The sequence below is a fragment of the Pseudomonas sp. Q2-TVG4-2 genome, from assembly GCF_013620795.1.
Classification (GTDB): Bacteria; Pseudomonadota; Gammaproteobacteria; order Pseudomonadales; family Pseudomonadaceae; genus Stutzerimonas.
In genome coordinates, this window is record NZ_LGLW01000005.1 from 401,630 (window position 1) to 458,206 (window position 56,577).

At 60.5% G+C, this 56,577-nt stretch carries 54 protein-coding genes and 3 pseudogenes (2 of these 57 only partly in view); 27 read left to right on the plus strand and 30 right to left on the minus strand.

The window, feature by feature from the left end; genetic code table 11:
- From fliD to moaA, 7 genes are all read right to left on the minus strand, one after another.
- A protein-coding gene (gene fliD / locus H3028_RS13000) for a flagellar filament capping protein FliD (protein ID WP_181297409.1) crosses the window boundary here: on the minus strand, positions 1–101 show its start. 1,333 nt of this gene lie to the left of the window's left edge; only the first 101 of its 1,434 coding nucleotides appear in the window; the start codon lies at positions 99–101; its stop codon lies beyond the left edge, outside the window.
- A gap of 57 nt (positions 102–158) precedes the next feature.
- On the minus strand, positions 159–524 hold the full coding sequence (locus H3028_RS13005; RefSeq protein ID WP_181297410.1) for a flagellar protein FlaG: 366 nt from the start codon (positions 522–524) through the stop codon (positions 159–161).
- A gap of 77 nt (positions 525–601) precedes the next feature.
- Positions 602–1,780 (minus strand): flagellin, encoded by a 1,179-nt coding sequence (locus H3028_RS13010; RefSeq protein ID WP_042924536.1) that lies wholly within the window; start codon positions 1,778–1,780, stop codon positions 602–604.
- 507 nt (positions 1,781–2,287) lie between these two features.
- Entirely contained in the window at positions 2,288–4,654 is a 2,367-nt protein-coding gene (gene ligA, locus H3028_RS13015) for an NAD-dependent DNA ligase LigA (RefSeq protein ID WP_181297411.1), read from the minus strand.
- Between the two features lie 460 nt (positions 4,655–5,114).
- On the minus strand, positions 5,115–5,936 hold the full coding sequence (gene zipA, locus H3028_RS13020) for a cell division protein ZipA (protein WP_181297412.1): 822 nt from the start codon (positions 5,934–5,936) through the stop codon (positions 5,115–5,117).
- A 180-nt stretch (positions 5,937–6,116) separates the two neighbouring features.
- Complete coding sequence (gene smc, locus H3028_RS13025; RefSeq protein WP_181297413.1) at positions 6,117–9,605, minus strand: chromosome segregation protein SMC; 3,489 nt, start codon at positions 9,603–9,605, stop codon at positions 6,117–6,119.
- Between the two features lie 374 nt (positions 9,606–9,979).
- Positions 9,980–10,975 (minus strand): GTP 3',8-cyclase MoaA, encoded by a 996-nt coding sequence (moaA, locus tag H3028_RS13030; RefSeq protein ID WP_181297414.1) that lies wholly within the window; start codon positions 10,973–10,975, stop codon positions 9,980–9,982.
- Positions 10,976–11,216: 241 nt separating this feature from the next.
- Between moaA and H3028_RS13035 the strand changes: the two genes are divergently transcribed.
- Positions 11,217–12,068, plus strand: coding sequence for an ion transporter (locus tag H3028_RS13035; protein ID WP_181297415.1), 852 nt, complete (start codon positions 11,217–11,219; stop codon positions 12,066–12,068).
- 153 nt (positions 12,069–12,221) lie between these two features.
- Positions 12,222–12,635, plus strand: a complete 414-nt coding sequence (locus tag H3028_RS13040; RefSeq protein WP_181297416.1) for a CopD family protein — start codon at positions 12,222–12,224, stop codon at positions 12,633–12,635.
- Positions 12,636–12,700: 65 nt separating this feature from the next.
- On the opposite strand, the gene H3028_RS13045 is transcribed toward H3028_RS13040, so the two are convergent.
- Positions 12,701–13,165: a DUF2231 domain-containing protein gene (locus H3028_RS13045; protein WP_181297417.1), complete on the minus strand. Its 465-nt coding sequence runs from the start codon at positions 13,163–13,165 to the stop codon at positions 12,701–12,703.
- Between the two features lie 147 nt (positions 13,166–13,312).
- Here H3028_RS13045 and coxB point away from each other — a divergent pair, with 147 nt between their 5' ends.
- From coxB to H3028_RS13060, 3 genes are read left to right on the plus strand one after another with little or no spacing between them, the layout of a single operon-like run.
- Positions 13,313–14,206, plus strand: a complete 894-nt coding sequence (coxB, locus tag H3028_RS13050; RefSeq protein ID WP_181297498.1) for a cytochrome c oxidase subunit II — start codon at positions 13,313–13,315, stop codon at positions 14,204–14,206.
- Positions 14,203–16,734 (plus strand): cytochrome c oxidase subunit I, encoded by a 2,532-nt coding sequence (gene ctaD, locus H3028_RS13055; protein ID WP_181297418.1) that lies wholly within the window; start codon positions 14,203–14,205, stop codon positions 16,732–16,734. Before coxB ends, ctaD begins: the two co-directional genes overlap by 4 nt.
- Positions 16,734–17,093, plus strand: coding sequence for a hypothetical protein (locus tag H3028_RS13060; protein ID WP_181297419.1), 360 nt, complete (start codon positions 16,734–16,736; stop codon positions 17,091–17,093). Before ctaD ends, H3028_RS13060 begins: the two co-directional genes overlap by 1 nt.
- A 121-nt stretch (positions 17,094–17,214) precedes the next feature.
- Here the strand turns inward: H3028_RS13060 and tusA are convergent, their stop codons facing one another.
- Positions 17,215–17,466: a sulfurtransferase TusA gene (gene tusA, locus H3028_RS13065; protein ID WP_181297420.1), complete on the minus strand. Its 252-nt coding sequence runs from the start codon at positions 17,464–17,466 to the stop codon at positions 17,215–17,217.
- 64 nt (positions 17,467–17,530) lie between these two features.
- Positions 17,531–18,580, minus strand: coding sequence for a 23S rRNA (cytidine(2498)-2'-O)-methyltransferase RlmM (gene rlmM, locus H3028_RS13070; protein WP_181297421.1), 1,050 nt, complete (start codon positions 18,578–18,580; stop codon positions 17,531–17,533).
- A gap of 299 nt (positions 18,581–18,879) precedes the next feature.
- On the opposite strand from rlmM, the gene acnA reads away from it, so the two are divergent.
- The 3 genes and pseudogenes from acnA (at position 18,880) to H3028_RS13080 (ending at position 23,316) form a co-directional block, all read left to right on the plus strand.
- Complete coding sequence (acnA, locus tag H3028_RS13075) at positions 18,880–21,555, plus strand: aconitate hydratase AcnA (protein ID WP_181297422.1); 2,676 nt, start codon at positions 18,880–18,882, stop codon at positions 21,553–21,555.
- Between the two features lie 192 nt (positions 21,556–21,747).
- Positions 21,748–22,080: pseudogene (locus tag H3028_RS21615) on the plus strand (PAS domain-containing protein); the annotation flags it as partial.
- Between the two features lie 162 nt (positions 22,081–22,242).
- A complete protein-coding gene (locus H3028_RS13080; RefSeq protein ID WP_375154414.1) occupies positions 22,243–23,316 on the plus strand; it encodes a methyl-accepting chemotaxis protein in 1,074 nt (357 codons plus the stop codon).
- Between the two features lie 74 nt (positions 23,317–23,390).
- Here H3028_RS13080 and H3028_RS13085 read toward each other — a convergent pair whose 3' ends face one another.
- Positions 23,391–24,074: an alpha/beta family hydrolase gene (locus H3028_RS13085; RefSeq protein ID WP_181297499.1), complete on the minus strand. Its 684-nt coding sequence runs from the start codon at positions 24,072–24,074 to the stop codon at positions 23,391–23,393.
- A 118-nt stretch (positions 24,075–24,192) separates the two neighbouring features.
- Here H3028_RS13085 and H3028_RS21290 point away from each other — a divergent pair.
- The 10 genes and pseudogenes from H3028_RS21290 to H3028_RS13135 form a co-directional block, all read left to right on the plus strand.
- Positions 24,193–24,473, plus strand: a pseudogene (locus H3028_RS21290) (cbb3-type cytochrome c oxidase subunit I); the annotation flags it as partial.
- A 305-nt stretch (positions 24,474–24,778) separates the two neighbouring features.
- Positions 24,779–26,206 (plus strand): cytochrome-c oxidase, cbb3-type subunit I, encoded by a 1,428-nt coding sequence (ccoN, locus tag H3028_RS13095; protein WP_168423941.1) that lies wholly within the window; start codon positions 24,779–24,781, stop codon positions 26,204–26,206.
- An 11-nt stretch (positions 26,207–26,217) separates the two neighbouring features.
- A complete protein-coding gene (ccoO, locus tag H3028_RS13100; protein WP_168423942.1) occupies positions 26,218–26,829 on the plus strand; it encodes a cytochrome-c oxidase, cbb3-type subunit II in 612 nt (203 codons plus the stop codon).
- A 6-nt stretch (positions 26,830–26,835) separates the two neighbouring features.
- Entirely contained in the window at positions 26,836–27,018 is a 183-nt protein-coding gene (locus H3028_RS13105; RefSeq protein ID WP_019339290.1) for a CcoQ/FixQ family Cbb3-type cytochrome c oxidase assembly chaperone, read from the plus strand.
- Positions 27,019–27,936, plus strand: a complete 918-nt coding sequence (gene ccoP, locus H3028_RS13110) for a cytochrome-c oxidase, cbb3-type subunit III (protein ID WP_181297424.1) — start codon at positions 27,019–27,021, stop codon at positions 27,934–27,936. It abuts the gene before it with no gap.
- 134 nt (positions 27,937–28,070) lie between these two features.
- Positions 28,071–29,483, plus strand: coding sequence for a cytochrome c oxidase accessory protein CcoG (gene ccoG / locus H3028_RS13115; RefSeq protein WP_181297425.1), 1,413 nt, complete (start codon positions 28,071–28,073; stop codon positions 29,481–29,483).
- A gap of 10 nt (positions 29,484–29,493) precedes the next feature.
- Positions 29,494–29,997 (plus strand): FixH family protein, encoded by a 504-nt coding sequence (locus H3028_RS13120; RefSeq protein WP_168423946.1) that lies wholly within the window; start codon positions 29,494–29,496, stop codon positions 29,995–29,997.
- Positions 29,998–30,004: 7 nt separating this feature from the next.
- Positions 30,005–32,449, plus strand: a complete 2,445-nt coding sequence (locus H3028_RS13125; RefSeq protein WP_181297426.1) for a heavy metal translocating P-type ATPase — start codon at positions 30,005–30,007, stop codon at positions 32,447–32,449.
- 48 nt (positions 32,450–32,497) lie between these two features.
- Positions 32,498–32,707 carry a cbb3-type cytochrome oxidase assembly protein CcoS gene (gene ccoS, locus H3028_RS13130; RefSeq protein ID WP_181297427.1) on the plus strand — a complete coding sequence of 70 codons (210 nt, stop codon included), beginning with the start codon at positions 32,498–32,500 and terminating at the stop codon, positions 32,705–32,707.
- Positions 32,700–33,425 (plus strand): sulfite exporter TauE/SafE family protein, encoded by a 726-nt coding sequence (locus H3028_RS13135; protein ID WP_181297428.1) that lies wholly within the window; start codon positions 32,700–32,702, stop codon positions 33,423–33,425. The genes ccoS and H3028_RS13135 overlap by 8 nt, the downstream gene beginning before the upstream one ends.
- A gap of 56 nt (positions 33,426–33,481) precedes the next feature.
- Here H3028_RS13135 and nadE read toward each other — a convergent pair whose 3' ends face one another.
- Positions 33,482–34,309, minus strand: a complete 828-nt coding sequence (nadE, locus tag H3028_RS13140; protein ID WP_181297429.1) for an ammonia-dependent NAD(+) synthetase — start codon at positions 34,307–34,309, stop codon at positions 33,482–33,484.
- Positions 34,310–34,506: 197 nt separating this feature from the next.
- On the opposite strand from nadE, the pseudogene H3028_RS21295 reads away from it, so the two are divergent.
- The 4 genes and pseudogenes from H3028_RS21295 to H3028_RS13155 form a co-directional block, all read left to right on the plus strand.
- A pseudogene (locus H3028_RS21295) lies at positions 34,507–34,736 on the plus strand (coproporphyrinogen III oxidase); the annotation flags it as partial.
- A gap of 79 nt (positions 34,737–34,815) precedes the next feature.
- Positions 34,816–35,253, plus strand: a complete 438-nt coding sequence (locus H3028_RS13145) for a cyclic nucleotide-binding domain-containing protein (protein WP_181297430.1) — start codon at positions 34,816–34,818, stop codon at positions 35,251–35,253.
- Positions 35,254–35,270: 17 nt separating this feature from the next.
- A complete protein-coding gene (locus H3028_RS13150; protein ID WP_181297431.1) occupies positions 35,271–35,819 on the plus strand; it encodes an adenine phosphoribosyltransferase in 549 nt (182 codons plus the stop codon).
- A 20-nt stretch (positions 35,820–35,839) separates the two neighbouring features.
- Positions 35,840–36,439 (plus strand): SCO family protein, encoded by a 600-nt coding sequence (locus H3028_RS13155; RefSeq protein ID WP_181297500.1) that lies wholly within the window; start codon positions 35,840–35,842, stop codon positions 36,437–36,439.
- A 19-nt stretch (positions 36,440–36,458) separates the two neighbouring features.
- Here the strand turns inward: H3028_RS13155 and H3028_RS13160 are convergent, their stop codons facing one another.
- The 8 genes from H3028_RS13160 to pdxB all read right to left on the minus strand — a co-directional run bounded on the left by H3028_RS13160 (position 36,459) and on the right by pdxB (position 44,320).
- Positions 36,459–37,163 (minus strand): transporter substrate-binding domain-containing protein, encoded by a 705-nt coding sequence (locus tag H3028_RS13160; protein ID WP_181297432.1) that lies wholly within the window; start codon positions 37,161–37,163, stop codon positions 36,459–36,461.
- A gap of 13 nt (positions 37,164–37,176) precedes the next feature.
- Entirely contained in the window at positions 37,177–37,950 is a 774-nt protein-coding gene (locus H3028_RS13165) for an ABC transporter permease (RefSeq protein ID WP_181297433.1), read from the minus strand.
- Positions 37,950–38,693, minus strand: coding sequence for an ABC transporter ATP-binding protein (locus H3028_RS13170; protein WP_181297434.1), 744 nt, complete (start codon positions 38,691–38,693; stop codon positions 37,950–37,952). The genes H3028_RS13165 and H3028_RS13170 overlap by 1 nt, the downstream gene beginning before the upstream one ends.
- A gap of 96 nt (positions 38,694–38,789) precedes the next feature.
- Positions 38,790–39,779 (minus strand): ABC transporter substrate-binding protein, encoded by a 990-nt coding sequence (locus H3028_RS13175; protein ID WP_181297435.1) that lies wholly within the window; start codon positions 39,777–39,779, stop codon positions 38,790–38,792.
- Positions 39,780–39,987: 208 nt separating this feature from the next.
- Positions 39,988–40,587 carry a recombination mediator RecR gene (gene recR, locus H3028_RS13180; RefSeq protein WP_181297436.1) on the minus strand — a complete coding sequence of 200 codons (600 nt, stop codon included), beginning with the start codon at positions 40,585–40,587 and terminating at the stop codon, positions 39,988–39,990.
- Between the two features lie 97 nt (positions 40,588–40,684).
- On the minus strand, positions 40,685–41,011 hold the full coding sequence (locus H3028_RS13185; protein ID WP_019339308.1) for a YbaB/EbfC family nucleoid-associated protein: 327 nt from the start codon (positions 41,009–41,011) through the stop codon (positions 40,685–40,687).
- Positions 41,012–41,025: 14 nt separating this feature from the next.
- The gene (gene dnaX / locus H3028_RS13190; protein ID WP_181297437.1) at positions 41,026–43,059 is read right to left on the minus strand and encodes a DNA polymerase III subunit gamma/tau; all 2,034 of its coding nucleotides are present in this window, start codon (positions 43,057–43,059) and stop codon (positions 41,026–41,028) included.
- A gap of 115 nt (positions 43,060–43,174) precedes the next feature.
- Complete coding sequence (gene pdxB, locus H3028_RS13195) at positions 43,175–44,320, minus strand: 4-phosphoerythronate dehydrogenase PdxB (RefSeq protein ID WP_181297438.1); 1,146 nt, start codon at positions 44,318–44,320, stop codon at positions 43,175–43,177.
- A 121-nt stretch (positions 44,321–44,441) separates the two neighbouring features.
- Here pdxB and H3028_RS13200 point away from each other — a divergent pair, with 121 nt between their 5' ends.
- Entirely contained in the window at positions 44,442–45,830 is a 1,389-nt protein-coding gene (locus H3028_RS13200) for an MATE family efflux transporter (RefSeq protein WP_181297439.1), read from the plus strand.
- Between the two features lie 20 nt (positions 45,831–45,850).
- On the opposite strand, the gene H3028_RS13205 is transcribed toward H3028_RS13200, so the two are convergent.
- Entirely contained in the window at positions 45,851–46,606 is a 756-nt protein-coding gene (locus H3028_RS13205; RefSeq protein WP_181297440.1) for a sulfite exporter TauE/SafE family protein, read from the minus strand.
- Positions 46,607–46,712: 106 nt separating this feature from the next.
- Here H3028_RS13205 and H3028_RS13210 point away from each other — a divergent pair, with 106 nt between their 5' ends.
- A complete protein-coding gene (locus H3028_RS13210; RefSeq protein ID WP_181297441.1) occupies positions 46,713–47,669 on the plus strand; it encodes a LysR family transcriptional regulator in 957 nt (318 codons plus the stop codon).
- A gap of 11 nt (positions 47,670–47,680) precedes the next feature.
- Here the strand turns inward: H3028_RS13210 and H3028_RS13215 are convergent, their stop codons facing one another.
- Positions 47,681–48,022, minus strand: a complete 342-nt coding sequence (locus H3028_RS13215) for a ribonuclease E inhibitor RraB (RefSeq protein ID WP_168423964.1) — start codon at positions 48,020–48,022, stop codon at positions 47,681–47,683.
- 433 nt (positions 48,023–48,455) lie between these two features.
- The gene (speE, locus tag H3028_RS13220) at positions 48,456–49,316 is read right to left on the minus strand and encodes a polyamine aminopropyltransferase (protein WP_181297442.1); all 861 of its coding nucleotides are present in this window, start codon (positions 49,314–49,316) and stop codon (positions 48,456–48,458) included.
- A 133-nt stretch (positions 49,317–49,449) separates the two neighbouring features.
- On the opposite strand from speE, the gene H3028_RS13225 reads away from it, so the two are divergent.
- Positions 49,450–50,445: a DNA-3-methyladenine glycosylase family protein gene (locus H3028_RS13225; RefSeq protein WP_375154410.1), complete on the plus strand. Its 996-nt coding sequence runs from the start codon at positions 49,450–49,452 to the stop codon at positions 50,443–50,445.
- 13 nt (positions 50,446–50,458) lie between these two features.
- Here the strand turns inward: H3028_RS13225 and H3028_RS13230 are convergent, their stop codons facing one another.
- The 7 genes from H3028_RS13230 to aroC all read right to left on the minus strand — a co-directional run bounded on the left by H3028_RS13230 (position 50,459) and on the right by aroC (position 55,185).
- Complete coding sequence (locus tag H3028_RS13230) at positions 50,459–50,650, minus strand: PLDc N-terminal domain-containing protein (RefSeq protein WP_181297443.1); 192 nt, start codon at positions 50,648–50,650, stop codon at positions 50,459–50,461.
- A gap of 3 nt (positions 50,651–50,653) precedes the next feature.
- Entirely contained in the window at positions 50,654–50,863 is a 210-nt protein-coding gene (locus H3028_RS13235; RefSeq protein ID WP_168423967.1) for a PLD nuclease N-terminal domain-containing protein, read from the minus strand.
- A 73-nt stretch (positions 50,864–50,936) separates the two neighbouring features.
- Complete coding sequence (mtnC, locus tag H3028_RS13240; RefSeq protein ID WP_181297444.1) at positions 50,937–51,620, minus strand: acireductone synthase; 684 nt, start codon at positions 51,618–51,620, stop codon at positions 50,937–50,939.
- A 2-nt stretch (positions 51,621–51,622) separates the two neighbouring features.
- Positions 51,623–52,168 carry an acireductone dioxygenase gene (locus tag H3028_RS13245; RefSeq protein WP_181297445.1) on the minus strand — a complete coding sequence of 182 codons (546 nt, stop codon included), beginning with the start codon at positions 52,166–52,168 and terminating at the stop codon, positions 51,623–51,625.
- 81 nt (positions 52,169–52,249) lie between these two features.
- The gene (locus H3028_RS13250) at positions 52,250–52,870 is read right to left on the minus strand and encodes a methylthioribulose 1-phosphate dehydratase (protein ID WP_181297446.1); all 621 of its coding nucleotides are present in this window, start codon (positions 52,868–52,870) and stop codon (positions 52,250–52,252) included.
- Positions 52,867–54,018, minus strand: a complete 1,152-nt coding sequence (locus tag H3028_RS13255) for an MFS transporter (protein WP_181297447.1) — start codon at positions 54,016–54,018, stop codon at positions 52,867–52,869. Before H3028_RS13255 ends, H3028_RS13250 begins: the two co-directional genes overlap by 4 nt.
- A gap of 75 nt (positions 54,019–54,093) precedes the next feature.
- Positions 54,094–55,185 carry a chorismate synthase gene (gene aroC / locus H3028_RS13260; protein WP_168423972.1) on the minus strand — a complete coding sequence of 364 codons (1,092 nt, stop codon included), beginning with the start codon at positions 55,183–55,185 and terminating at the stop codon, positions 54,094–54,096.
- 151 nt (positions 55,186–55,336) lie between these two features.
- Here aroC and H3028_RS13265 point away from each other — a divergent pair, with 151 nt between their 5' ends.
- The gene (locus H3028_RS13265; RefSeq protein WP_181297448.1) at positions 55,337–56,302 is read left to right on the plus strand and encodes a S9 family peptidase; all 966 of its coding nucleotides are present in this window, start codon (positions 55,337–55,339) and stop codon (positions 56,300–56,302) included.
- A gap of 67 nt (positions 56,303–56,369) precedes the next feature.
- A protein-coding gene (locus tag H3028_RS13270) for a hypothetical protein (protein WP_181297449.1) crosses the window boundary here: on the plus strand, positions 56,370–56,577 show its 5' end (the start). Its footprint extends 578 nt past the window's final position; only the first 208 of its 786 coding nucleotides appear in the window; it begins with the start codon at positions 56,370–56,372; the stop codon falls past the right edge of the window.

The following is a 56,577-nucleotide window of genomic DNA, read 5'->3' on the forward strand; positions in this document are numbered from 1 at the left end:
TTGGTTAGCTGGGTCAGCTTCGGTGTCTTTTCCGCCGCAACCATGCTGGCAACAATGCTGTCGATATTGATTCCGGAACCAATTCCAGTTACCCCAACCATAAACCCACCCTGTCAAGAAACGCGCTATTTAGCGAAAGTCATCAAGAATCATGCCCGTTACGCTGTGGTATCGAACAGCAAGCTGCGAATGTCATCCAGCCGCTCAGACAGACGAAGAATCTCCTCGGACGGAATCTGCCGCACAACTTTGCCCGACTCACCATCAATGACCTTAACCACCACATCGCCAGTTGAATCATCCACGCTGAAGCTAAGGTCTCTCTGGGCATATTGCATGCGCGTGTGAAGATCGGCAATTACATCGTTCAGCTTACTGCGATTAGTCGCCTCACCAGCCAATATAGGCGCCGCCGCCGGATGTTCTTCGTCGAACGACGAAAGCCCAGGCTCCGAAGGAAGACCGGGCGTCGATCCTGCTTGTGCCGGAACGAGTAAGGCGTTAGGTACTTTACCGACGTCCATGATTCACCTCAAAAATGAATCGATGGGGAAGCGGCAAATACCGCCTCCCCATCCTGCGCCTGTTGCTACCCAGGTGGTTACTGCAGGAGGCTCAGAACCGCCTGCGGCAACTGCTTGGCCTGCGCCAGGATCGCGGTGCCGGCCTGCTGCAGAATCTGGTTCTTGCTCAGATTCGCGGTTTCGGCAGCGAAGTCGGTATCTTCGATGCGACCGCGTGCAGCGGATACGTTCTCAGAGATGCTCTGCAGGTTGGCGATAGTGTTATCGAAGCGGTTCTGTACAGCACCGAGGTCGGCACGCTGCGCATCGATGGACTGGATAGCCTCGTCGATGATCAGCACAGCCTTCTGCGCGCCTTCTGCAGTGTTGATGTTGATATCGCTCACGCTGTCTTCGGTGAACGCGGTATCAGCCGCGGCAGTAACAGTACCTGCGGTTACGCCGGTAGGATCAGCTGCGTTGTCGGTAATCACAATGCTAGCCAAGTTGTTCTTGTCATCGCCTGTTTGGGTCGAAACAATGTTGATGCTGTTATCGGCCTTTATAAACGCACCGACACCGACGTTGGAGTCATTGATCGCCGCAGCAATTTTCGAGTTTATTGCTTCGGCATCATCATCTTCTTTCAAATCGGCTTGAACAGTGTACGACTTCCCATCTGCCAGTGTGATCGCGATATCGACCTTGCCGGTAGTTGGAGTGAGGCCAGGAGCGGTCGCACTCAGCGTCTGCTCGTAATACTTACCATCCAGCGAGGTAGAGCTCATTTCCTCGATACCAACGCTGATGATTTCGTTAGCAGCGGAGCCAACCTGGAAGCTGGCAATACCAAAGTCGCCATCCAGCAGTTTTCTGCCACCGAAAGTCGTGGTGTTGCTGATACGGTCCAGCTCCTTCTTCAACTGACCAACTTCCGAGTCCAGAGCGGTCCGCTCAGAATCGCTGTTGGAGCCGTTGGCGGACTGAAGGGAAAGGTCACGCATACGCTGCAGGATGTTGGTGGACTGTTGCAGAGCGCCTTCAGCTGTCTGAGCCAGCGAAATACCGTCGTTTGCGTTGCGCACAGCGACGCCCAGGCCGTTGATCTGGCTGGTCAGGCGGTTAGCGATCTGCAGGCCAGCTGCGTCGTCTTTGGCACTATTGATACGGCTACCGGTGGATAGGCGCTGCATGGAAGTGGCCAGCGCATTGGAAGAACTATTCAGGTTGCGCTGCGTGTTCAGCGACGGGATGTTGGTATTGACTGTAAGAGCCATGATGTGCCTCCAAGGGCGCTAGTTACTTTGGTTGCCTGAGCTTGCGACTCCGGGCCGGCTTTTGCCCAGGCACCCATTGAGTTCGCATTCGATTAGCTTATCGGCGTCGTTTCGGTGAGCTTTAGGAGGCAGTTGAAAAAAACTCTGCAAGCCCCGAGAACAACCTGTACGACACCGGCGAATCCGCAAACACGCGAGCCCGCCTGCGAAGGTTTTCGGACGTTGGGTGGAAATCTTTAGGCAGGCCCGTGCGGGAGTGTTTGTTTTAGGAGTGGCCTGGAAGCCCTTTTCGCCGCGAGGGCGCGCCTCCCACAGGACTGGAGTCAAGCCGCTGCTGTTGTACGAGGGCTGCCCTTTGCGGGAAGCTTTGCTTTGCTTTGCTTTGCGCTGGCAGGAAAGTCCATCTCGCCGCGGGGGCACGCCTCCCACGAAAAGCGGGCCGTAGCCGCCTGTGATCTGGAGTGGGTGAATCACTTTCGGTGCGAAGCCGACTAGCTGATGTTTGATTTAATGTTCAAGTTCAGCGAGCCGCTCCAGGAAGGCATCCTCGTCATTGACCGCCAAGCCCAGCTCATTAGCCTTCGTCAGCTTCGACCCAGCTCCTGGTCCAGCTACCACTACGCTGGTCTTGGCTGAAACGGAACCCGAAACCTTGGCCCCCAACGCCTCCAGCCTTGCCTTGGCCTCGTCGCGGCTCATGTTTTCCAGCGTGCCGGTGAGCACCCATGTCTGGCCCGCCAAGGGCAGTCCTTGCGCCGCCTTTCGCTCGCTTTGCCAATGCATGCCGAACTCGCGCAGCTGGGCTTCGATCGCGCGGGCGCGTTCAGCATTGGCCGGCTCGTTGAAGTAGTCGCGTAACGCACGAGCCGCCTTTTCGTTGAGACGCTCGACCTGCCGCAAATCCAGCCAGTCGGCCTCAATGATGGCGTCAAGGGTGCCAAAGCGATCGGCGAGGCGCTGGGCGCCCGTGGTGGCGATAAAGGGTATGTTCAGTTTGTCGAGCAGACCGGCCAGCGTTGCGCAGGCAGCAAATTCGGGATGCACCTCCTCCTCTTCTTGCAGCTGCACGCCTCGCTCGCGAAGCTGTTTGATAACGAGCCGGTTATGCTCGTCCTCGAAGAAGCTGTGAATTTCATGGGCCACTTCCAGCCCGATATCCGGCAGGTAGACCAATACATCCGGCAGCGCGCGACTGATGCGGTCGAGCGAGCCCAAGGCACGCGCCAGCAACTTGGCAGTGCCCTCCCCGACATCGGGAATCCCCAGGGCGTAGATGAAGCGCGCCAGGGACGGCGTGCGGCTGGCATCAATGGATTTGAGCAGGTTGCGGCTGGATACCTCGGCGAAGCCTTCCAGAGCCAACACCTGCTCGAACGTCAGGCTATAGAGATCGGCCGGTGAATTGACCAATCCGGTATCGACCAATTGCTCGACGATTTTGTCGCCCAACCCGTCGATGTCCATGGCCCGTCGAGAGACGAAATGGATGATCGCCTGCTTGAGCTGCGCCTGGCAGGCCAGGCGGCCCACACAGCGGTAGATCGAGCCTTCGCTGATCGACTCCCTGCCCTTGCTGCGTTTGATCAGTTGGGTGCGCTCAACGGCGGAGCCGCACACCGGGCATTGCTCCGGTACATGAACCTCACGCGCGTTCTCAGGACGGCGCTCCGGGATCACACCGAGAATCTGAGGAATGACATCACCCGCGCGGCGAACGATAACCGTGTCGCCGATCATCACACCCAGCCGCGCGACCTCATCCATGTTATGCAGCGTGGCATTCGAGACCGTCACGCCAGCGACCTGTACCGGTTTCAGCCGCGCGACCGGGGTAATGGCACCGGTGCGGCCAACCTGGAACTCCACATCGAGCAGTTCGGTGACTTCCTCTCGGGCGGGAAACTTGTGTGCGATGGCCCAGCGCGGCTCACGGGCGCGGAAACCCAGTTCGCGCTGCTGGGCGGTCGAGTTGACTTTGAACACCACGCCGTCAATTTCATAGGGCAACGCATCGCGCTTTTCACCGATAGCGTGAAAATAATCGCGGCATTCTTGTACGCCCTTGGCCAGTTTGAGTTCGCGACTGATCGGTAGACCCCAGCCTTTCAGCGCTTCGAGGATGCCGATGTGAGTGCCCGGAAGAACGCCATCGCTGCGGCCGACGCCATAGGCACAGAGCTCCAGCGGACGGCTGGCGGTTATCTTCGAATCCAGCTGGCGCAGGCTGCCAGCGGCGGCATTACGCGGGTTGGCGAAGGGCTTGCCGCCCGCCTCCAACTGACGCGCATTGAGCGCCTCGAAGCCCGCCTTGGGCATGTAGATTTCACCGCGCACTTCCAGTACCGCTGGCCAGCCCGTGCCGTGCAGCTTCAGTGGAATATTGCGAATGGTGCGCACGTTGGTGCTGATGTCTTCGCCGGTGCTGCCGTCCCCGCGTGTGGCGCCGCGTACCAGCTTGCCGTTTTCATAAAGCAAGCTCACGGCCAGGCCGTCGAGCTTCGGCTCGCAGCTGTACTCGAGTTCGACGCCATCGCCAAAAAGATCGCCTGCTGGCAAATCCAGCCCCTCGCGGGCGCGCCGGTCGAAGTCGATCAGGTCCTGTTCTTCAAAGGCGTTGCCCAGGCTCAGCATTGGTACTTCATGGCGGACCTGACCGAAGGCCGCCAAAGCCGCGCCACCGACGCGCTGCGTGGGCGAGTCAGGGGTGACCAGCTCGGGATGCTCGGTCTCGAGCGCCTTGAGCTCGTTATATAGACGGTCGTATTCCGCGTCAGGGATGCTGGGCTCGTCGAGAACATAGTAGCGATAGTTGTGGGCGTCGATTTCGCTGCGCAGGTCGGCGATGCGCTCTGCGGCGGTTTGGGCGGACGTCATGGTATGCGAGGCCATATCAGCAGGCTGGACCGAACGTGAGTGTCAGCGCGTCGGACCGCCTTAGTTGATGTTCTGGCCAGGATTTTAGCCTGTTTGCAAGGCCGCATGGGCATCGGCGCCAGAGGGATGGCGGAGCCTCGTGATGGTGTACCAATCACTAGGCTATGGGGACGGACACTCATCCCATCAAAACCATGCGATGAGAGATTTCCATAGAAGGCCCGCTCTGGGGACAAGGCTCCGTTCCACGCGGAGCGCGGAAGCGATCAGTTCCGGCAGTTACCGGCAGGTTTGCGTTTGCTTCAGGCAACCTAGATGGGATCGGACATCCTGATAAGGTGGGTCAGGCAGCGTTCCGCTTCAGCCCATCACATAAGGCGCTCGACAAAGCCCAGTGGGCTGAAGCCCACCCTACGGAACTATAGCCGAAAAAAACCGCTCCTGAGAGCGGTTCTGGTGATCAGCGTCTGGTGGTCATCTGCCGACGTTCGTAATCGACGATGCGCTGGCGGTAGTGCTCGATGGTTTGTGCAGTCAACACGCTGCGTTGATCATCCTTGAGCTCCCCATTCAGCTCTTGAGACAGCTTGCGGGCAGCGGCTACCATCACGTCGAAGGCCTGCTTCGGATGGCGCGGGCCAGGCAGGCCGAGGAAGAAACTCACGGCCGGGGTGGTGAAGTGGTCAATGTCGTCCAGATCGAACGTCCCGGGCTTGACCGCATTGGCCATGGAGAACAGCACTTCGCCGTTACCCGCCATGCTCTCGTGACGATGGAAGATGTCCATCTCGCCGAACCGCAGGCCGCTTTCCAGGATGTTCTGCAGCAGCGCTGGCCCGCGGAAGCCATGCGGATCACGGGAGATCACGTTGATGACCAGCACTTCCTCGACCGGTGGCAGGTCCTGATCGGATTCGCTCGTTTTGCCATCATCGTCACTGGCTACCGGATCCAGCAGGGTCGGGACCGGCGCATCATCATTGGAGAAGCGCAGGTCGCCCTGCCGGGGTTCACTGGTACGACGCCTACTCGGCTCGCGCGCGCTCATCGATGGAAGATCCGCTTCGTCCACAGATGGCTCGGTACCGCGGTTCACAACTCGCGGAGGGCCTAGCAGCTCGTTGGGTTCGTCTTCGTCTGGAATATTGCTCACGATATTGCGGTCCAGCTTGAACTTCAACTTGCCCTTGCTGCCTCGCATCCGCCGCCAGCCGTCGAAAAGAATGCCGGCTATAACAATGATGCCGATGACGATCAGCCACTCGCGCAGACCGATATCCATTAATGCTTAAACCCCTGAAATCGATGATAAAGACGCAGATTCACGGCCGCTGAACAGGCTCATCTGCGCATCGTAAAAATTGCGCTCTAAACTAGCACGACGAACGGTAGATGTGCACCGCCCGACGCGGCTCTTTTATGGGTCTCCGTTTATGCCAGCGCTGCCAGCAACACGCGCAGCTCAAGCCTCCGCGAGCGCAACAGCCTGTTCCACGTCGACCGCTACCAGTCTTGAGCAACCCGGCTCGTGCATGGTCACGCCCATTAGCTGGTCGGCCATTTCCATCGCGATCTTGTTGTGGGTGATGTAGATGAATTGCACCTTTTCCGACATTTCCTTGACCAGACGCGCATAGCGGCCAACGTTGGCGTCATCCAGTGGCGCATCCACCTCATCGAGCATGCAGAACGGCGCCGGGTTGAGCTGGAAGATCGCAAATACCAACGCCAGGGCGGTCAGTGCCTTCTCCCCACCCGACAGCAAGTGGATGGTGCTGTTCTTCTTGCCCGGCGGACGCGCCATTATCGCCACCCCGGTATCGAGTAAATCTTCACCGGTAAGTTCCAGATAAGCGTTGCCGCCACCGAAAACCTTCGGGAAAAGCGCCTGCAGACCGCCATTGATCTGGTCAAACGTCTCTTTGAAGCGATTGCGGGTCTCCTTGTCGATCTTGCGGATGACGTTTTCCAGCGTGTCCAGCGCCTCGGTGAGATCATCATTCTGAGCGTCGAGGTAGCGCTTGCGCTCCGACTGCTGCTGATACTCATCGATCGCCGCCAGGTTGATCGGGCCAAGGCGCTGAACGCGCGCAGCCAGGCGCTCAAGTTCGGCTTCCCATTCAGATTCGCTGGCCCCGGCAGGCAGCATCGCGAGCACGCCGTGCAGATCGAAACCCTCTTCGTGCAGCTGATCCTGCAATGCCTTTCGGCGCACGCTGAGCGCTTGCCACTCCATGCGCTGTTGTTCGAGCTGGCCGCGCAACAGTTGCGCCTGCTGCTCGGCCTGGGTACGACGTTTCTCGGCATCGCGCAGTTCGCGATCGGCGTCTTCGAGCGCCAGACGCGCCAGTTTGAGCTCGTCTTCGACGCCCATGCGCCGCTCCAGCAACTCTTCGAGCTTCATGCGCAACTCTTCGAGTGGCGCCTCGCCCTCCTCCAGATTCAGATTGAGCTGCTCGCGCCGCTCCACCGCTCGCTCGAACTGCTGCTGCAGACGTTCAAGCGCCTGGCGAGTGGAATCATGCTGTGCTTTCAGCGACCCGATTCGCACGGCCAACTGATGCGCATGGTCTTTTTGCTGCCGGGCCTCCTGACGGACGCGATCCAGCTGTTCGCGAATGCCATCACGACTCGCCAGCAGAGCTTCGCGCTGTTCGGTATCCAGCGCCATAGCATCGAGCGCATCCTGCAAATGCAGCCGCGCCTCGCCCAGCTGTTCGGTTTCCAACGCGCGCTGTTCGGATAGTTCGACCAGCTCTTCGTCCAGGCGGCGACGGCGTAGGCTCAGCTGCTCCAGCTTGGCCTGGCTGGCAGAGAGTCGAGCATTCAATTCGCCTTGCTGGCGGGACAGATCCTGATGATGACGACGTTGCTGTTCGCGGCGCCCTTCCTGTTCGCGCTGAGCCCCGCGGAGCTGGGCGAGCTGCTCCCCCAGCGAACCAAGGCTCGCTTCACGCTCATCACGTTCGCCTTGCAGCCGCTCCAGTTCCTGACCGCGCGCCAGCAATCCCGACTCGGCCTCCCCGGCTCGCCGGACCCGAAGAAAATGTCGGCTCACCCAGTAACCGTCACGACTGATCAGGCTTTCGCCATCGCGCAGCGAATCACGCCCCGCCAACGCTAGATTGAGATCATCCACCGGTCGCACCCGGCCCAACCAGGGCGAAAGGTCTGCGGCCGACTCCACCTTGTCCAGCAGGCTGCCGTTAATGGCCGTAGCCGCCTGCGCCGTGCTGACGAGACGCAAATCTCCCTGCTCGAAGCCGCTCATGTCGAGGCCGTCGAAGTTGTCCAACAGCACCGCCTGCAAGTCCGCGCCCAGTACGGTTTCGACCGCCAGTTCCCAGCCTGGCTCAACGCGAAGCCCGTCAGTTAGACGCGGCCGCTGATCAAGGCCTCGCTCATGCAGCCATTCCGAGACGCCTTTGCCCGGGTCCATCGCAGCCTGTTGCAGCGCTTCCAGCGACACGATACGGCCGTTCAGCCGCTGCAGATCACCCTGCGCCTCCTGCTCGGCGCGGCTAGCCTGTTGGAGTTGTTCACGTAGCTGTTCTAGCTGCTGATCGGTCTGTTCCTGGGCTGCGACCAGTTCTTCCAGGTTCAGGTCGCCGGCCGCGAGCTGTTCGCTCATCTCGGCGACTGCGGCATCTTCCGGATCACCGGCGAGCGAGGCGCGTTCCTCTTCCAGGCGGCGCTGACGCTCGACAAGCCGCTCGAGGCTCTGCTCCAGTTGCTGAATACGCGACTGCTGCACCTCGGATACGCGACGTGGCTCGGCGCTCTGCTGATTGAAGCGCTCCCACTGTTCCTGCCAGCCCTGCATGGCAGATTCGGCTTCTTCGAGTTGCGCACCCGTCTTCTCGGCCGCCGCGCCCGCGATGTCCTCCTCCGGCTCGAGCATCGCCAGCTCCTCACCTAGGGTAGCGAGCAAGGTGCGGTCATGGCCCAGGTGGGATTCAGTTTCGAGTCGCGCCTGTTCGGCCTCGCGCAGATCGTCCTGCAGCTGGCGCAAGCGTTGCTGGCCGTGCTGAATGCTTTGCTCCACCCGCGCGATATCGCCGCCGACCGAGTAGAAGCGTCCCTGGACCAAATTGAAGCGCTCGGACAACTCGTGATGACCGTCGCGCAGTCGCTCGATACTGGCGTCCGCGTTGCGTTGTTCAGCGACCAGCGCCTCGAAGCCGACCTCTTGATCGCCGATTACCTGCTCGCGCTGTCCGACCTGCTCATTCAGCGCCTGCCAGCGCAGCGCCGACAGTTGCGCCTTCAACTGGCGCTCCTCGGCCTTGTATTCCTGATACTTTTCCGCCGATTGGGCTTGGCGGTGCAAACGCTCGAGCTGGCGCTCGAGCTCCTCACGCAAGTCCGTCAGGCGCGCCAGGTTCTCGTGGGTTCGGCGAATGCGACTTTCGGTTTCGCGACGACGCTCCTTGTACTTGGAGATGCCCGCCGCCTCTTCGATGAAGTTGCGCAGGTCTTCCGGCTTGGCTTCGATCAGCTTGGAGATCATTCCCTGCTCGATGATCGAGTAACTGCGAGGGCCAAGACCGGTGCCAAGGAAGATGTCGGTGATATCGCGGCGGCGACACTTTACGCCGTTGAGGAAATAGGTGTTCTGTGCATCGCGAGTGACCCGACGGCGGATGGATACCTCGGCGAAGGCCGCGTACTCGCCGGTCAGGGTGCCGTCCGAGTTATCGAAGATCAGTTCGATGCTGGCCTGGGTCACCGGTTTACGGGTGTTGGAGCCGTTGAAGATGACGTCGGTCATCGATTCGCCACGCAGGTTCTTCGCCGAACTCTCACCCATGACCCAACGCACGGCATCGATGATATTGGATTTGCCGCAGCCATTCGGCCCGACGACAGCGGCCATGTTGCTTGGGAAGCTGACCGTGGTCGGATCGACGAAAGATTTGAAGCCGGCAAGCTTGATGCTTTTCAGTCGCATGGAGGCCTATCCGTGGCGGTCGGCGTGAGGATGTACAAGCAGGTCGCCGGGGACATCGAGATTCCTGGCATCAAATGGTTGCTGCGCGAAAACGGCGGAGTTTATCACGCCGCCTCGCAGCCATCTTGGGGATGGGTGCGCAGTATTCCGAAGCAGTCGTCGAGTCGATTCGGATGGAGGATGAGCCAATGCGGTGCCGGTGTAGGGTGGGCTTCAGCTCACCAACGGAGCCAAGACGTTCAGGCGGCAACAAGCGACATGAATCATAGCGTGGTGAAGCCCGTCAGGCAGTCAGATGCCGACTCTGTTTGGTGTGGCTTGGAATGGAGTCTGGTCGGCTGAAGCGGAGCGCCGCCCGGCCACACTACAACGTATCAACCCCCCGTCATGCTCATGAAGCGCACCACCTGAACCTGCTCGTCGGTACGAAACTCATGCTTCTCCGGCTTGAGCTGCAGCGCATCGACCAACGCCTGACGCAGACGCTCGCTGTCGCCCGGATAGCGACGCATCAGCGTCTTGAGATCCAGCGCACCTTCATGTCCGAGGCAGAGCACCAGCTTGCCTTCGGCGGTGATGCGCACGCGGTTGCAGCTTCCACAGAAGTTATTGCTGTGCGGCGAGATGAAGCCGACCTGGGTTTCGCTGCCGGCAACCTGCCAATAGCGCGAGGGGCCGCCCGTGGTGTGGCTGCTGCGTATCAGCTGATGGCCCACCTCGATACGCTCACGCACTTCCTCGCTGGAGCAAAAGGTGATTTCGCGTTCATGGCTGGAGATATTGCCTAGCGGCATTTCCTCGATGAAGCTGACGTCCAGGCCACGCTCCACGGCGAAGTTCACCAGATCGAGCACTTCGTCGTCATTGCGGCCTTTCTGGATCACGCTATTGAGCTTGATCCGACGGAAGCCGGCGTTGCGCGCGGCGTCGATGCCTTCGATAACCTGATCGAGCTTGTCACGGCGGGTAAGTTCGGCGAAACGTTCACGCTTAAGCGAATCGAGACTGATGTTCAGGCGCTTGACACCCGCGTCGCGCAGCACCGGTGCGAGAGTTGGCAGTTGCGAGCCGTTGGTGGTGATGGCCAGATCCTCCAATTCCTCCCGTGCCCCCAGGCGACTCAGCAAGCTCGGCAGCCCCTTGCGCACCAGCGGTTCGCCACCCGTCACTCGGATGCGCTTGACGCCCAGACTGATGAACGCGTCAGCCACGGCGTAGAGCTCTTCCAACGTGAGGATCTGTGCACGCGGTGCGAAGACCATGTCTTCACTCATGCAATAGGTGCAGCGAAAATCGCAGCGGTCGGTGACCGACAGTCTGAGGTAGGTGATGCGTCGGCCGAATGGATCGACCAACTGAGAATCTGGCATGTCGCTCTCCAAGGCTTGATGCGCATGCCTAAGACTATGTCGGAACGTGGCGCGAGGCAAAGGTGCGGAGCCGAATGGTCTCTACCGGAGCGACGCCAAATGAGCGGTTGTAACCCTCGCGCCTGGTCCAAGGCAGGACGATAACCGTCCGGTTTTCTGAACCCCGGCCGCAACGATGTTTTGCGACTACGGTTCGAACACTGGGATAATTTCGCTTTTACCGACACCGGAGCTTACGCAGATGGACAACGACGCCCTCCGATCGATGGGCTGGCGCGAGCGCCTGTACGTGATCATCTTCTTTACCAATACGCCGGCCGGAAAGCGTTTCGACACCTGGCTGCTGGTCGTCATCTTTGCCAGCCTCGTCGTGGTGATGTTCGACAGCGTGGCGATTTACAGCGAGCGACATGGCGTTTTGCTGGATGGGCTCGAATGGTTATTTACAGCCATTTTCCTGATCGAATACCTGGTGCGCATCTATTGCCACCCTGAGCCCCGTAAATACGTCTTCAGTTTCTACGGCGCAATCGATCTGCTCTCGGTGGTTCCGGCGTTCATCGCACTGCTGCTACCCGACGCCGAATACTTGCTGGTGGTGCGCGCCATTCGCATGTTGCGTGTGTTCCGTGTGTTAAAGCTGACGCAGTATCTGAGCCAGGCGAACTTCCTGCTGGTCGCACTGCGAGGCAGCAAGCAGAAAATCATCGTATTCCTGCTCAGCGTGACCACCATGGTGCTGATCTACGGCACGCTCATGTACGTCATCGAAGGGCCGGAGAACGGCTTCACCAGCATCCCGATGAGCATCTACTGGGCCGTGGTGACCATTACCACCGTCGGCTTCGGCGATATCGTCCCGCATACGCCGCTGGGCAAGGCTGTGGCCACGTTGGTAATGATCACCGGCTATTCAATCATTGCCGTACCTACCGGTATCTTTACTGCAGAGCTGGCTAGCGCCATGCGTGCCGACAGCCTGCAACACCGCTGCCCGACGTGCGAGAAGCTCAGCCACGAGCCCAACGCAGCGTTCTGCAGCCGCTGCGGGAGTCAGCTCTTTGAGCAGGCGCAATCCAGGGCCGACAGTTGAGCCCGATCATTCCTGCTCACCACTACGGCGCAGCGGGCATTGCATTCGCCCCGCCGATGCTTTCGTAACCATCGCCAGCGCCGCACCATCCGAACCGCCTCGGCCGAGGGTTGTCACAACCTCTGACTTGCCGCGGGCCGGATGGAGACGCGAATGCCCTTGCTCAAACTACTGCACTTCGCGGGCCTGCTGTGCTGGTGCGGCACTCTTTTGTATCTGCCAGCGCTGATCGCTGCGGGCACTCGACGTACAGATCCGCTTTTTTACCGGGACCATGCACACCTTACGCGCATGGTGTTCAACCTTGTCGGCACGCCAGCTGCGCTGATCGCGATCGGCTCCGGCACCGCTCTGTTTCTACGCGACGGCATCATGGCCGGGTGGCTGATTGTCAAGCTCAGCACCGTCGCCGGCATGGTGTTGTGTCACGCCCTCTGTGGCGTGCTGGTCCTGCACATCGAGCGCTCGCCTGAGCAGAGCGTGAGCATTCGCTGCCGCTTTCTCGGCGTAACTATCGCGACATTGATTACGGCGACGCTCTGGCTGGTACTGGCCAAGCCGTTCTAACAACCGCTCGATCAAACCGAATGGCGCACATGACCGAACGACTCATACCTCATCCGCAGCCCACATCAGATCTTGTCCAGATCGACCCCAACGGCATGCTCGTAGACCAGTCGCCCACCGAGATAGGCGGCCAGGGAGATCAGGGCGGCCGTGATCGCAGACAGGTACAAGGCCCAGAGGTGCATGTTGTCCCCCTCGTTCTGGAAGCGCAGCAACCAGTTGAGCGAAGCCAGCGAGAGCATCATCACAGCCAGTATCGCGTGGCACCAGGCGGTTATCTTCTGGCGAATTTCGCGCACGCTGAGCAGATCGATCAGGCCGAAAATACTCGCCACCCAGCCGCCCAATGCTCCCACGCCGGCCAGCCAGAGCCCGGCACGCCACCAGAAATCATCCAGCGTCCAAATATGGGCGAGATCAACAGGCAGCAAGCCGATCAGTGCCGCAACCGGGAAATGGATCAGCATCGGGTGCAGGGGATGTCCGGCGATCGCGGCGCGGCTGTGAATCGAATCGTGGGAATTGGCCATCCGGTACTCCAGCGACAGAAAAGGGAAAGGGCCACGCGATCGGCCGAACGAGCCGGTAGCCTCTTGAAATGGACCACGCTGGCGCTGTCAGTTCCTTTACTGGCCGCCTGTGGCGGGCCGCTATCCACGCTCGACCCGGCCAGCCCCATGGCGCGCCAGGTGGCTAATGTCTGGTGGGGCATGTTCGCCTTCGCCACCCTGGTGCTGGTGGCGGTCAGCGTGCTCTGGGTCTACGCCCTGGCCCGTAAGCCGCGCCAAACCAGCGAGGAGCAAGCGATACGGCTGAATCGCCGCTGGGTCATCGGTGGCGGCATCGTGCTGCCCAGCCTGAGCATTATCGTGCTGCTGATATTCGGCATTCCAACCGGCCGCAGCATGATGCCGCTACCGGTGGAAGGTGAGCAGCCGTTGAAGGTCGAAGTCACCGGACATCAATGGTGGTGGGAGGTGCACTACCCCGACAGCGGCGTCACTACCGCCAACCAGCTGATTATTCCGGCCGGCCGCCTGGTGGATGTACATGTCACCAGCGCCGACGTCATCCACTCGTTCTGGATTCCACGGCTCGGTGGAAAGATGGACATGCTGCCGGGACGAACCAATGTCATTCGCATCGAAGCCGGACATACTGGAATCTTTCACGGTCAATGCTCGGAGTTCTGCGGCCTTCAACACGCACACATGAAACTCCATGTCGAAGCGCTCGATGAAGGCGGATTCGACGAATGGGTCGCCGCGCGGGATAACCTCAGCATCAAGCAGCGCGCCCCCGGTGAGGCCGGCCAGGTCTTCAATGACCGCTGCGGTCAATGTCATCGTGTCGCAGGAGTCAGTAATGGCAATCGCGCGCCGGACCTGACCGACCTCGCGAGTCGCCCCAGTCTGGGCGCCGGCGTGATAGAGAACGATAGCGAGGGGCTGCGACGCTGGCTGCGTGAGCACAAGACGCTCAAGTTCGGCAATGGCATGCCGGCGCATGATGACGTACCGCCTGAAACCCTCGACCAGATTGCTGCTTGGCTGGAGACGCTCGCGCCATGAATGCTTCGTTCAGGGGCAGCGCCCCGTCTACCGATCCGGATCAGCTTCACGACCAGTTCAACGATGTCTGGGGGAACCCGCGTGGTTGGCGCGCACTGACCATCGTCAACCACACCAGCATTGGCCTGCGCTTCCTCATCACCGGCGGTGTGTTCTTCCTGATCGGCGGGCTGATGGCGATGCTGATCCGCACCCAGCTAGCACTGCCCGGTTACGTACTGATGGAGCCCGAGGTCTACAACCAGGTCTTCACCATGCATGGCTCGGTGATGATGTTCCTGTTCGCCGTGCCGATGATGGAAGGCCTGGCGGTCTACCTCATCCCGAAGATGATCGGCGCCCGAGACCTGATCTTCCCTCGCCTCTCCTCGCTGGGGTATTTCTGCTACCTGTTCGGCGGCATCATCCTGCTATCCAGCGTGTTTCTTGGCGTTGCGCCAAAAGCCGGTTGGTTCATGTACACGCCATTGTCCAGCTCATCGCACATGCCCGGAGTGAATTCGGATTTCTGGCTGCTGGGCATCACCTTCGTTGAGATTTCCGCCGTGAGCGCCGGGGTAGAGCTGGTAGTGTCGATCTTGCGCACCCGCACCAATGGCATGGCGCTGCATCAGATGCCGCTTTACGCCTGGTACATTCTGGTGATGGCGCTGATGATCGTGTTCGGTTTCCCGCCGCTGATCCTCGGCAGCATTTTGCTTGAACTGGAGCGCTCCGCCGGCCTGCCCTTTTTCGACACCGCCAAGGGCGGCGATCCGGTGCTCTGGCAGCATCTGTTCTGGCTGTTTGGTCACCCCGAGGTGTACATCATCTTCCTGCCCGGCGCAGGCATTGTCTCGACGCTGCTGCCAGTGTTCTGCCAGCGACCGCTGGTGGGCTATCGCTGGGTAGTGCTCGGCGTGCTGACCACCGGCTTCCTGAGTTTCGGCCTCTGGGTCCATCACATGTTCACGGTGGGCATTCCGGCGTTGGCACTGGGCTTCTTCTCGGCAGCGAGCATGCTGGTGGCGATCCCCACCGGGGTGCAGATCTTCGCCTGGATCGCGACCTTGTGGCTGGGCAAGCCGGTGTATCACGTGCCGATGCTTTGGTTGGTCGGGTTCCTGATCGTCTTTGTCTGCGGCGGATTGACCGGCGTGATGGTCGCCCTGGTGCCCTTCGACTGGCAGGTACACGACACCCACTTCGTCGTCGCGCACATGCATTACGTGCTGGTCGGCGGGATGTTCTTTCCGTTGATGGCTGGGCTGTATTACTGGCTACCGCATTTCTCGGGTCGCATGCCCTCGGTGCGCCTGGGTCGCTGGGGGTTCTGGCTGGTATTCATCGGTTTCAATACCACCTTCCTGATCATGCACTGGACCGGCCTGCTGGGGATGCCGCGTCGGGTCTACACCTACGACACGGGTCTGGGCTGGGACATACCCAACCTGATCTCGTCCATCGGCAGTTTCATCATGGCCATCGGCATCGGCACCATCTTGCTGGATATCGTGCTGCACTTTCGCTTCGGTCAGCCAGCCAAGACCAACCCGTGGAACGCCGATACGCTGGAATGGGCTACGAGCTTGCCGCCAAGCCCGTACAACTTCGTCAGCCTGCCGGACGTCACGGACCGCCATCCTCTCTGGAAGGACCCGGATCTGCCACACAGCATTGCCCGAGGCGAGCATGCACTGACGACGATTGACCATGGGCGCCGCGAAACCTGGGGCTCCGACCCCTTGACGGGAAAAGTACGGGAGGTAATCCACCTACCCGGCAACAGCTGGTGGCCGTTCGTGGCCTCAGTATTTCTCGCGGTGCTCTGCCTGAGCCTGTTGAGCAAGGCGTACTGGCTGGCCCTCGCCGCCACCGTGGCGACGCTGATCGTTCTGTTCCGCTGGTCTTGGGAGAATGGCGCGCATCCCGTCGCCGCGCCGGATGCGCGCACCCAACCGGGTGAACCGCCGCTGCATTCACGGACCTTCGACGGCCCCGGCTTGTGGGGCATGGGCGTCACTCTGCTGGCCAACGGTACTCTGTATCTGTCGCTGCTGTTCGGCTGGTTCTATCTATGGACCGTTTCGCCGGAATGGCAAGTACCGGAACAGTCCGACCTCAATGGCTGGCTGATGCTGGCCAGCGCCATCCTGCTGACGATCGGCACGCTGTGGATGCGAGTGATTCCGGCGAGGCTTCGCCGTGGCAACTGCAGCGGGCTGCTCGGCAACATGAGTGTGGTTTCAGCCATCGGCATGGTGCAATTCGGCACGTTGTTGTGGGTGCTGCTTGGCGCCGATCTGCAGATCACCGAAACCGCCCACGACGCGGTGATTTTCGTGATTCTGGCCTACAGCCTGATTCACTGCGGCCTGGCGACGATTTGCACCCTGCTGCAGGTGCTACGGGTGCATTACGGCTATGTGGGGGAAAAGGCGCCCTACGAGCCGGTGGTGGTCGAGCAGCTCTGGTATTACAACCTGGGCGTGGTCTGGAGTGCCTACGCGGCGATCATTTTGTTCCCGTCGGCATGGGGAGGTGCCTGATGAAGTACCGCCGCACGTCAGTCTTTCATCCGATGCAGATCCCGTTCGGGTTGACCATCTGGAGCCTCTGGTTCGCCACGATGTACGGCTCGCACGCCGTGGTCTGCTCGATCGCGCCGCCCGATCCCAATCAGGGAATCTTCAATTGGCTGAACGCGAGTTTCGGCGTGGTCACCCTGATGGTGGTCGCCCTGCTTCTATGGCTGGGCCATCGCTCGTGGAAATTGTCACGGCCACCGCATGACCTGAATGAGCGTCAGGTGTTCGTCACCAAAGTCGCTTCAGGAATTCATTTCATCGCCGCGCTGGCGACGGTGTTCGTCGGGCTGCAGCTGGCGTTTCTGCCGCCCTGCGTTTGAGCGATGGCTCGGTCAGGTTCTGAGCAGGCAGCGCGTTGCGGCAGCATCGCTGAATGCGACCTATCAGCCTGGTTCGAGGGGCTGCACCTATCCAGCAGGTGTCCGAACTCGAGCGGCGCTATCAGTCGGTTTTCTTGCGAATCCAGTAGAGGTAGGCCCCCTCTTCGGTCTGCTGCTCCACCAGTTCGTGGCCGAGGAATACGCAGAATTTGGGAATATCGCGCTGGGTAGATGGATCGGTTGCGATCACCTTGAGCAATTCGCCGCCGCCGAGTCCACGAACCTTGTTGTGCAGCATCATCACCGGCTCGGGGCAATTCAGACCGCTGGCATCGAGCACCGCGTCGGCGGATAGTTCAGCAGATTGAGACATAACAGGCTCCTAAAACAGGACGGCATTGTCGCCCAGACAGATCGCGCGGTCACCCGCTTGCGCATCACAGCCGACGCAGATGGCAGGTCACTTCCTCACGATCATGGTAAAGCTGCTTGCAGCCGATACTCGCCTTCACCCCTCGTTCGGCAAGCCCATCGGCGATGCGTTCCAGCAGACGCTTCACCTCGGCGTAGCGCTGTTTCATGGGCAGTTTGAGGTTGACCACCGCCTCGCGACACAGGCCCTCACCGATCCACGTCTCCAGCAAGGCGGCGTTTTTCGCCGGCTTCTCAACGATATCGCAAACCATCCAATCCACCGCCCGCTTCGGGCGGAAGGCAAAACCGTCGGCACGGTAATGACCAACCAGGCCGGATTCGAGCAGTTCCTCGTTCATCGGGCCGTTATCCACCGCCATCACTTCTATATCTCGATTGACAAGCTGCCAGGTCCAGCCGCCCGGCGAAGCACCCAGATCCACCGCGGTCATACCGGCCGCCAGGCGTTGATCCCATTGTTCACGAGGAATGAAGTGATGCCAGGCCTCTTCCAGCTTCAGCGTCGAGCGGCTCGGCGCCTGCCGGGGGAACTTGAGCCGAGGAATGCCCATCGGCCACATCGCGCTGTTATCGGCTTCGGCAATGCCGAGGAAGACCTCACGGCCGCTCTTGAAGGTAAGTAGCAAGCGAGGACCATCGGCCCCTTCCTTGAGCCGCCCGGCCTGCGTCAATGCCTTGCGCAGCGGCGCCTCGAATTTGCGGCAGAAGGTCGACAGCTCCTTACCATCATTGGTGTCCAGCACTTCCAGCCAGAGGCTGCTGCAGACCGGATAGGCACTGAGTTGTTCGAGCAACACGCCGATGCGATAGGTTTCCGGCAGGGCCAGGTACTCGCCTCTCGCCCATTGCCGCGCAAAGATCAGCCGGGAGAAACGCAAGTTGCGCATCATTCGCTCGGCTCCACCCTCGTCACTGCAGATGAACTCGGCGCATGCGCTGTTCGGTTTCGCTTTGGCGTAACCGACCACGTCCAGGCGGGCGGCCTGATCGCTGATCTCGGCACAGACTTCGTTCTCGAAGCCCGGTCGGCAGTGCAGCAGCAATGTTTTCATGTACGAACCTTATCGTCGGCGCGAAGGCGCATGGCGCCGAAGCGCCCTGCGACCAAAGCCGGACATGATAGCCGAGTGGGGAACCCCGGGCTCCGTGCTCCGGTCCAGTGAACAGTCAACTCGGAAATCAATCGGCCCGATATAGCCCCATCAGACGCCTGCAAGATACCGGGTACGGTTCCATAGCCGCTGGCAACGACCGCGGCGTGTTTCGTGGCGAAACACGCCGCCAGGGGCTAGTTTCAACATAACGCTCCCCATCCCAATCAGCCCGACCGTGCGGGCACAAGGAGAGACGAATGCCATCCCTGGACAGCCTGAATTGCCGTCGAAGCCTAGACGTAAACGGCAAGACCTATCACTACTACAGCCTGCCCGAAGCAGCCAAGCAACTGGGCGACATTACTCGCTTGCCGACCTCGCTCAAGGTGCTGCTGGAGAATCTGCTGCGCTGGGAGGATGACGTCACGGTGCGAGCCGATGATTTCAACTCGCTGGCGGTATGGCTGAAGACCCACACCTCCGAACGCGAAATCCAGTACCGCCCCGCGCGGGTGCTGATGCAGGACTTCACGGGCGTGCCGGCAGTCGTCGACCTGACCGCCATGCGCGATGCGGTGTCCCGTGCCGGTGCCGACCCTCAGCGCATCAACCCGCTGTCGCCGGTCGACCTGGTGATCGACCACTCGGTAATGGTTGACCGTTTCGGCAGCGATAAGGCCTTCGAGCAGAACGTCGATATCGAAATGCAGCGCAACGGCGAGCGCTATGAGTTTCTGCGCTGGGGTCAGCAGGCCTTCGACAACTTCCGCGTGGTACCGCCGGGCACCGGCATCTGTCACCAGGTGAACCTGGAATATCTCGGCCAGGTGGTATGGACCAAGGAAGAAAACGGCGAAATCACCGCCTATCCGGACACCTTGGTCGGCACCGACTCGCATACCACGATGATCAACGGCCTCGGTGTGCTGGGTTGGGGCGTGGGCGGTATCGAGGCGGAAGCGGCCATGCTCGGCCAACCCGTGTCGATGCTGATCCCGGAAGTGATCGGCATGCGTTTGACGGGCAAGCTCAATGAAGGCGTGACTGCGACCGACCTGGTGCTCACCGTCACGCAAATGCTGCGCAAGCATGGCGTGGTGGGCAAGTTCGTCGAGTTCTTCGGCCCCGGCCTTGACCACCTGCCGCTCGCCGACCGCGCCACCATCGGCAATATGGCACCGGAATATGGCGCCACTTGCGGCTTCTTCCCGGTCGATCAAATCACCATCGATTACCTGCGCCTGACCGGGCGTGACGAGGACCGCATCGCCCTGGTCGAGGCTTACAGCAAGGCCCAGGGCATGTGGCGCGACACCAACTCGCCGGACCCGGTCTTCACCGCCACCCTGGAGCTCGACCTGAGCCAGGTACAGCCATCCCTCGCCGGTCCCAAGCGCCCGCAAGACCGGGTATCGCTGGGCGATATCGGCGCCAGCTTCGACTTGCTGCTGGAAACCAGCGGCAAGACCCAGCAGGCCGGCAGCTCTGTAACCGTGGCAGGCGAGGATTTTAGTCTCAAGCATGGCGCGGTGGTCATTGCGGCGATCACCTCATGCACCAACACTTCCAATCCGAACGTGCTTATGGCCGCCGGGTTAGTCGCGAAGAAGGCGCTCGAGCGGGGCCTGAAGCGTGCGCCCTGGGTGAAGTCTTCGCTCGCACCCGGCTCGAAGGTGGTCACCGATTACCTGGAGCGCGCCGGCCTGACCACCTACCTGGATCAACTCGGCTTCAACCTGGTCGGCTATGGCTGCACCACCTGCATCGGCAACTCCGGCCCGCTGCCCGAGGCCATCGGCCAGGCCATCACCGACAACGACCTGATCGTTTCCTCGGTGCTGTCCGGCAACCGCAACTTCGAAGGGCGCGTGCATCCATTGGTCAAGGCCAACTGGCTGGCATCGCCGCCGCTGGTAGTCGCCTTCGCCCTGGCAGGAACGACCCGGATCAACATGGACAAGGAACCGCTCGGCTACGACGAACAGAATCAGCCCGTCTATCTCAAAGACATCTGGCCGACCAGCGCCGAGGTGAACGAAGCGGTCGCCAAGATCGATGGGCAGATGTTCCGTACCCGTTATGCGGATGTCTTCAGCGGCGATGAACACTGGCAGTCAATTGCCGTGACCGCTGGCGATACCTACAAGTGGAACAACAACTCCAGCTACGTGCAGAACCCGCCATTCTTCGAAGACATCGGCCAACCGCCAGCGCCGCCCAAGGATGTCGAGAACGCGCGTGTCCTTGCACTGTTTGGTGATTCGATCACGACCGACCATATTTCGCCAGCCGGCAACATCAAGGCCAGTTCGCCAGCCGGACTGTATCTGCAGCAACTGGGCGTGAAGCCAGAGGACTTCAACTCCTACGGCTCGCGCCGAGGCAATCACGAAGTGATGATGCGCGGCACCTTCGCCAACATCCGTATCAAAAACGAGATGCTCGGCGGCGAAGAAGGCGGTGAGACCCTCCATCAACCCAGCGCAGAACGCATGTCGATCTACGACGCGGCGATGCGCTACCAGGCGGAAGGCGTGCCGCTGGTGGTGATTGCCGGCAAGGAATACGGCACCGGCTCCAGTCGCGACTGGGCAGCCAAGGGTACCAACCTGCTCGGCGTGAAGGCGGTGATTGCCGAAAGCTTCGAGCGCATCCACCGTTCCAACCTGATCGGCATGGGCGTGTTGGCGCTGCAGTTCGTGGGCGATCAGACCCGGCGGTCGCTGGGCCTGACCGGCAACGAGAAACTCTCGATCCGCGGTCTGGGCGAGGATATCAAGCCACGTCAGCTATTGACCGTGGATGTGGAGCGCGCAGACGGCTCGAGGGACAACTTCCAGGTCCTCTGCCGCATCGATACCCTAAACGAAGTTCAATACTTCAAGGCCGGCGGCATTTTGCACTATGTATTGAGGCAGCTGATCGCAGCCTGATCCATCGTTAGGCACCACAACGCCCGCTTGCAGCGCCGCTGCAAGCGGGCGCTTCACGTTTCAGCGGATGCCCATTTGTCGATCGACACTTAACTAATCGGATTGCGTGCCGTTAAGACAAACATACCGGTCCCCGGCCGCGTGACAAGCAAGAAACACGCACCAAGCCACCTTGAATTCCAGGCGTACCCAATGCGAAACAACCAGCCCGTCACCCAGCGCGAATATGCCTTCCCCGACCAGCAGCGGCTGATTTCCACTACAGACCTGAAAGGCAAAATCAGCTACTGCAACGACATATTCGTGGAAGTCAGCGGCTTCGAACGCAACGAGCTAATCGGCGCTCCACATAACCTGATCCGTCATCCGGACGTGCCGTCCGCCGTGTTCGCTCACATGTGGGCAACGCTCAAGGATGGCAAGCCGTGGATGGGTATCGTCAAGAATCGACGGCAGAACGGCGACCATTACTGGGTCAACGCCTACGTGACGCCAGTGCTCGACATCCAGCGCAAGGTCATCGGCTATGAGTCGGTCCGCACCAAGCCCACCCGCGAGCAGATCCAGCGCGCGGAAGCGCTCTATGCACGCCTCAACGCGGGCAAGAGCAGCGTGCCTCGGAGGGAGAAGTGGCTACCCTTGGCGGTCAACTGGCTGCCGTTCATCCTCACCAGCCAGATCGGATTCATGGTCGGTTACTGGCTCAACCACATGTGGGGCTTCGCCTTGGCTGCGCTGCTCTCCGTACCGCTGGGCCTCGTCGGCCGCCATTGGCAAATGCGTGGTGTGAACCGCTTGGTGCGCCTGGCCGAGCAGTCGATGAGCGATCCACTGATAGCCCGGATGTACACCGACAGCCAGGGCGTCGAAGCGCGCCTAGAAATGGCGATGCTCAGCGAACATGCTCGCCTGAAAACCTGCCTGACTCGCCTGCAGGACAGCGCCGTGCAATTGCAGCAGCAGGCCAAGCGGGCCGATGAGCTGGCACATAGCTGCTCGGACGGGCTGGCTCGTCAACATCACGAAACCGAGCAGGTCGCCACAGCCATCAGCCAGATGGCCGCGACAACCCAGGAGGTTGCAGGCAACGTCACGCTGGCAGCCGAGGCGACCGAGCAAGCCAGCCAGTTGGCCGCGCAAGGCCAGGACATCAGCGCCCAAACGCGCAAAGCCATTGAGCTGCTGGCTCAAGCGGTAACGGAAACCGGCGATGCGGTGTCCGCACTGGCGCAGAACAGTGACGAAATCGGCACCGTCGTCGACGTGATCAAGAGCATTGCCGACCAAACCAACCTGCTCGCGCTCAACGCGGCCATCGAAGCGGCACGCGCCGGTGAAAGCGGCCGCGGCTTTGCGGTGGTAGCCGACGAGGTCCGTCAACTGGCCCAACGTACCGCTGCCGCAACAGGCCAGATCCATCAGTTGATCGAAAAGCTCCAGCTTCAGGCGAGACAGGCGGTCGAGACGACCGAACAGGGCCGTGCCCAAGCGAGCCGTGGCGTGGAGCGGGTGATCGATGCAGACAAGGCATTGGAAGGCATCAGCACAGCGGTGGGGCGCATCATCGACATGACCTCGCAGATTGCTTCGGCAACCGAGCAGCAGAGTGCGGTCGCAGAGGAAATCAGCCACAACGTCAGCAATATTGCCCGCCTCGCCGATCAGACCTCTAAAGACGCCCAGAGCTCAGCACTGCTCTCCGAGGACCTGGCCGCCACCGCACAATCGCAGCACACCCTGGTGGAGCGCTTCAACCGCTGAACCGGCTTAGCAGCGCTCAAACGCCCGCTCGCAGCGCCGCTGCAGCGGGCGTTTGCTTTGTGGCAATTAGGCAATCAAGGCTGACGCAAGAATGCGGCTACGACCTGCGCGGCGCTCTCCAGGTGCTGCTCGTGGGTCAGCCCTGAGCGCTTCAGCGGCTTGAGGTCATGGTCCGCGGCAACCAGCCAATTGAGACGAATTGCCGGCGATAGGGAATAGCCGGCAACGGCATCCCGATCGCCCAGTGCATCCCGCTCACCCTGAATGATCAATGTCGGCGTGCGCAGCTCAGCGAGATGCGCCACACGTGGCTTTTCCGGCTTGCCCGCGGCGTAAAACGGGTAGCCCAGACAAACCAGCGCATCGACCGCCAGTTCATCGGCCAGCAGGCTCGCCATTCGACCGCCCATGGACTTGCCTCCGATGGCCAAACGCCCTGCGGTTTGCTGTCGCACCGAGTGGTACACCTCACGCCATTGCTGTAGCAGCTGCGCCTGTGGGTTCGGCGGGCGCTTGCGCCCGGTCGCGCGCCGCTCAGCCATGTACGCAAACTCGAAGCGAAAGACCGCAACACCGCATGCCAGAAGCCGCTCGGTCATCTGCTGCATGAATTCACTGTCCATCGGCGCACCCGCGCCGTGGGCCAGGATTAAGCTGGCGCAAGCCCCGCCCCGCGGCTGATCGGCCCTGATGAGCGGAATTTCACTGCCCTGCGAGTATTGATCAGCGTCAAGATCGGCCATATGCCCTATCCCCATCCTTGCCCCCGCGTCGAAATAGTTGTTTACCGCAACAAAAACATGCTCGTTACCGTGGATGGAAGCCATACATGAACACAGCAAACAGTACCGCTCACGACTATAAGCTGGCCCGCCGCTTCGCCTCGCCGTGCTTCACGTGGTCAACAACCTAGAGATACCGGTCACGGCGATGTCCTACTCGCTCTATTTGGGCGCGACCGACGCGATAGTCCAGTTGGTAGGGCCACTAATGCTGTGGGGTTCTTTCTGACTGCCCTTCCTCGGATCATGCACTTCCTCGTGTCCAAGCAGGCAGAACGCCCTGTGTATTCCTGTCGCCTGTCCATCGTTCACTTCTGGGCGCTGATCATCCTGTACATCTGGGCTGGCCCGCATCACCTGCATTACAAGTTCTTGCGAAAAAAGCCACAGTGCGACGCTCTGTCGCAGACCGTCCGATCCCTCGGCTGTTTGCCCTTCAGCCTTGCTGCTTCTATATTCCTCCCCACTCGCCGCCCCCCGCAGAACTACAAGGCGAAGCCCTCGATTCAACACATCGGCCTGATGTGAAAAACGACCCTGCAAAGAGCATGGAAAAGGCTTGGAATCAGGGTCCGAACGGCACGAGATGGCCTGGGCGTTGATTGCATTGCCCCCCTCCTTTCTCCATACTTGCCGCCGTTTTTGCCCCCTTGATATGCCATTTAGCGTGGAAGCCTTGCATGAGCACAGCAATAAGTGAGACTGCATACAACTATAAGGTGGTTCGCCAATTAGCCATCATGACGGTGGTATGGGGAATTATCGGGATGGGAATGGGCGTGTTCATTGCCGCACAGCTCGTGTGGCCTCAGCTGAACTTCGACCTGCCGTGGGCCAGCTTCGGCCGCCTGCGCCCCTTGCATACCAACCTTGTCATTTTCGCCTTTGGCGGCTGTGCTCTGATGGCCACGTCCCTCTACGTGGTTCAGCGCACCTCCCAAGTACGGCTGTTCTCCGATGGCCTGGCAGCGTTCACCTTCTGGGGTTGGCAAGCGGTAATCGTGCTCGCGGTAATTACGCTGCCGCAGGGCTTCACCAGCTCCAAGGAATACGCCGAGCTGGAGTGGCCGATCGATATCTTGCTGGCTATCGTCTGGATCAGCTATGCGCTGGTGTTCTTCGGCACCATCATGAAGCGGAAGGTCAGCCATATTTATGTTGGTAACTGGTTCTTCGGCGCCTTCATTCTGGTGACGGCGATGCTGCACATCGTCAACAACCTAGAAGTGCCGGTGACCTGGTTCAAGTCTTACTCGATTTACGCGGGTGCGACCGATGCGATGGTTCAGTGGTGGTACGGCCACAATGCCGTGGGCTTCTTCCTGACCACCGGCTTCCTGGGCATGATGTACTACTTCGTTCCGAAGCAGGCGGGCCGTCCGGTCTACTCGTACCGCCTGTCGATCGTTCATTTCTGGGCGCTGATCACTCTGTACATCTGGGCCGGCCCACATCACCTGCACTACACCGCGCTGCCTGAATGGGCACAGAGCCTGGGCATGGTGATGTCGATCATCCTGCTGGCTCCAAGCTGGGGCGGCATGATCAACGGCATGATGACCCTGTCGGGCGCCTGGCATAAGCTGCGCACCGACCCGATCCTGCGCTTCCTCGTGGTCTCCCTGGCGTTCTATGGCATGTCGACCTTCGAAGGTCCGATGATGGCCATCAAGACCGTCAACGCGCTGTCCCATTACACCGACTGGACTATTGGTCACGTTCACGCCGGTGCGCTCGGCTGGGTTGCGATGATCAGCATCGGCGCCATATACCACCTGATTCCGAAGGTGTTCGCGCGCGGGCAGATGCACAGCATCGGCTTGATCAACGCCCACTTCTGGCTGGCCACCATCGGCACCGTGCTCTATATCGCCTCGATGTGGGTCAACGGCATCACCCAGGGCCTGATGTGGCGTGCGATCAATGAAGACGGCACGCTGACCTATTCCTTCGTTGAAGCACTGGAAGCCAGCCACCCCGGCTTTGTTGTTCGCTGGGTCGGCGGTGTCTTCTTCGTCACTGGCATGCTGCTGATGGCCTACAACACCTGGCGCACCGTGCGTGCCGCCAAGCCGGCCGAGTACGAAGCCGCTGCGCAGATCGCTTGAGGAACCGATAAATGAAGAATCATGAATTAGTTGAAAAAAACATCGGTCTGCTCACGCTGTTCATGGTCCTGGCCGTGAGCATCGGCGGTCTGACCCAGATCGTTCCGCTGTTCTTCCAAGACGTAGTCAACGAGCCGGTTGAAGGGATGAAGCCCTACACCGCGCTGCAGCTCGAAGGTCGTGACCTGTACATCCGCGAAGGCTGCGTCGGTTGCCATTCGCAGATGGTCCGTCCGTTCCGCGCCGAGACCGAGCGCTACGGTCACTACTCGGTTGCCGGCGAAAGCGTATACGACCACCCGTTCCTGTGGGGGTCCAAGCGTACCGGTCCGGATCTGGCCCGCGTTGGCGGCCGCTACTCCGATGATTGGCATCGTGCGCACCTCTACAACCCGCGCAACGTCGTGCCTGAATCGAAGATGCCTTCTTACCCCTGGCTGGTCGAGCAGAGCCTCGATGGCAAGGACACCGCCAAGAAGATGGAAGCCTTGCGCAGCGTAGGCGTGCCTTACACCGAGGAAGACATCGCCGGTGCAAAGGACGCGGTCAAGGGCAAAACCGAAATGGATGCCCTCGTCGCCTACCTGCAAGTACTCGGCACTGCACTCACCAACAAACGGTAACGCACCATGGATATCGGGACTCTTCGCGGTCTGGGCACCATTCTTGTTTTCGTCGCCTTCATTGGCGTCGTGCTCTGGGCTTATAGCAGCAAGCGCAAGAAAAGCTTCGATGAAGCTGCCAACCTGCCCTTCGCAGACGAGCCCGACGCCAAGAAGCGTGATGAAGAAGCTTCCAGGAGTAAGAAATAAATGACCTCGTTTTGGAGTTGGTACATCACCCTGCTGAGCCTGGGGACCATTGCCGCACTGGTCTGGCTGCTGCTCGCGACTCGCAAGGGACAACGCCACGACAGCACCGAAGAAACCGTCGGCCATTCCTATGACGGCATCGAGGAATACGACAACCCGCTCCCGCGCTGGTGGTTCATGCTGTTTGTCGCCACGGTGATCTTCGCCCTCGGTTATCTGGTGCTGTACCCGGGCCTGGGTAACTGGAAAGGCGTGATGCCGGGTTACGAAGGCGGCTGGACCCAAGTGAAGGAATGGCAGCGCGAAATGGATAAGGCGAACGAGCAATACGGCCCGCTCTACGCCAAGTTCGCATCGATGCCCGTCGAAGAAGCCGCTCAGGATCCGCAAGCCCTGAAGATGGGCGGTCGCCTGTTCGCATCCAACTGCTCCGTCTGCCACGGCTCGGACGCTAAGGGCGCTTACGGCTTCCCCAACCTGACGGACAACGATTGGCTGTGGGGCGGCGCCCCCGAGACCATCAAGACCACCATCATGGGCGGGCGTCAGGCTGCAATGCCTGCATGGCGCGATGTCATCGGCGAGGAAGGCATTCGCAACGTTGCCGGGTATGTCCGCACCCTGGCCGGCCGGGAAATACCCGAAGGCATCAACGCTGACATTGAGCAGGGTCAAAAGATCTTTGCCGCCAACTGTGTAGCCTGTCATGGATCTGAAGGTAAAGGCACGGAAGCCATGGGCGCACCGGACCTGACCGATAACGTCTGGCTCTACGGCTCGAGCTTCGGACAGATTCAGCAGACCCTGCGCTACGGCCGTAACGGCCGCATGCCAGCCCAGGAGCACATCCTTGGTAACGACAAGGTGCACCTGCTGGCGGCCTATGTGTACAGCCTCTCGCAACAGTCGGAGGACTGACAGGCAATCCAGGCGCGACCCACGGTCGCACCTGATGTCAGCCATCGAGGCGTACCATTTGCAGCAGGTCAGTTAAGGATCCCGGTCGGCATGTATCGACCGGGACGCTCACCCTCCGCCGTGGTACGTATTCGATGTCCGAGCAAATCCCCGTTCATGATGTAACTCCCCCGGCCAAGGTCAACGCATCATCCGACCTCTATGCCGCTCGCGAAAAAATCTATACCCGCTCCTTCACCGGCCTGTTCCGTAATCTGCGACTCGCAGGCGGTGCGCTGCTCTTCCTGCTCTATTTCGGCACCGTGTGGCTGAACTGGAACGGCCGCCAGGCTGTCTGGTGGGACCTGCCCGAGCGCAAGTTCTACATATTTGGCGCCACGTTCTGGCCCCAGGACTTCATTCTGCTGTCGGCGTTGCTGATCATCTGCGCGTTCGGGCTGTTCTTCATCACTGTGTTCGCCGGCCGCGTCTGGTGTGGCTATACGTGCCCCCAAAGCGTGTTCACCTGGGTTTTCATGTGGGCTGAAAAAGTCACCGAAGGTGATCGTAACCAGCGCATGAAGCTCGACAAGGCGCCCATGAGTGCCAACAAGTTTCTACGCAAATTGGCCAAGCATTCGATTTGGCTAGGCGTCTCTCTGGCTACCGCTGTCACCTTTGTTGGCTACTTCACCCCGATCCGAGATCTGGTGCCTGATCTGCTGAACTTCCAAGTGGGCGGCTGGGCATTGTTTTGGGTGGGTTTCTTTACCCTGGCGACCTACGGCAACGCCGGTTATCTGCGTGAGCAGGTGTGCATCTACATGTGCCCCTACGCACGCTTCCAGAGTGTGATGTTCGACCAGGACACGTTGATCGTCTCTTACGACCCGCGTCGCGGCGAGCGCCGCGGGCCACGGAAGAAGGAGGCCGACTACAAGACCATGGGACTCGGTGATTGCATCGATTGCACCATGTGCGTACAGGTTTGCCCCACCGGCATCGACATCCGCGACGGCCTACAGATCGAATGCATTGGCTGCGCGGCTTGCATCGATGCCTGCGACACCATCATGGACAAGATGAACTACCCTCGCGGGCTGATCAGCTACACCACCGAGCACAACCTGTCGGGGCAGAAAACCCACCTGGCCCGGCCGCGCCTGATGGGCTATGCCGTTGCGCTGGTCGCCATGATGGGTGTGTTCGTCTACGCAGTCACCGATCGCTCTCTGGTCAAGCTCGACGTTCTCAAGGATCGCGTGCTCTATCGTGAAAACGAGCAAGGCAGGATCGAGAACGTCTACACGCTGAAGGTGATGAACAAGGCTCAAGATGGGCAGACCTTCGTTATCGAGGCCACTGGCCTGGATGGTCTGCAGTATGAAGGGCGCAATGAGATCCGCGCCGAGGCCGGTGAACTGGTCACCGTTCCGGTGGAGCTTTCGGTTGCCCCCGAGCAGCTTCCCTCGAGCACCAACGACATCGTCTTCCACGTCAAGTCGGCGGATGATTCCTCAATCGAAGACGAAGCGGAAAGCCGTTTCATCGGCCCAAGCATTCGCTGACAGGTAGCACATGAGTAATTCAGACCAAGAGAACACCCGTTGGTACACCCAGTTCTGGGCCTGGTTCGTCATTGGCATCTTGCTGATATCGGTAATTCTCGGCACCTCGATGCTTACCATCGCGATCCGCAATGCCGATACCCTGGTATCGGATAACTATTACGACGCCGGCAAGGGCATCAACCAGTCACTGGAGCGCGAGAAACTCGCCGAGCGTCTGCAACTACAAGCTCAGCTGACGCTCAACGACGAGCGCGGGCTGGCCGAAGTACAGCTGAGCGGTCACAGCGGACCGCAGCAATTGGTGCTGAATCTGCTCTCCCCGACTCAGCCCGAACGCGATCGCCGCATTGTTCTCCAGCCTCAGGGCAACGGCTTCTATCAGGGGCAGATGCAGGAGCCGGTCACCGGTAGGCGCTTCGTTGAACTGCTCGGTCGCGAGGGTGATCAGGACTGGCGCCTGTTCGAGGAAAAGGAAATCGTAAGCGGCCAGACACTCGAACTGAGCTACTGATCAATCAATGGCGAGTCCAACCCCCTGCTATCACTGCGGCCTGCCGGTCCCTGTCGGCAGCGCTTATCAGGCCCGCGTGCTCAGCGAGCAGCGGGCAATGTGCTGTCCGGGCTGCCAGGCGGTCGCAGAGGCGATCGTTCTGGGCGGGTTGGAGAGCTACTACCTGCATCGCAGCGATGCCTCCATCAATCCCGGCGTTTTACCGCAGGCACTTACCGAAGAGCTGGCGCTGTACGACCGCAAGGACGTGCAACAGCCGTTCGTGCAGCGCCAAGGAGAGTTGGCTAGCACCTCCCTGATGATCGAAGGCATCAGCTGTGCCGCCTGTGGTTGGCTGATAGAAAAACACCTGCGCGGACTCGACGGCATCACCGAGGCCAGCCTGAACCTTTCCAGCCATCGTTTGCGGGTGCGCTGGAACGATGCGACCCTGCCGCTCAGCGAACTGCTCGCCGAGCTGCGGCGCATCGGTTACGCCGCACATCCCTACCAGGCCGATCAGGCCGCCGAGCGCCTTGCCCAGGAAAATCGACGCAGCATGCGCCAACTGGGTGTGACCGGGTTGCTATGGATGCAGGTGATGATGGCGACCATGGCGACCTGGCCGGAATTCAATATCGACCTTTCGCCAGGGATGGCCAGCATCCTGCGCTGGACCGCCCTGCTGCTGACCACTCCTATCGTTTTCTATTGCTGCACCGATTTCTTCAAGGGTGCGCTGCGCGATCTACGCACCCGCCACCTGACCATGGACGTTTCGGTTTCACTGGCGATCGGCGGTGCCTATGTCGCCGGCATCTGGTCGACCATAACCGGTCAGGGCGAACTGTATTTCGACGCCGTGGGCATGTTCGCATTGTTTCTGCTTGCCGGACGCTTTCTCGAGCGTCGCGCCCGGGAACGCACCGCCGCAGCCACCGCACAGCTGGTCAATTTGTTACCGGCGTCCTGCCTGAAACTTGCCGAAGACGGCCAAACGGTGCGCATTCTGCTCAGCGAGCTGCAACTCGGCGATGAGGTACTGGTGCATCCAGGCGCACTGATCCCGGCGGATGGCCGTATCCTCAGCGGGCAGTCGAGCATCGACGAATCGGTCCTCACCGGCGAATATCTGCCGCAGGCACGAAGCGTTGGTGACGCCGTCACCGCCGGAACACTCAACGTCGAAGGCGCGCTGACCATCGAAGTCAAAGCGCTGGGTGACAACACTCGCCTGTCCGCCATTGTCGGCCTGCTGGAACGCGCCCAGTCGGACAAGCCGCGCCTCGCCGAACTGGCCGACCGGGTCGCGCAATGGTTCTTGCTGATCGTGCTGTTGACAGCCGCTGTCGTCGGCCTCGTCTGGTGGCAGATCGACCCGCAACGCGCGTTCTGGATCGTCCTCGCCTTGTTGGTCGCCACCTGCCCCTGCGCCCTGTCACTGGCGACTCCGACCGCTCTGACAACAGCCACCGGAACGCTGCATAAACTTGGGCTATTGCTTACCCGCGGGCACGTCCTGGAGGGGCTCAACCACATTGACACCGTGATCTTCGACAAAACCGGCACTCTGACCGAAGGACGTCTGACCTTGCGCGAGGTTCGCCCGCTGGCCGAGCTGGACGCCAGCGCCTGTCTGGAGCTGGCCGCCGCGCTGGAAAACCGCTCCGAGCATCCGATTGCCAGAGCCTTCGGCCGGGCGCCGCAGGCGGCTGACACTGTGGAAAGCATTCCCGGACTGGGCCTGCAAGGATCGGTCGCGAGACGCACGCTGCGCATTGGTCAGCCCGAGTTCGTTGCGGCCGGTTACGCGGGCACCGCTCCCGCCATTCCGGGGGGCCAAGGGCAATGGCTGCTGCTGGGCGACACGCACGGACCGCTGGCGTGGCTGGTGCTCAATGATCGTCTGCGCGAGGACGCGCCTGAGCTGCTACACGCCTGCCAACGCCGCGGCTGGAGAACCGTACTGCTATCTGGCGACAGCTCGCCAATGGTCGGCGAGATCGCCCGGCAGCTAGGCATCGAGGATGCGCACGGCGGGATGACGCCAACCGATAAGCTCGCTCATCTGCAGCGGTTACAAGCCGAGGGTTGCCGGGTGCTGATGTTGGGCGATGGCGTCAATGATGCGCCGGTCCTGGCGGCTGCAGACATAAGCGTGGCCATGGGAACGGCGACCGACCTGGCCAAGACCAGCGCTGATGCTGTCCTGCTCAGCAATCGTCTCGGCAGTCTGGTACAGGCATTCGCTGTGGCGCGCCGCAGCCGCCGAATTATTATCGAGAACCTTGCCTGGGCGAGCCTTTATAACGGCCTGATACTGCCGTTCGCCGCCATTGGCTGGGTGACGCCGCTATGGGCGGCGCTGGGTATGTCGGCAAGTTCGCTGTTGGTAGTGCTTAATGCCATGCGGTTGATCCGCCTGCCCGATCAGCCGCCGCCCCGACAACCGGCTCTGCCTGGCGTAGGATAACTCCACGACCTTTCTGCCTCGCTTGCCGCACCGTTTCCGGAGGCCCTTATGGCCGCACTTTACATTCTGATTCCCGTCGCCGTGGTTCTGGTCGCATTGGCCATCTGGGTATTTTTCTGGGCGGTCGACAGTGGCCAGTACGACGATCTGGACGGCCCCGCCCACAGCATCCTGTTCGACGAGGAAGACCCCAAGCATCGCGCAGGCATCGAGCAAGCGGAAAAGAGCAACGACGACGGAAAGCCCGATCGTGGCTGAACTGCTACCGCTGATGGTGTCTGCGCTGGTACTCGGCCTGCTGGGTGGCGGACATTGCCTGGGTATGTGCGGCGGCTTGATGGGCGCGCTAACGATGGCGACTCCGCAGGACCAGCGCGGCAAACGTTTGCGTTTCCTGATCGCTTACAACCTTGGACGGGTTCTCAGCTATGCCAGCGCGGGTCTGCTCATCGGGCTGGCCGGTTGGGCAGTCGCGAACAGCCCAGCAGCTATGGCGTTGCGCGTCGTAGCTGCACTGCTGTTGATCAGTATGGGCCTCTACCTGGCCGGCTGGTGGAGCGGTTTGACGCGAATCGAGGCGTTGGGACGGGGACTGTGGCGTCATATCCAGCCATTCGCCAGCCGGCTCATGCCGGTCAGGAGCATACCGCGTGCTTTGCTGCTCGGCGCGCTCTGGGGCTGGCTACCCTGCGGTCTGGTTTACAGTACCTTGCTCTGGGCCGCGAGCCAAGGCGACGCGCTGGACAGCGCGCTGTTGATGCTGGCGTTCGGTATTGGCACTTGGCCCGTACTGCTGGCAACCGGCCTGGCGGCCGAGCGACTTACCGCCGTATTGCGTAAACGCGGCGTGCGGGTACTCGGCGGGATCACAGTCATTCTGTTCGGCGTATGGACGCTCCCTGGGCCCCATCAGCAATGGCTGATGGGGCATGGCAGCGGTCCGACTCAGCAGGCACCCGCCCATCTTCATCACTGAAAACGGCAAACAGGCAGCCGCACATGGCAAGCCCTGCCTCAACACCACGTATTAGGTCAGGGCTCTTTCGGTAATTGACGCTTGTGTGCCGATTTGTCGTAGGTCTCGACGATGATGCGGGCCGCCTCGTCGGGCACCGACCGGCCTTGCAGAAAGGCATCGATATTCTGGTAGCTCACTCCATGGGCCTCCTCGTCCGGCTTGCCAGGAGAAAGCTCCTCGAGATCGGCCGTCGGGATCTTCTTTACCAACTGCTCGGGCGCACCCAACGCGGCGGCTAGCTCACGCACCTGGTGCTTTACCAGGCCAGCCAGGGGCGTCAGATCGCAGGCGCCGTCGCCGAACTTGGTAAAGAACCCCATCACCGCTTCGGCCGCATGATCGGTGCCGATAACCAGTCCCTGCCGAGCGTTAGCAATGGTGTACTGAGCCACCATGCGCATCCGCGCTTTGGTGTTGCCGAGCACGAAGTCGCGCTTCTCCGGCGTCAATGCTTCTAGCGCCTCAGTAGCACGTGACAGTCCTTGCACGGCGGCGCCTATGTTGATCGTATGGCATTCATCCGGCTTGATCGTATCGACCGCCAACTGAGCCTCGTCCTCATCATGCTGCACCTGATAAGGCAGCCGGACCGCAATGAAGCGGTAGTCTTCACCCTCCCCTGCGGCACGCATGCCTTCCACCGCACGTTGCGCGAGCAGGCCTGCCGTGGTCGAGTCAACTCCGCCACTGATTCCCAAAACCAGGGTCTTCAGACCGGATTCGCGCAGGCAGGCTTGGATAAAGGCGACTCGCCGGTCGATCTCGGCCTGTACAGCGGCAAAACTATCGAAGGGTGGGCGAACATGGAGTGCGGCAGCGATCTCTTGCTGGCGGCTGTGCATGAATTTCTCCTGTGCGGATGGACGATTCGGTTCGGGCTCCTAGTTTGACTAATCCGACCACAATTCAGCGAATAAATCTCCCTTTCCTGGCACCGATGTCAGAGTCGGCCGCAGCGTCAAGGCTCGCTTGATACAGATCAAGTCTAGTCAGTCGTCCCACCCTAGAATCCCGTCACTGCATTCAATTCGACAACGTGATGCTCGACGCCATTCGCTGGATGCCGACCTGATCCGTCGCTACGATCAGGCTGGGCCGCGCTATTGGTCTTATCCGACAGCTCGCCAGTTTGGCCGCCTGGGTCCCTTCGATCTCTGGCGAAGGAAATCGAGCTGACCGCCTGCCATCTCGGAGCTGATCAGGTGGTTGAGCAGTTGCACTTTGGGCGGCACACCGAACTTCCTTGGCCATGGCGAACTGCGCAACCTGCGACTGTTTGTGCCAATTGGCCTATGAGGGCTCCCTGAGTTAATCTTGCACATCCCGTAAGGTTTTTCATGCACCGCTTATGCCCGAGTCGATCAAGGTCCGCAAGCAGCCGCAGCCGCAAGCGCATTGCAAGGACTGCAGCCGGTCCGGCCGTTGTCTGCCCCTTTCGTTGAACATGCAGGACATGGAAGCGTTGGATCATATCGTCAAGCGAGGTCGCCCCCTGAAGAAGGGGGAAATGCTTTTCCGTCAGGGCGATGCGTTCAGCTCCGTGTTTGCCATCCGCTCCGGGGCCTTGCGCACTTTCAGCGTTGCCGGCGCTGGAGAGGAGCAAATCACAGGCTTTCACATGCCCAGCGATGAAATCGGCAGCTATCTGGGCCTCGCAGTCGAGACGGTGTCCCATGTATTTACCCGCTGGCAGGCGAACGGCCTGCTGGAAGCCGAAGGCAAGGAAGTACGCATCCTCGATTCCATTCGCCTATGCGCCCTCGCGGGCGGAAACATGGACGCTTGACGCGCCCGGAGCCCGTTATGATTTTCGACGAGTTTTCCATCAAGAAACTGATTCGCCCGGTCCCGGATTTCCCTAAGCCAGGCGTAGTATTCCGAGACATCACGCCACTCTTGCAATCGCCAAAAGCCCTGCGCATGGTGGCGGACAGCCTGATCCAACGCTATGTCGAAACCGACTTCAGCCACGTTGGTGCACTGGACGCTCGTGGTTTCATAATCGGCTCGATAATCGCCTACGAACTGAACAGACCGCTGATTCTGTTCCGCAAGAAAGGCAAACTCCCGGCCGACGTGCTGGCAGCCTCTTATAGCACCGAGTACGGAGAAGCCTTCCTCGAAGTCCACGCAGACAGCCTCTGCGAAGGCGATTCGGTATTGCTACTGGACGACTTGATCGCAACCGGCGGCACGCTGGTGGCCGCTGCTCAACTGGTTCGCCGCATGGGCGCGCAGATTCATGAAGCCGCTGCGATCATCGACCTGCCCGAACTGGGGGGATCACGCAAACTGCAAGACATGGGCATCCCCACCTTCACCCTCACCGCGTTCGAGCTGAACGAGCGCTAGCCGTGTTCCGCAAGACAGCGATGACCATTCGCTGCGCAGCGCTGCTGGGCCTGCTTGCATGCAGCTCAATTTCGCATGCATTCGATCGCAACGCCTTGCTTGATGAGGCCAACCTGCTGCTTCTGCCGCGCGAGCGGCAGTTACCGAATGTGGAACTGATAAATGAACAGGGTCAGGCCATCAGCACCGATGCTTTGCGCGGCCGCTGGCATCTCCTGTTCTTCGGATTCACGGCGTGCCCGGACGTTTGCCCTACCACGCTGAGCGATATGCGCCGGCTGTTCGGCCAGTTGCCACGGGAGGCTCGCGAACAACTCCAGCTGGTGCTGGTCAGCGCCGATCCGGCACGCGACACGCCCGAAGCGCTGCGCACTTACTTGAATTATTACCGAGCGGGCTTCAAGGGATTAACGGGCGATATGGCGCAACTGCAGAAGCTATCCAAAGCGCTGGGCCTTCCTTTCATCCCGGCAACGGAAACCGGGGGCGAATACAGCGTCAGCCACAGCGGGAATCTGGCGATTGTCGGCCCCGACGGAAGTCTTCGCGGCCATATCCGCGCCCCGCTCAAGCTCGACGGGCTGCGCCAGGCCTTGCCTCAGCTAATCGAAGCCGAGTGAGATTCCTTCCGGACAGTCCTTAGTGACAGTCCAACGTTTCAGCGAGCACATAGGCCTGGAAGGCGACTTCGTCGATCCAATGCTGAGTGATCTCAGCCAGCGTCCTCTGGCCTTGATCGCTGGATATGATCTGCTCGATCTGTTGTCGCAGTGTCGCGTCTTCCGCCTCGATCCGCAGCGTAAGAGTGGCTTCTTCCAGCTCTGGCAGTAGCCGGTTGTAGCGACGCCACTCGGGCAGAACGGCGATCTGTTGCAGCAACAGACGATCATCCACCACCGCCTGGCATTCGCCGAGCTTCAGCCCGATCAGCGCTTGTGCCGCACTGGGATAGACGCGAGCAATGCCGCCAAAGCGGGACACGACAATAGCTGAATGAGGGCTTCCCGCCGTGATGCAGAACGGCTTGTCGGCTAGGTCCGCCCAGTCAGTAGGGCCCGCTTCGGCTGCCGTCAGCGCCCCGACATCGCTGGAATAATAAGAAGGTCCCGATGCAACCGCTCCGATACGTAGATCGGTTTGCGCGGGCGTGTCGACCAGCGCAATATCGCGACCCAGTGCCTCAGCCAGCCCAGCCAGCCAAGAGGCCTCGAACCCCTCGGCGACCAACTCCGTTTCCGCCGCTTTCAGTGGTCGATAATCGCCAACCGGCACGGCTTCCAGAGGCGCAGCCAGCACCCTGATCGGGACTATCAGCACGAGCATCAGCCGCAGCAGACAAGGCATCACGGCGCACCTCTCAGACGTACTGGTAGCGAAGCATCCGTTGTTTGAACTTTTCCAGCACCACCTGATCAATCAGGGTCGCGAGAATGGCGATCACCAGGATGTTCATCATCACACCGACCATGTCAGCAATCTCGCCGGAATAGGCCAGGGAGCGCCCCAGCCCCTGACCGAAACCGATCAGCATTTCCGCCGAAATTAGCGCACGCCAAGCATTACCGAAGGCCAGCTGTGCCCCGGTGATCAGCTCCGGCATGACCGCAGGCAGATAGACGCGCCGCAGCAGCTGCCAACGCGATGCGCCCATCACCCGGGCGGCAGCCACATGGACCGGCTGCACGCTTTCGGTGGCATTCATCACCGACAGCGCCATCGGAAAGAAGGCGGCCAATGCAACCACGACGATGATGGGCAGATTGCCGAAGCCCATCACGATAAGAAATAGCGGCACCCAGGCGATGGACGGAATCGATTGAAGAATTACGATGGCCGAGCGCAAGATCTCGCGAAAGAAGAACAGCACCCCTCCCACCAGACCAAAACCGATACCAAACAGCAATGCAAAGCTGTAGCCGCTGCCCAGCCGGCTCATGCTGCCGTACAACCCGTCACGGAACGCAGGCTCCTGAACGGTGGCAAACAGCCGTTCAAAAACCACGGGAATGCCTGGCATCAGAAACGCCGGCAGGCTCCATGCCGCGATCTGCCAGATCAGCAGAATGAAAAGAATCGCCAGCACCACGGCGAGGTATTTTTTGGGCCCGGTAAGGCGACGTCCCTGGCTCATCAGTGCCCTACCTCCGTCTTGATGCCCAACAACCGCAGAATCTCGCGCCGCTCGGCTGCAAATTCGGAAAGATCGTGGCTTTTTTCGCAGTGGGTGAAATTGAAGGTCTTCAGCACTCTTGCCGGGCGCGCGCTGAATACAAGTATGTGATCGGCCAGGTACAACGCCTCGTCAACGTCATGGGTGACCAACAGCACCGTGGGTTGATGCTCATCGATCAGCTCACGCAGCACATCCTGCAGAGCCATGCGCGTCAGTGCATCGAGCGCACCGAAGGGCTCATCGAGCAGCAGCACTTCCGGCTTGGCGATAAATGCGCGTGCCAGTGCGGTACGTTGGCGCATACCGCCAGAGACCTGATGCGGATAGTAATGCTCGAAACCGTCCAGGCTGACCCGGGCGAGCCAGGCCTTCGCCTGCTCGAACGCATCGGCCTTGGCGGCCCCTTGAAGTTCCAACGCCATGGCGACATTGGCCTGCAGCGAAAGCCAGGGATACAGCGCATGCTCCTGAAAAACCAGAGTACGCCGAGGGCTTGGGCCAGGGATCTTCTTGCCGTCGGCGAGCACGCGCCCCGCAGTCGGATTCTCCAATCCGGCAACCAGGTGCAACAGCGTCGATTTGCCACAACCGGATGGCCCCACCAGTGCGACCAACTCGCCTTGGGCAAACTCGCCGCTGAAGCCCTTGATGACTTCGAGCTGCCCGAAATGTTTGTCTACTTCTTCAAACCTGAGTTGCATAACGCTTTGAAGACCTCAAGAATCTGCCCGATCGGCAGGCTGAATGACACTGCCCGGCGCTAGGGCCGGGCAGTGTGGGAACGATCTGCCGTAGCGTTAGAGTTCGCGCGCCTGCTGCCAGGAAAGATCGAGAATCGCACTTGTATTGAACGGCTTGCCATCGCGTGTCTTGAGCGAGCCGAGTTCCTGAAGGATATCCGCCAGCTCCTGGATACGTGCCAGATCATCGTCGCCAAGCTTGGCAGAGAAGGTCTGGGTGGCGATGGCTTCTTCGATGACGACTTCGCGAGATAGCTCGCCGCGATGAAGCGTCTTCAGTGTCGGCTCGGCAATGAAGTAATCAGCGATAAGCTTGGCTGCTTCGCCCGGCTGGTTTTCCAGCAGCTCAATTGCCTCGCGCTGGGCGTCCAACGATTTCCAGACCTCTTCCTTTCGCTTGTCCAGGGTTTCGCCGGAGGTAATCACCACCATGCAAGGGAATGGCCAGACCTCGCCAATTTCGTATATCTGTTCTACCGGCGCCACCAGTTGGGCTATCCGGTCATAGGGCTCGAAGAGAAACGCCGCATCGGCGCGACCCGAGACGAGGGACTGCACCGCAACCGCCGGGCTGGTACCCATGATGTTCACTTCGCTGGGTGACAAGCCGGCGGCCTTCAACGTGACGCCCCGCAGTACCGCATCAGCCGTGCTGCCCTCTTTCTGAGAGGCGAGTATTTTGCCTTTCAGGTCGGCAATCTTCTCGATGCCGGTTCCTTCGCGAGCCACGATGGAGTGATAACCCTGTTGGGCGCCGCCGACGACCTTGAGGTCAGCGCCCTTGGAGGCCCAGGCCACAGCATTGGTGAACCCGAGGACACCCGTGTCCAGCTGGCCGCCGATGATGGCCTTGATCAGATCGGTACCGGAGCTGAATTCAACCAGCTCGACGTCCAGGCCGTGTTTTTTGTAGAACTCACCCTCGTAGGCCACCATCGCCTGGGCGTCATCCATGACACGGATGTAACCGACTTTGAATGTTTCCTGTGCTTGAGCAAAAGTACTTAGCAACAACAGGGCGGGGACCAGCCAGAGTTTTGCCTTCATTATCGACCTCGAGTTCGTCGTCACTACCAGGTTATAACCAAAAGAAAGCAAATAATTACCTTCTGTTATAAGTCGTTTCTGGCTTAGAACTTTACACGAAGTTTTTACTAATCGGCACCACCTAGCCGCCATAAGCCACAAACATGTGGTTATAAGTTTGCGGCTGTCATGTGCTACGGCCACGGCACCGCCAGAGCTGCTCCACAGCTCAGAGCGTAATGGTTTTTCGTCCGGCCAATGCATGGGCGAGCGTGCCGCCATCCACCAGATCAAGTTCGCCGCCCAGCGGCACGCCATGGGCAATACGGCTAAGCGTCAGGCCCTTCGGAATCAGTAACTGGGCGATGTAGTGGGCGGTCGCCTCACCTTCGACGGTGGGGTTGGTTGCCAATATCGCCTCGCTGAAATTGCCGTCAGCCACCCGTACGAGCAGTTCGGGAATCCCGATGGCTTCGGGGCCCAGGCCATCGAGCGGAGACAGATGACCCTTGAGAACGAAGTAGCGGCCGCGGAAGCCTGTCTGCTCAACAGCGAATACATCCACCGGGCTCTGTACGATACACAGCAGTGAATCGTCCCGCCGCGGGTCGGCACATTGCGGACAGAGCTCATCCTCGCTCAACGTACGGCACTGACGACAATAACCCACCTCCTCCATGGCTCGCGTAAGCGCATGAGCCAATCGCAGCCCGCCGCTGCGGTCACGCTCAAGCATCTGCAACGCCATGCGCTGAGCGGTCTTCTGCCCCACACCGGGGAGAATGCGCAGCGCATCGATGAGTTGGCGAATCAGTGGACTGAAGGACATGGAAATCTCGGCGAAGCTGAAAATTGAAGCTGCCAGGCCGCGACCAATCTCGCCGCTTCAGCAAGCCCTAGCTTGTTACTCGCAGCTCATGGTGCCTTCAGAACGGCATTTTGAAACCCGGCGGCAACTGCATGCCATCGGTCATGCCGGACATTTTCTCTTTGCTGTTCTGTTCGATCTTGCGCACGGCGTCGTTCACCGCAGCGGCGATCAAATCTTCGAGGATTTCCTTGTCTTCCTGCATCAGGCTGTCGTCCAGGCTGACGCGCTTGACGTCGTGCCGACCGTTCATCACGACACTCACCAAGCCGGCGCCGGACTGGCCGGTTACCTCTGCGTTGGCCAGTTCTTCCTGCATCTTCTGCATTTTTTCCTGCATCTGCTGTGCCTGCTTCATCAGGCCGGCCATGCCACCTTTCATCATGGGATCTACCTCGATCAGGGTTCGGAGTGTTCTACGGGTTCGATGGTACCGTCGCGAATGACGGCGGCGAACTGTTGCATCAGTTGCTGCACCACAGGGTCGGCCTGGATCGACTGTTCTGCCGCCCGTTGACGTTCACCGCGGCGGCGCGCAGCCGCCTGGGCAGGTGTCTCCTGTTGTGGAGTCTGCAGCTCGATATCCAGCTGCAATGTGCGCCCGTGGTACTGATTCAGTGCGTCGTTCAAGCGCCGATGCTGAGTCGCATTGAACAGCGCACTTTGCGCCGGGTCCAGGTGCATAAGCCAGCGATCGCCGTCTACGGAAATCAATGTGCAATTGGCCGCGATGCTGCCGGTCAGGCCGCCCAAGCCAAGCTTGAGATAAATATCGAGCCATTCGGCGGCCAGACCCGTCGCGGGCTCGATCGCCGGAGCGGGCTCAGCGGTCTGCGGTTCCGGCGTCAAATCATCCAGCCCATCAAGATAGGCTTCGGCCTGGGTTTCGACCTCGAAGTAATCCTCGTCGGTCAAGGGGGGCTCATCATCGTCCGGCTCGATCACCTCGACGACTGTAGCAATATGTTCAGGCTTAGCAACCGGCGCGGCCCGCTGCTCCAATGTCTCGCTCTCTACCGCGATTGGCGCCGTGTCCGGCGGCTCGTTCCAAGGCACGTCGACGACTGGCGGAGCGGGTTCCGGCTTTGCAGGCTCGGGCAAAGCATCAACCGGCACGGCATTCATTGCGGGCACCGGTGTCGGCGCGGGAATGACATCTGCCGGAGCGGGAGCCGGTTCCGCTTGTTGCATGGATGGAGAGGTAATGACAGCGGACTGCGCCGGCATCACCGCTACTGCAACCGGCGCAGCCGATGTTGCTGTGCCGGCCACGTCCGCTGTTCTGGAATCAGTCGTGGCCGGACTGATTCCCAAGCTCTTTAGTGATGTTCGCGGTGCGTCTTCACTGTCGGCAGGTCGAAACGCAAGCATGCGCAGCAGAACCATTTCAAAGCCACTACGCGGATCGGGTGCCAGTGGCAGATCGCGCCGCCCAATCAGGCCCATCTGGTAGTAGAACTGTACGTCTTCGGCTGGTAATGCCTGCGCCAGCGCCAACACCCGGTCGCGATCGCCCTGCCCGTTGTCCACTGCATCCGGCAATGCCTGAGCAACTGCGACACGATGCAAAACATTAAGCATTTCCGCCAGCACACCCCCCCAATCGGGGCCCTGTTCGGCGAGGTGGCGAACCGCTTCAAGCAGCGCCCGCGCATCGCCTTCCAGCAACGCCTGCAGCACCCCATAAACCTGCCCGTGATCGAGGGTACCGAGCATGCTGCGAACATCGGCAGCGAGCACCTTACCCTCACCAAAGGCAATCGCCTGGTCGGTCAGGCTCATGGCATCGCGCATCGAGCCATCGGCGGCGCGGCCGAGCAGCCAGAGCGCATCCTCCTCGAAGGGCACCTGTTCGACGCCAAGCACGTGGGTCAGGTGTTCGACCACGCGTTCGGGCGGCATGTTCTTCAACGAGAATTGCAGGCAGCGCGAAAGGATAGTCACTGGTAGTTTCTGCGGGTCCGTCGTGGCCAGCAGGAATTTGACGTGTGGTGGCGGCTCCTCAAGGGTCTTGAGCAGCGCATTGAACGAGTGCGACGAGAGCATGTGAACTTCGTCGATCAGGTAAACCTTGTAACGGCCGCGGCTGGGCGCGTACTGCACGTTGTCCAACAGCTCGCGGGTATCCTCGACCTTGGTACGGCTCGCGGCGTCGACCTCGATCAGATCGACGAAACGGCCCTCGTCAATCTCGCGGCAGACCGAGCACTCGCCGCAGGGCGTAGAGCTGATGCCAGTCTCGCAGTTCAGGCACTTGGCGATGATCCGCGCGATGGTGGTCTTGCCGACCCCGCGCGTTCCTGTGAACAGGTAGGCATGGTGCAGGCGCTGGCTATCCAGTGCATTGATCAGGGCCTTGAGCACATGCGTCTGCCCGACCATTTCGCGGAACGAGCGCGGACGCCATTTACGGGCTAGTACCTGATAACTCATAACACCATCGCGGGATAAAGCAGAGGACGGGTAATGCTAGCGGAGCAGGCCGCAAATTGCATCCGACCTGTCGTTCGCAACCCGAATGCATCTCACAATCGGACTCGCCACGAGATCAGCGCTTCAAGGTCGCACCCAGGGCCTGTACGAGCTGTACCAGCTGAGGCTGCTCGGAACTGATGTCGATTTGCAGCCCGTCGATTTCCCGACGCGGCGGGTACTGTTTACGCAACCGATCGAAATCGATACGACGCTGGTTCTCGCTTTCACTCAGGGTGCGACGGAACGCGGCATCGTCTCTACGGGGGTCATAAACAGCTCGGCAGATGGTCGCCAGCATATCCGCGGGCTTGGCTGAGGCATCGAAAGAGAGCCCGCACAGCGGTGCAACCGGCATCAGGGTGGCCAGCTCGACGGTCGGCTCCAACCCTTTGCTGGCGCAGAACGCGTGATAGATCTGAGCGGTTCCACGCAACTTGCCATCCAGGCTGTAGCCAGCGATGTGCGGCGTTGCGATCCAGCACAGTTCAGCCAGCGCTACGTCCACCTGTGGCTCGCCCTCCCAGACGTCGAGTACTGCCTGGATGTCAGGTCGCCGGGCCAACTCTTCACGCAGGGCTGCGTTATCGACGACCGCACCACGGGCCGCATTGATCAACCAAGCGCCCGGATGCAGCTGTTCCAGGCGAACCCTATCCAGCAAATGGAATGTGGGATGTTCGCCATCCAAGGTCAACGGCGTATGCAGGCTGATGACGTCGCACTCCGCGAGGATTTCGTCCAGATCGACGAATTCGCCTACTTCGCGCGCTTGGCGCGGTGGATCGCAGACACGCACATCCCAACCCAGGCCACGCAGCACTTCCACCAATCTGCCACCCACTTCCCCCGCGCCCACCACCCCATAGCGGCGGTCTTTCAGACCGACGCCCTCTCCCTCGGCCAGCGCCAGCAGGCTGCCGAGTACGTAGTCGACAACGCCACGGGCATTGCAGCCCGGGGCACTCGCCCACTCGATACCCGCTTCTTCAAAATAGTCGAGGTCGAGGTGATCCGTGCCTATGGTGCAGGTGCCGACGAAGCGTACCGCGCTCCCGTCAAGCAGTTCGCGATCGACTCGGGTGACAGAGCGAACCAAAAGCACCTCAGACTGTTCAAGCGCCGCTTTATTGATACTCCGGCCGGGCATACGGCGAATGTCGCCATGTTCAGCAAAAAAGGCGTCGACCAGTGGGATGTTTTCGTCGGCAAGGATGCGCATTGGCGGGCTCCGTCATTAGTATGCCCATTCTAGACCGCGTCGCGCCGCTCTGCTGCCTTCCCGAGAGTCTCTCTCGCGGCGTAGACTAGGCCGCTTATGTATACAATCCGGAAAGCCTGCAATGCCCACTGAGTTGAAACTCAGACGGGTTCGCGTTGAACTGCGCACCCTCTTCGCCCTCGCCCTGCCAATGATGGTTGCCCAGCTGGCGAACACCGCCATGGGCTTCGTCGATACATTGATGGCCGGACGTGTCAGCCCGCGGGACCTTGCCGCGGTCGCCCTCGGTAATTCCATCTGGGTTCCGGTGTTTCTACTGGTGACTGGGGTCATCCTGGCGACGACCCCCAATGTCGCTCAGCGTTTCGGCAGTGACCAGCACGAAGAGATTGGTCCGCTGGTACGGCAAGCATTGTGGATGGGCTTCGGCATCGGGTCGCTGTTCGCCTTCCTGATGTGGAACGCCGAGCCGGTGCTGCATCTCATGCAGGTGGAGCCGATTCTGATCGATCCCACCATGGCCTATCTGCGGGCGGTCGCCTGCGGATTTCCCGCGGTGGCTCTGTATCAGGTGCTGCGCTGTTTCAGCGACGGGCTCGGCCATACCCGACCAAGCATGGTGGTGGGTATCCTCGCGCTGACGCTGAACATCCCGCTGAACTACATATTCATCTACGGCAAGCTGGGCCTGCCGGCCATGGGCGGCGTCGGCTGCGGCTGGTCGACCGCGCTGGTCATGGGCTTCATGTTGCTGGCAATGCTGTTCTGGGTACGGCGGGCCAAGTATTACCAACCAAGCCGGCTGTTCGCCCGTTTCGATTGGCCAGATTGGTCGGTCCTGAGCCGCCTGCTGTCGGTTGGCGTACCGATCGGCGTCGCAGTGTTCGCCGAGGCCAGCATCTTCTCGGTCATTGCATTGTTGATCGGCGGTCTGGGAGCCACCGTTGTGGCCGGACACCAGATCGCGCTCAACTTCACCTCGCTGATTTTCATGATTCCGCTGTCGCTGGGTATGGCTATCACCATCCGCATCGGCCAGGCGCTGGGACGCGGCGCGCCGCGGGATGCGCGCTTCGCTGCGGGGGTGGGGATCGTCTCGAGCCTGGTTTATGCCTGCTTCTCGGCAGGCTCCATGCTGCTATTCAGCGAGCAGATCGCCCGCATCTACACTACAGACCCGGCGGTAATCGCGGTCGCGGCCGGCCTGTTCTTCTATGCAGCGCTATTCCAGTTCTCCGACGTGGTACAGGTCACCGCGGCAGGCGCACTACGCGGCTACCAGGACACGCGCATGACGATGATTTTCACCCTGTTCGCCTACTGGGGGATCGGCCTTCCGGTGGGCTACCTGCTCGGTCTCACCGATAGATTCGGGGAGGCGAGTGGCCCGGCCGGGCTCTGGCAGGGTCTGATCGCCGGATTGAGCTGCGCAGCGATATTGCTGACCATCCGCCTGGTGCGCAGCGCCCGGCGTGAGATTCGCCGACAGCCGAGCCAGGTCACAGCGTAGCGCCGGGCCGGTTCGGCACATCAAACCTCGAGCGCCAGCATGACCGCACTCATCAGCAGGAAGCCGCTGAACAGGAGGCGAAGCAGGCGCTCCGGCAGTGCATGGGCCAGCTTAACGCCAAGACTGATGCTGAGCAGGCCACCGATGGCAAGTGGTAACCCCAACGACCAGTCCACCTGCCCATGGGTGGCATAGGTGAACAACGTGACAGCAGTGCTGGGTGCCGCCAGTGATAAGGAAAGCCCCTGCGCCACCACTTGCGAGGTACCGAATATGGCGGTAAGCACCGGCGTAGCGAGTACTGCGCCGCCGACACCGAAAAGCCCACCCAGCGCTCCGGCACCGGCGCCCAGCACTCCCAGCCACGGCCAGGCGTGGCGCAGCTCGGTCCCGCCGGGCTGAGGACGGAAGAAGACCCGCGATAGCGTATAGATAGCCAAGGCGACGAGAAAACCGACAAAAGCGATCCGCATTCGCCCGGCATCCAGCGACACCGCAACCGCGGCGCCGACAATGGCAAAACAGAAACTGGCGATGCCCAACGCCGCGGCATGACGTGGGTCGATGCGGTTGCGCTGGTGGTAGCGCCAGATGGCAAGCAACACATTGGGCACAACCATCACTAGTGCCGTGCCCTGCGCAACCTGCTGGTCAAGATTGAACAGCACACCCAGCACTGGAATCGCAATCAGCCCGCCGCCGATGCCGAACAGGCCACCGAGCGTTCCCAATGCCAAACCCAGCACAACATTCAGCCCGAATCCGAGGAGGTCCATGTTCGCTTCCTGAGCAAAACCGTCATGCTACTCAGGGCTTCCTGGCGGGCATATGCATAAGCATGCACAATGGCTTTGCGAATTTTGCAAAGGCGAAGTGAAACCCATGGATGCTAATGCCCTCACCGATCAGCTCAGGCTGTTTCTCGATGTACTCGCCGCCGGCAGCTTCTCGGCCGCGGCCCGCCTGCATGGCCTTACGCCGTCCTCCGTTGCGCGGCGCATCGATTCATTGGAACGTTCACTCGATTGTCGGCTGGTCAGCCGTAGCACCCATTCGATCAAACCGACCACCGCCGGCCAGGCCTTCGCCGAGCGCGCCAGTCGCATCGTTCACGAGCTGCATCTGGCACGGGCCGAGATGACGTCTCTGCACAACACACCGGAAGGCCGTATTCGCATCGATGCGCCGGCGCCGTTCGGACGCCGACATCTGGCGCCCGCGCTTGCAGAATTCCTGCAGGCCTATCCGGGGGTTGATATCCAGCTGCGCCTGATCGATAGCTTCGTCGACCTGCACGGAGAGCACCTCGGCGAAGTCGACTTGGTGCTACGCATTGGCCCGCTGGTGGATACGCGCCTGGTTGCCACACCGCTGGCGCCGATGATGCGCATCGTCTGCGCCAGCCCGAGTTATCTGCAGCAGCGAGGCGTTCCGCAGACAGTCGCCGATCTACAGGAACACGACGGGTTGGACTGGGACGCCCTGGCACCGCCGCATGCATGGCGATTCGAGCACGAAGGCAAACAACAACTGCTGCGCCCAAGGCGTCTGCGCATGATCGCGAACAATGCCGAAGCGCTGCTTTGCGGTACCTTGGCGGGTCTGGGAATTGCACATCTACCGACCTGGCTGGTCAGCGATCACCTGTTGCGTGGAGAACTGCTGCCGTTGTTCTGCGAACAGGGTCTACCAAAACCGGAGCCTAGCGGGATCTACGCCTTGCGCCTGACCCGCGAAGCGGACTCCCGCAGCAGGCTGCTGCTGGAGTTTCTGCGAAACCGCTTCGGCCCGGTCCCTCCGTGGGACCAGGCACTGCAAAGCGGACTCGGCTTTGGTTGAAAGGGAGTTGATCAAACAGCGCAGCCGGAGAGTTCCTGAGTCACCCCCCAGCCATCGACCACACCACCCAGCGGCTCGATCAGATCTTCCAGATCCTGTTCGAAGTCACCAATACCGTCGAAGGTGGCATACATTACCTTGCTGACCTGGAGATCCCAGGCTCCGTCATCACGGGGAGCAATCTGCGCATTGACGCACTCACCGCGAAAATTACTCGCCGCGGCGCACGCACGCTCTCGATCAGGGAATACGGCATAGAACTCGATGGGATGCACGCGGGCGAAATCGAAACCGCCTTCTTTCATCCTCATTAGTACGTTGCTGCTCACATCCTCATGGAAGGTGGTACTCATAAAACAACCTCCTCGCACTCATGGATGAACGATGTCAGGAATGGAAAAGCTTTTACTCAGCCTCGTTGCGGATATCGACCGGACGGTGCCAGCCGTGGGTTGCCTGGAGACGCGGAAGCCCCGCGTGCGGTAAAAGCGGCGCGCCATACCAATATGGCCTCGACGACGCCATGTAGTTCGGTTGATCCGGGATCACGCCGACCGCAGCGCTGATGAGTCTTATGACTCAGCCTTCCCTACCGGCGCCACGCATACCAACAGCATAGGTTGCCCTTCGAACATACGGCGTATGCATCGCCGCCGCAATGGGGACGGTGGATACAGAAGGTGCGGAGCTGTATCAGACGCAACCGACCGGCCGATGTAATCGTCCTGTCGATTTACAGCGAGCGGGTCGGCGCCCTGCAGCAAGGGCTGCAAGGCGCTGAGCGGCCTAGTCGTTACTGGGCTTGCTGATGGCCTGGAGCACGTACTGAGGCAGCGCGAACGCACCGAGATGGACGTGTGGATTGTAGTAACGGGTGACAATTCCACTGCCGGCGAAACGCTGGCACAGAATTTCCAGCGACACCTTGCGGCTGTCTGAATCGCAGGCGCCCCAGGCGAAGGTCATGGCGCCGCCGATATAGGTAGGCACCGCAGCCTGATAGAAATGCCAATCAGGGAACAACCCGGTCATACGCTTGGCGGTGGTTTGCACTTCGGCCAGCTGCATGAACGGCGTGCCGTTCTGCGTGACCAGAATGCCGCCATCGTTGAGGCAACGGCGGCACGCCTGATAGAAGTTCTCCGAGAACAGCACTTCACCCGGCCCGATTGGGTCGGTCGAATCGGAAATGATCACGTCGAATTTTTGTTCGGTGGTCGCCACGAAGCGCATGCCGTCATCGATTACCAGATTCAGCCGCGGATCATCGAATGCCCCCTTCGAATGCTCCGGCAGAAACTCCTTGCACATCTCCACCACGGTGCCGTCGATCTCGACCATGGTGATGCTTTCCACGTCCCGGTGCTTGGCGACCTCACGAAGCATGCCACCGTCACCGCCACCGATGATCAGCACACGCCGCGCCAGACCATGAGCCAGAATCGGCACATGCGTGAGCATCTCGTGATAAATGAACTCATCCGCCTCGGTGGTCTGGATGACTCCGTCGAGCGCCATGACGCGCCCCATGCGGGCATTTTCAAAGATCACCAGATGCTGATGCTCGGTGCGCACTTCATGCAGCATCTTGTCGATCTTGAAGCGCTGGCCGTATCCCTCGTAGAGAGTTTCCTGATAATCGCTCATGGGGTGTCTCCCTGATGGATGGCGTGACAGACACTCCGCGGCCGCGCGGGTTGCCCGTTGGCAAAGGGCGCATTCTACTTTGGTCTCATGACAGGTGGAACCATCCGCTTTGAAAGCGCATTGTGGTGAAGACATGCCTATCAATGCTGGCTATCGTCGACCCATGACGCTAATTCGCCTTCGCTACACAGCCCCCTGGAGCTGGTTGCAATTTCACCAGCACTTTTCACTACGTTTGCTGCCTGGCGTCGAGTCGCTTGGCACCGAGGGCTACAGCCGTACCGTGCGCATCGGCGAGCGAGCCGGCTGGATCGGCGTTCGGCCGTTGCCTGGACAGGCCTGTCTAGAGCTGACGCTTTGCGATTCACTACAGGATCACGCGGCCCTACTGACGTTGCGGGTCCGCAAGATGTTCGATCTGGATACCGATCCGGCAGCCATAACCCAGCATTTCGCGGACGATCCTTTGCTCGGGCCGCTGGTCAGCGCCGCGCCCGGATTGCGTTTGCCGAGTGCCTTCGATCCGTTCGAACAAGCCGTGCGAGCCATTGTCGGTCAGCAGGTAACCGTTAAGGCTGCGGTGACCATCACCCGGCGTCTGGTGGAGCGGCTTGGCAAGGAGCTGCCTTACGCACCACCAGGCGAAGCTGGTGGCCTGAACCGACTATTTCCCAGCCCAGAGGCCATAGCTGGCGCTCGGTTGGAGAATATCGGCATGCCCGGCAAGCGCGTCGAGACGTTGCAGCGTCTGGCAGCTGCGGTGGCTGAGGGCGCGCTTGAGCTTCATATAGAAAACGGCGCCGATGAGCTGGTCACTCGGCTCTGCAAGCTGCCCGGAATCGGCCCCTGGACCGCCGAGTACATCGCCTTGCGCGGCTTTGGCGAGGCAGACGCCTTTCCGGCCGCCGACCTCGGCCTGCTGAAAGCGCCGTTGTGGGGAAGCGGAGGCATTTCAGCTAGAGAGCTGCTGGCGCGTTCGCAGGCCTGGCGACCGTGGCGAGCCTATGCCGCCGTGCATATCTGGCAGAACTATGGCGAAGCCGCCGCAATAACCAAGCCAATACAGTCGAAAGCGGGAGAATCGTCGCCAATGCCCGCGTTGGATCGTCAATCGCCAGGCCCAGGCTGAGAGAGCCTCTCTACTACAACCTGACCTTGGCAAAATGCCCGGCCGCGATGAACCACATGATCAACCCCACCACCGGCAACAGCACGATGACGAGACTCCAGATGACTTTGCGCCCCACCTCGATGCGAGTACGCCAGACCTGAACGATGGCTACTACGTCAGCCACCAGCACGATCAGGGCCAGCAGCGCACTCCAGGTCTCCACGCGTCAAGGCCTCAGGTTCCGGTCATCAGGACGATTGCCGCGCGGGCCCATGATGCCCCAGATGATTAGCCCCAGGACCGGCAGAATGACGATCAACAGCACCCAGAGGGCTTTTTTCCCGGTGGTGCTATCACTACGGATCACGCTGACGATGGCCCAGATATCCAGCGCCAGGATAAGCAGGCCGAAAATACCGCCGAAGGCATCGGTCATGGCAAGGCTCCAATTTACGGTGGGTTCGTAATTAGGATGCCTGGGCGGTTTGAGGGTTCAGTAGACGATCCGCTCAGTAACGAGCGAGATTGATTGCATCGAAGCTGTCAACCACCTCATGACCTGCCAGCGAGCCGCCCTCGCGAGCCAGCCCGCAGGTCTGCATGCCAGCCTGACGCGCGGCGTCCAACTCTTCCACCACATCGGAAAGAAACAGGATTTCACTAACCGGCGAGCCGATCGAAGCGGCGATTCGCACGTACGAATCCACTTCGCGTTTGTGGCCGCTGCCGGTGTCGAAATAGCCGGAGAACAGCGGCGTCAGATCGCCTGCCTCGGCGCAGCCGAAAATCAGTTTTTGAGCTTGAACCGACCCCGACGAATAGACATACAGGGCGTAGCCCTTCTCATGCCAACGTCGCAGCGCGGCGACCGCATCCGGATAGACATGGCCCTTGAGCTGGCCAGCACGATACCCATCGGCCCAGACCATGCCCTGCAGTGCTTTGAGAGACGTAGCCTTTCGATCGGCAGCGATCCACTCCAGCAGTATCTCAACAACACGCTCGATACTCGCATCCGGCTCGCCACTCTCGCGGCGTACCGCCTCGATCTGTTCCGCCACCGCCGGCTCTGTCGCACTATTGAGCACGAACGCAGGCAGATGCTTTCGGGCATAGGGAAACAGCACGTCAAAGACGAAGCTCACCGCACTGGTGGTGCCTTCGATGTCGGTAAGGATGGATTTGATCGGCATCTTCAATCCTCCAGGCGTGGAAAGCGGCCGGCGATATCTTCGCCGGTAAACTGCGCGACCCAACCTTCGGAATTATTGAACAGGCGAATGGCGACGAAGTGGGGATTTTCACCCATATCGAACCAGTGCTTGGTTCCCGCCGGAACTGAAATCAGATCATTTTTCTCGCACAATACGGCGTATACCTTGTCCTCGATGTGCAGCGTGAACAACCCGCGGCCGGCAACGAAGAAGCGCACCTCGTCTTCAGCGTGGCGATGCTCCTCCAGGAACTTGGCGCGCAGTTCGGCCTTCTGCGGGTGGTCGCTGGCGAGACTGATCACATCGACGGTGACGTAACCACGCTCATTCATCAGCCGGTCGATCTGGGGACGATAGGCGGCAATCACCTCTTCGGAGCTGGCACCCGCAGCGATGGGTGCGCTCGCCTGCCAGCGCTCGAGATGCACACCGACGTCGGCCAAGGTGGCGGCGATGTCGTCGACATGAGTGAGAACCTTGAGTGGCTGCTCGGGAGCAGTGTCCTGATAAACGCTAAGGATGCTCATGGTGATGGTCTCCGGCCGGGGGTGGCTGCCCGGGCCTCTCTTCGGTTATTCGGACACGCATTGCGTGTGTTAAAAAACTGGCTATACCTGCTGCAGCATGCGCATCTTTAGTTCGCATTCGAACAGGAACTCGAACGCCTCGATCTGGCGTAGCGCATCACTCATCTGGGCGCCCCAGGTATAGAGGCCATGCCCGCGAATCAGATAGCCGACGCAATCGGGATGTGCGTCCAGCCAGGGTTGGACGTTTGAGGCGAGCCGCTCGATATCCTGGTCATTGTCGAAGATCGGCACCAGCACCTGCGATTCATGTGTCGCTATCCCACCGAACGCCTTTTGTAGCTCGTAGTCAGCGAACACCAGCGAATCGCTAAGACAGGCCCGTGAAAGCACGGTGGCATTCACGGAGTGGGTATGCAGCACAGCACCAATCTCGGGCTGCCAGCGATAAAGTTGGGTATGCAGCAGGGTTTCGGCCGACGGCTTCTTGCCTTCCTCCAGGCTGCGTCCCGCCATGTCGACCGCCAACAAATCATCCATTGTCAGCTGCCCCTTGTGCTTACCCGACACGGTCAGCAGCGCTTCGGAACTGGTCAGGCGCGCCGAGTAGTTGCTACTGGTGGCCGGCGACCAACCGCGGCCGTAGAGAAAACGACCTGCGTCGATAATAGCCTGGGACAAGTGTTGGCGAGTGGCGGTCATGCCCGATTCTCCTGCTTGGGGATGGCAATGATAACGGCTGCGGCCAACGCCGCCAGACTGGCAATGGCAAAGGTCCATAGCGGACCGAGGCTGGCCCAGCTGTAGCCGGAGTAAAGCGCACCTAGCGCCCCGCCGACACCCGCGAGCGTCGCGTACAGAGCCTGCCCCTGCCCCTGCTGCCGATGGCCGAAGCTGCGCTGGACGAAATGTATCGCCGCCGCATGAAAACTGCCGAACGTGGCCGCATGCATCAACTGCGCAATCAGTAGCACACCCAGATGATTGGCCAGCGTGCCCAGCAACAGCCAGCGTATCGCCGCCAGCACGAAACTCGCCACCAGGACCTGGCGTAACGAAAAGCGCGCCATCAGCGCAGCCATCACCAGAAAAAGCAGGATCTCGGCGACCACGCCCAGCGCCCAAAGCAAGCCGATGATGCCCCGACCATAGCCGAGCGCTTCGAGATGAATCGTGAAGAAGGTGTAGTAAGGACCGTGGCTAACTTGCATCAGACCGACGCAGACGAAGAATGCCAGCACGCCGGGGCGGCACAACTGGCGGAGAAAGCCGCCCTGCCCATCCAGCTCCGGCCTCTGCTCCGGCACCGCATTGGGTACCCATGCGCTGCTGATGACGATACCGGCCATGACCACCATCATCGCCACGGGATAGATATCCAGGCTCAAACGCTCGAACAGCGTACCAAGCCCCACCACCGCAACGATGAAACCAATGCTGCCCCACAGGCGGATCTGACTGTAGCGTGACGCCTGCTCACGCAGATGCGCCAGGGTAATTACCTCAAACTGTGGCAGCACCGCGTGCCAGAAAAACGCATGCAATGCCATCACCAGCGCCAGCCAGGCATAGCTTTTGCTGTAAAAAATCAGGCTGAACGAAAGCAGCGTACAAAGCGCACCAAGCCGCACGATCACCAGGCGCTGCCCGGTAGCATCCCCGAGCCAGCCCCATAGGTTCGGAGCCAGGCAGCGCATCAGCATCGGAATGGCGACCAGTTCGCCAATGCGTTCGGCGGAAAAACCGAGGTGATCGAAGTACAGACCAAGAAACGGCGCGGCAGAACCGAGCAGCGCAAAATAAAAGAAATAGAAACCGGACAGGCGCCAGTAGGGAAGAGAAGCAGTCATAAGCTGAAAGCCAGAAGCTGGAAGCGAAGCCGCCGCATAAAGTGAAACTCCGGCTTCAGGCTTCCAGCTTCACGCTCATCGTTGCCCTAGCACCGGGGTGCGCACCAACACATCGGCATTCTGCCCCCGATGACGCAGCAGATGGTCCAGAAGCACGATGGCCATCATCGCTTCGGCAATCGGCGTGGCACGGATGCCGACGCAGGGGTCGTGCCGGCCCTTGGTAACGACATCCACCGAATTACCGTCGACATCGATCGAGCGGCCCGGCGTAGTGATGCTGGACGTCGGTTTGAGCGCCAGGTGCGCGATGATCGGCTGGCCGGAGGAAATGCCGCCGAGCACACCACCGGCATTGTTCGACAGGAAGCCGTCTGGGGCCATCTCGTCACGATGCTCGGTGCCGCGCTGAGCGACACTGGCGAAACCGGCGCCGATCTCCACGCCCTTGACCGCATTGATACTCATCAGGGCGTGAGCCAGGTCTGCATCCAGGCGATCGAAAATCGGCTCACCAAGACCGGGTGGCACGCCTTCGGCGACCACCGAAATCTTGGCGCCGACTGAGTTCTGATCACGGCGTAACTGGTCCATGTAGGCTTCCAGTTCCGGCACCTTGTCTGGGTCAGGACTGAAGAAGGCGTTCTGCTCGACGCTGTCCCAGGTTTTGAACGGAATTTCGATCGGTCCCAGCTGGCTCATGTAGCCACGCACTTGAATCCCCAGCGACGCCAGGTACTTCTTGGCGATGGCACCGGCGGCGACTCGCATGGCAGTTTCGCGTGCAGAGCTGCGGCCGCCGCCTCGGTAGTCACGCAGACCGTACTTGTGGTGATAGGTGTAGTCGGCGTGGGCAGGACGAAACTGGTCCTTGATCGCCGAATAGTCCTTGGACTTCTGGTCGGTGTTGCGAATCAACAAACCAATCGGACAGCCGGTGGTGCGCCCCTCGAACACGCCTGAAAGAATCTCGACCTCGTCCGCTTCCTGACGCTGGGTGGTGTGCCGGCTTGTACCGGGCTTGCGCCGATCGAGGTCTCGCTGCAGGTCTGCAACGGTCAGCTCCAGCCCCGGCGGGCAACCATCAACGATGGCGACCAGCGCTGGACCATGGCTTTCACCAGCGGTGGTGACGGTGAACAGCTTGCCGTATGTGTTGCCGGACATGCAGGGCGCTCCGCGATCGACCTAAACAGGGGCCGGAAGTATACCCGAGCCGCTGCAGGTTTCACCGTCTCTGGTGGCGACGCGTACTGCATCGGCGAACCAAGCGGTTCGCCTCGCGTCCAACCCGCTCATCGATGACTGAATTCCGCTCATGCGTTTCTTCTTGCTGCTTGCCCTCCTCGCCATGCTCGTCCCGCACGCACAGTCACGAACGCTGCTCACTCAGACAATGGCCGTGCAGGTGCCGGATGGCACTTTGCATGGCAGCCTGCTGCTGCCGAAGACCGGTGAGTCCGTTCCGGTTGCGCTGCTGATTGCGGGATCGGGCCCTACCGACCGCGATGGCAACAACCCCATGGGCCGCAACGATAGCCTCAAGCGACTGGCGCAAGCGCTTGCCAAGCGCGGCATAGCCAGTCTGCGCTATGACAAACGCGGCGTTGGCCAGAGCCGCGCAACAGCGCCGGACGAAAGCCAACTGAGCGTGGATAGCTACGTCACTGATGCAGTGGCCTGGGCACGGCTGTTGAACGCGGACTCACGCTTCTCCGATGTGGTGCTGATCGGCCACAGCGAAGGCGCATTAATTGCCAGCCTGGCTGCGGCGGCCGTCCATCCCGCCGCATTGATCAGCATTGCAGGCAGCGGTCGGCCCATCGACCTGCTTCTGCGTGAGCAGCTCCAGGGCCGTCTGCCGCCGTCACTGCTGGCGACCGCGCATTACCTAATCGATGAACTCAAGGCGGGGCGCATCCACGAGCAAGTGCCGGACGCGCTGCAGGTCCTGTTTCGCCCCAGCGTGCAGCCCTATCTGATCTCACTGTTCCGCCAGGATCCGGCGAGCGCCTTTGGCAACACGACCGCGCCTGCGCTGATCATTCAGGGCACGCACGACATTCAGGTCGGACGCGAGGATGCCGAAGCGCTGCAGCGAGCCCGAAAAGACGCCGAGTTGACGCTCATTAAAGGGATGAATCACGTGCTGCGCATCGTCCCGATGGGCCCCGCCAGGCAAACCGCGTCCTACAACCAGCCCGAGCTGCCTATCGCTCACGCACTGACGGAACGGATTAGTCGATTCCTGCACAAACACGGCATATCGCCAGCCTCCAGTTAGCCGATCGTCGGCCGATACGCTCCTTGCCTGCCGCAACGACTCGACCGGGCAGGCCCAGGACGCCGACATGACCGACAACTCACCATTACTAAACAGCGAGGCCCCTGCGCCCGACACACCGCCACCTCATCCCTGGGCAGCGCTAACCCCGGATCGGTTTCGGTTGCTGCGCCTGGCGCCATTGCCGACCGACCGAGATACCGGTCCAAGGCCGCTGAGGTTCGTTGAGCTGGCTCAAGTCGAACGGCATACGCCGCAGCAGAGCCTGTTGAAGC

Excerpts from the sequence above, each read along its gene's own strand:
- H3028_RS13150 (WP_181297431.1), top strand. The coding sequence starts at position 35,271 with ATGATTTTCGACGAGTTTTCCATCAAGAAACTGATTCGCCCGGTCCCG.
- H3028_RS13145 (WP_181297430.1), top strand. The coding sequence starts at position 34,816 with ATGCCCGAGTCGATCAAGGTCCGCAAGCAGCCGCAGCCGCAAGCGCAT.
- H3028_RS13105 (WP_019339290.1), top strand. The coding sequence starts at position 26,836 with ATGGATATCGGGACTCTTCGCGGTCTGGGCACCATTCTTGTTTTCGTC.
- H3028_RS13215 (WP_168423964.1), bottom strand. The coding sequence starts at position 48,022 with ATGAGTACCACCTTCCATGAGGATGTGAGCAGCAACGTACTAATGAGG.
- ctaD (WP_181297418.1), top strand. The coding sequence starts at position 14,203 with ATGAATGCTTCGTTCAGGGGCAGCGCCCCGTCTACCGATCCGGATCAG.
- H3028_RS13060 (WP_181297419.1), top strand. The coding sequence starts at position 16,734 with ATGAAGTACCGCCGCACGTCAGTCTTTCATCCGATGCAGATCCCGTTC.
- rlmM (WP_181297421.1), bottom strand. The coding sequence starts at position 18,580 with ATGAAAACATTGCTGCTGCACTGCCGACCGGGCTTCGAGAACGAAGTC.
- H3028_RS13200 (WP_181297439.1), top strand. The coding sequence starts at position 44,442 with ATGCCCACTGAGTTGAAACTCAGACGGGTTCGCGTTGAACTGCGCACC.
- H3028_RS13175 (WP_181297435.1), bottom strand. The coding sequence starts at position 39,779 with ATGAAGGCAAAACTCTGGCTGGTCCCCGCCCTGTTGTTGCTAAGTACT.
- H3028_RS13125 (WP_181297426.1), top strand. The coding sequence starts at position 30,005 with ATGGCGAGTCCAACCCCCTGCTATCACTGCGGCCTGCCGGTCCCTGTC.
- tusA (WP_181297420.1), bottom strand. The coding sequence starts at position 17,466 with ATGTCTCAATCTGCTGAACTATCCGCCGACGCGGTGCTCGATGCCAGC.
- H3028_RS13265 (WP_181297448.1), top strand. The coding sequence starts at position 55,337 with ATGCGTTTCTTCTTGCTGCTTGCCCTCCTCGCCATGCTCGTCCCGCAC.
- speE (WP_181297442.1), bottom strand. The coding sequence starts at position 49,316 with ATGAGCGATTATCAGGAAACTCTCTACGAGGGATACGGCCAGCGCTTC.
- moaA (WP_181297414.1), bottom strand. The coding sequence starts at position 10,975 with ATGCCAGATTCTCAGTTGGTCGATCCATTCGGCCGACGCATCACCTAC.
- acnA (WP_181297422.1), top strand. The coding sequence starts at position 18,880 with ATGCCATCCCTGGACAGCCTGAATTGCCGTCGAAGCCTAGACGTAAAC.
- H3028_RS13005 (WP_181297410.1), bottom strand. The coding sequence starts at position 524 with ATGGACGTCGGTAAAGTACCTAACGCCTTACTCGTTCCGGCACAAGCA.
- H3028_RS13165 (WP_181297433.1), bottom strand. The coding sequence starts at position 37,950 with ATGAGCCAGGGACGTCGCCTTACCGGGCCCAAAAAATACCTCGCCGTG.
- H3028_RS13205 (WP_181297440.1), bottom strand. The coding sequence starts at position 46,606 with ATGGACCTCCTCGGATTCGGGCTGAATGTTGTGCTGGGTTTGGCATTG.
- mtnC (WP_181297444.1), bottom strand. The coding sequence starts at position 51,620 with ATGCCGATCAAATCCATCCTTACCGACATCGAAGGCACCACCAGTGCG.
- H3028_RS13155 (WP_181297500.1), top strand. The coding sequence starts at position 35,840 with ATGACCATTCGCTGCGCAGCGCTGCTGGGCCTGCTTGCATGCAGCTCA.
- H3028_RS13250 (WP_181297446.1), bottom strand. The coding sequence starts at position 52,870 with ATGACCGCCACTCGCCAACACTTGTCCCAGGCTATTATCGACGCAGGT.
- H3028_RS13245 (WP_181297445.1), bottom strand. The coding sequence starts at position 52,168 with ATGAGCATCCTTAGCGTTTATCAGGACACTGCTCCCGAGCAGCCACTC.
- ccoO (WP_168423942.1), top strand. The coding sequence starts at position 26,218 with ATGAAGAATCATGAATTAGTTGAAAAAAACATCGGTCTGCTCACGCTG.
- H3028_RS13080 (WP_375154414.1), top strand. The coding sequence starts at position 22,243 with ATGGTCGGTTACTGGCTCAACCACATGTGGGGCTTCGCCTTGGCTGCG.
- smc (WP_181297413.1), bottom strand. The coding sequence starts at position 9,605 with ATGCGACTGAAAAGCATCAAGCTTGCCGGCTTCAAATCTTTCGTCGAT.
- H3028_RS13010 (WP_042924536.1), bottom strand. The coding sequence starts at position 1,780 with ATGGCTCTTACAGTCAATACCAACATCCCGTCGCTGAACACGCAGCGC.
- aroC (WP_168423972.1), bottom strand. The coding sequence starts at position 55,185 with ATGTCCGGCAACACATACGGCAAGCTGTTCACCGTCACCACCGCTGGT.
- H3028_RS13085 (WP_181297499.1), bottom strand. The coding sequence starts at position 24,074 with ATGGGGATAGGGCATATGGCCGATCTTGACGCTGATCAATACTCGCAG.
- H3028_RS13045 (WP_181297417.1), bottom strand. The coding sequence starts at position 13,165 with ATGGCCAATTCCCACGATTCGATTCACAGCCGCGCCGCGATCGCCGGA.
- H3028_RS13255 (WP_181297447.1), bottom strand. The coding sequence starts at position 54,018 with ATGACTGCTTCTCTTCCCTACTGGCGCCTGTCCGGTTTCTATTTCTTT.
- zipA (WP_181297412.1), bottom strand. The coding sequence starts at position 5,936 with ATGGATATCGGTCTGCGCGAGTGGCTGATCGTCATCGGCATCATTGTT.
- ccoN (WP_168423941.1), top strand. The coding sequence starts at position 24,779 with ATGAGCACAGCAATAAGTGAGACTGCATACAACTATAAGGTGGTTCGC.
- H3028_RS13210 (WP_181297441.1), top strand. The coding sequence starts at position 46,713 with ATGGATGCTAATGCCCTCACCGATCAGCTCAGGCTGTTTCTCGATGTA.
- dnaX (WP_181297437.1), bottom strand. The coding sequence starts at position 43,059 with ATGAGTTATCAGGTACTAGCCCGTAAATGGCGTCCGCGCTCGTTCCGC.
- nadE (WP_181297429.1), bottom strand. The coding sequence starts at position 34,309 with ATGCACAGCCGCCAGCAAGAGATCGCTGCCGCACTCCATGTTCGCCCA.
- H3028_RS13225 (WP_375154410.1), top strand. The coding sequence starts at position 49,450 with ATGCCTATCAATGCTGGCTATCGTCGACCCATGACGCTAATTCGCCTT.
- ccoP (WP_181297424.1), top strand. The coding sequence starts at position 27,019 with ATGACCTCGTTTTGGAGTTGGTACATCACCCTGCTGAGCCTGGGGACC.
- H3028_RS13185 (WP_019339308.1), bottom strand. The coding sequence starts at position 41,011 with ATGATGAAAGGTGGCATGGCCGGCCTGATGAAGCAGGCACAGCAGATG.
- ligA (WP_181297411.1), bottom strand. The coding sequence starts at position 4,654 with ATGACGTCCGCCCAAACCGCCGCAGAGCGCATCGCCGACCTGCGCAGC.
- ccoG (WP_181297425.1), top strand. The coding sequence starts at position 28,071 with ATGTCCGAGCAAATCCCCGTTCATGATGTAACTCCCCCGGCCAAGGTC.
- pdxB (WP_181297438.1), bottom strand. The coding sequence starts at position 44,320 with ATGCGCATCCTTGCCGACGAAAACATCCCACTGGTCGACGCCTTTTTT.
- H3028_RS13035 (WP_181297415.1), top strand. The coding sequence starts at position 11,217 with ATGGACAACGACGCCCTCCGATCGATGGGCTGGCGCGAGCGCCTGTAC.
- coxB (WP_181297498.1), top strand. The coding sequence starts at position 13,313 with ATGGCGCGCCAGGTGGCTAATGTCTGGTGGGGCATGTTCGCCTTCGCC.
- H3028_RS13170 (WP_181297434.1), bottom strand. The coding sequence starts at position 38,693 with ATGCAACTCAGGTTTGAAGAAGTAGACAAACATTTCGGGCAGCTCGAA.
- recR (WP_181297436.1), bottom strand. The coding sequence starts at position 40,587 with ATGTCCTTCAGTCCACTGATTCGCCAACTCATCGATGCGCTGCGCATT.
- H3028_RS13235 (WP_168423967.1), bottom strand. The coding sequence starts at position 50,863 with ATGACCGATGCCTTCGGCGGTATTTTCGGCCTGCTTATCCTGGCGCTG.
- H3028_RS13040 (WP_181297416.1), top strand. The coding sequence starts at position 12,222 with ATGCCCTTGCTCAAACTACTGCACTTCGCGGGCCTGCTGTGCTGGTGC.
- ccoS (WP_181297427.1), top strand. The coding sequence starts at position 32,498 with ATGGCCGCACTTTACATTCTGATTCCCGTCGCCGTGGTTCTGGTCGCA.
- H3028_RS13120 (WP_168423946.1), top strand. The coding sequence starts at position 29,494 with ATGAGTAATTCAGACCAAGAGAACACCCGTTGGTACACCCAGTTCTGG.
- H3028_RS13160 (WP_181297432.1), bottom strand. The coding sequence starts at position 37,163 with ATGCCTTGTCTGCTGCGGCTGATGCTCGTGCTGATAGTCCCGATCAGG.